General features: G+C 35.9%; 54 protein-coding genes, 2 tRNA genes and 1 riboswitch (2 of these 57 running past the window's edge). Of the genes, 28 read left to right on the top strand and 28 right to left on the bottom strand.

Annotated features, from left to right (window positions below; translation table 11 throughout):
* From C1634_RS04445 to C1634_RS04425, 5 genes are all read right to left on the bottom strand, one after another.
* Window positions 1-13, bottom strand: the beginning of a protein-coding gene (locus tag C1634_RS04445; protein ID WP_109737955.1) for a microviridin/marinostatin family tricyclic proteinase inhibitor. The gene continues 212 nt to the left of window position 1, outside the view; 13 of the gene's 225 nt are visible here — the first part of the coding sequence; its start codon is at window positions 11-13; its stop codon lies beyond the left edge, outside the window.
* A gap of 52 nt (window positions 14-65) precedes the next feature.
* Window positions 66-305: a microviridin/marinostatin family tricyclic proteinase inhibitor gene (locus C1634_RS04440; RefSeq protein ID WP_109737954.1), complete on the bottom strand. Its 240-nt coding sequence runs from the start codon at window positions 303-305 to the stop codon at window positions 66-68.
* A gap of 114 nt (window positions 306-419) precedes the next feature.
* Complete coding sequence (locus tag C1634_RS04435) at window positions 420-1199, bottom strand: alpha/beta fold hydrolase (protein ID WP_109737953.1); 780 nt, start codon at window positions 1197-1199, stop codon at window positions 420-422.
* A gap of 103 nt (window positions 1200-1302) precedes the next feature.
* Entirely contained in the window at window positions 1303-2022 is a 720-nt protein-coding gene (locus C1634_RS04430; protein ID WP_103234562.1) for a pyridoxine 5'-phosphate synthase, read from the bottom strand.
* Between the two features lie 168 nt (window positions 2023-2190).
* Window positions 2191-3459 carry a mechanosensitive ion channel family protein gene (locus C1634_RS04425; protein ID WP_109737952.1) on the bottom strand — a complete coding sequence of 423 codons (1269 nt, stop codon included), beginning with the start codon at window positions 3457-3459 and terminating at the stop codon, window positions 2191-2193.
* Window positions 3460-3731: 272 nt separating this feature from the next.
* On the opposite strand from C1634_RS04425, the gene C1634_RS04420 reads away from it, so the two are divergent.
* The 3 genes from C1634_RS04420 (at window position 3732) to C1634_RS04410 (ending at window position 6012) form a co-directional block, all read left to right on the top strand.
* Entirely contained in the window at window positions 3732-4916 is a 1185-nt protein-coding gene (locus C1634_RS04420) for a carboxypeptidase-like regulatory domain-containing protein (protein WP_228409982.1), read from the top strand.
* Window positions 4917-4994: 78 nt separating this feature from the next.
* Complete coding sequence (locus C1634_RS04415) at window positions 4995-5486, top strand: DUF456 domain-containing protein (protein WP_103235280.1); 492 nt, start codon at window positions 4995-4997, stop codon at window positions 5484-5486.
* Window positions 5487-5502: 16 nt separating this feature from the next.
* A complete protein-coding gene (locus C1634_RS04410; protein WP_103235281.1) occupies window positions 5503-6012 on the top strand; it encodes a hypothetical protein in 510 nt (169 codons plus the stop codon).
* Here the strand turns inward: C1634_RS04410 and C1634_RS04405 are convergent.
* From C1634_RS04405 to C1634_RS04395, 3 genes are all read right to left on the bottom strand, one after another.
* Window positions 5999-6640: a uracil-DNA glycosylase gene (locus C1634_RS04405; protein WP_103235282.1), complete on the bottom strand. Its 642-nt coding sequence runs from the start codon at window positions 6638-6640 to the stop codon at window positions 5999-6001. The genes C1634_RS04410 and C1634_RS04405 overlap by 14 nt on opposite strands.
* A gap of 599 nt (window positions 6641-7239) precedes the next feature.
* A complete protein-coding gene (locus C1634_RS04400; protein WP_103235283.1) occupies window positions 7240-7761 on the bottom strand; it encodes a GNAT family N-acetyltransferase in 522 nt (173 codons plus the stop codon).
* Window positions 7762-7810: 49 nt separating this feature from the next.
* Window positions 7811-8173, bottom strand: a complete 363-nt coding sequence (locus tag C1634_RS04395; RefSeq protein WP_103235284.1) for a hypothetical protein — start codon at window positions 8171-8173, stop codon at window positions 7811-7813.
* A gap of 296 nt (window positions 8174-8469) precedes the next feature.
* Here C1634_RS04395 and C1634_RS04390 point away from each other — a divergent pair, with 296 nt between their 5' ends.
* Window positions 8470-10617 carry an endonuclease MutS2 gene (locus C1634_RS04390; RefSeq protein ID WP_109737950.1) on the top strand — a complete coding sequence of 716 codons (2148 nt, stop codon included), beginning with the start codon at window positions 8470-8472 and terminating at the stop codon, window positions 10615-10617.
* Between the two features lie 127 nt (window positions 10618-10744).
* Entirely contained in the window at window positions 10745-11413 is a 669-nt protein-coding gene (locus tag C1634_RS04385; RefSeq protein ID WP_103234990.1) for a hypothetical protein, read from the top strand.
* A gap of 50 nt (window positions 11414-11463) precedes the next feature.
* Here C1634_RS04385 and C1634_RS04380 read toward each other — a convergent pair whose 3' ends face one another.
* Complete coding sequence (locus C1634_RS04380; RefSeq protein WP_109737949.1) at window positions 11464-12531, bottom strand: T9SS type A sorting domain-containing protein; 1068 nt, start codon at window positions 12529-12531, stop codon at window positions 11464-11466.
* Window positions 12532-12787: 256 nt separating this feature from the next.
* On the opposite strand from C1634_RS04380, the gene C1634_RS04375 reads away from it, so the two are divergent.
* Window positions 12788-13588, top strand: coding sequence for a hypothetical protein (locus tag C1634_RS04375; protein WP_103234988.1), 801 nt, complete (start codon window positions 12788-12790; stop codon window positions 13586-13588).
* A gap of 33 nt (window positions 13589-13621) precedes the next feature.
* Window positions 13622-13800, top strand: a riboswitch (cobalamin riboswitch).
* A gap of 116 nt (window positions 13801-13916) precedes the next feature.
* The gene (locus tag C1634_RS04370) at window positions 13917-14300 is read left to right on the top strand and encodes an acyl-CoA thioesterase (RefSeq protein WP_002977578.1); all 384 of its coding nucleotides are present in this window, start codon (window positions 13917-13919) and stop codon (window positions 14298-14300) included.
* A 55-nt stretch (window positions 14301-14355) separates the two neighbouring features.
* On the opposite strand, the gene C1634_RS04365 is transcribed toward C1634_RS04370, so the two are convergent.
* Window positions 14356-14946, bottom strand: coding sequence for an HD domain-containing protein (locus C1634_RS04365; RefSeq protein ID WP_109737948.1), 591 nt, complete (start codon window positions 14944-14946; stop codon window positions 14356-14358).
* Between the two features lie 8 nt (window positions 14947-14954).
* Window positions 14955-15650, bottom strand: coding sequence for an XAC2610-related protein (locus tag C1634_RS04360; protein ID WP_103234941.1), 696 nt, complete (start codon window positions 15648-15650; stop codon window positions 14955-14957).
* A 522-nt stretch (window positions 15651-16172) separates the two neighbouring features.
* Here C1634_RS04360 and C1634_RS04355 point away from each other — a divergent pair.
* From C1634_RS04355 to C1634_RS04335, 5 genes are all read left to right on the top strand, one after another.
* Window positions 16173-16502, top strand: a complete 330-nt coding sequence (locus C1634_RS04355) for a PadR family transcriptional regulator (protein ID WP_103234940.1) — start codon at window positions 16173-16175, stop codon at window positions 16500-16502.
* An 11-nt stretch (window positions 16503-16513) separates the two neighbouring features.
* Window positions 16514-18235, top strand: coding sequence for a PspC domain-containing protein (locus C1634_RS04350; RefSeq protein WP_103234939.1), 1722 nt, complete (start codon window positions 16514-16516; stop codon window positions 18233-18235).
* A gap of 315 nt (window positions 18236-18550) precedes the next feature.
* Window positions 18551-19138: a 1-acyl-sn-glycerol-3-phosphate acyltransferase gene (locus C1634_RS04345; protein WP_103234938.1), complete on the top strand. Its 588-nt coding sequence runs from the start codon at window positions 18551-18553 to the stop codon at window positions 19136-19138.
* A 27-nt stretch (window positions 19139-19165) separates the two neighbouring features.
* On the top strand, window positions 19166-19594 hold the full coding sequence (locus C1634_RS04340; RefSeq protein WP_103234937.1) for a PaaI family thioesterase: 429 nt from the start codon (window positions 19166-19168) through the stop codon (window positions 19592-19594).
* A gap of 156 nt (window positions 19595-19750) precedes the next feature.
* Window positions 19751-20719, top strand: a complete 969-nt coding sequence (locus C1634_RS04335) for a chorismate-binding protein (RefSeq protein ID WP_109737947.1) — start codon at window positions 19751-19753, stop codon at window positions 20717-20719.
* A gap of 225 nt (window positions 20720-20944) precedes the next feature.
* Here C1634_RS04335 and C1634_RS04330 read toward each other — a convergent pair whose 3' ends face one another.
* The 10 genes from C1634_RS04330 to C1634_RS04285 all read right to left on the bottom strand — a co-directional run bounded on the left by C1634_RS04330 (window position 20945) and on the right by C1634_RS04285 (window position 29717).
* Window positions 20945-21145, bottom strand: coding sequence for a hypothetical protein (locus tag C1634_RS04330; protein WP_103232907.1), 201 nt, complete (start codon window positions 21143-21145; stop codon window positions 20945-20947).
* Between the two features lie 5 nt (window positions 21146-21150).
* Window positions 21151-21753: a MarC family protein gene (locus C1634_RS04325; RefSeq protein WP_109737946.1), complete on the bottom strand. Its 603-nt coding sequence runs from the start codon at window positions 21751-21753 to the stop codon at window positions 21151-21153.
* Between the two features lie 44 nt (window positions 21754-21797).
* Window positions 21798-23513 (bottom strand): BatD family protein, encoded by a 1716-nt coding sequence (locus tag C1634_RS04320; RefSeq protein ID WP_228409980.1) that lies wholly within the window; start codon window positions 23511-23513, stop codon window positions 21798-21800.
* Window positions 23514-23536: 23 nt separating this feature from the next.
* Complete coding sequence (locus C1634_RS04315; protein ID WP_103232910.1) at window positions 23537-24283, bottom strand: tetratricopeptide repeat protein; 747 nt, start codon at window positions 24281-24283, stop codon at window positions 23537-23539.
* Between the two features lie 100 nt (window positions 24284-24383).
* Window positions 24384-25391: a vWA domain-containing protein gene (locus C1634_RS04310; protein ID WP_103232911.1), complete on the bottom strand. Its 1008-nt coding sequence runs from the start codon at window positions 25389-25391 to the stop codon at window positions 24384-24386.
* On the bottom strand, window positions 25391-26383 hold the full coding sequence (locus C1634_RS04305) for a VWA domain-containing protein (RefSeq protein ID WP_103232912.1): 993 nt from the start codon (window positions 26381-26383) through the stop codon (window positions 25391-25393). Before C1634_RS04305 ends, C1634_RS04310 begins: the two co-directional genes overlap by 1 nt.
* Window positions 26376-27272, bottom strand: a complete 897-nt coding sequence (locus C1634_RS04300) for a BatD family protein (RefSeq protein WP_103232913.1) — start codon at window positions 27270-27272, stop codon at window positions 26376-26378. Before C1634_RS04300 ends, C1634_RS04305 begins: the two co-directional genes overlap by 8 nt.
* A gap of 59 nt (window positions 27273-27331) precedes the next feature.
* Window positions 27332-28195 (bottom strand): DUF58 domain-containing protein, encoded by an 864-nt coding sequence (locus tag C1634_RS04295; RefSeq protein WP_109737945.1) that lies wholly within the window; start codon window positions 28193-28195, stop codon window positions 27332-27334.
* A gap of 59 nt (window positions 28196-28254) precedes the next feature.
* Window positions 28255-28713: a GNAT family N-acetyltransferase gene (locus C1634_RS04290; protein ID WP_103232915.1), complete on the bottom strand. Its 459-nt coding sequence runs from the start codon at window positions 28711-28713 to the stop codon at window positions 28255-28257.
* Window positions 28713-29717, bottom strand: a complete 1005-nt coding sequence (locus C1634_RS04285; RefSeq protein WP_103232916.1) for an AAA family ATPase — start codon at window positions 29715-29717, stop codon at window positions 28713-28715. The genes C1634_RS04290 and C1634_RS04285 overlap by 1 nt, the downstream gene beginning before the upstream one ends.
* A 252-nt stretch (window positions 29718-29969) precedes the next feature.
* Here C1634_RS04285 and C1634_RS04275 point away from each other — a divergent pair, with 252 nt between their 5' ends.
* The 6 genes from C1634_RS04275 (at window position 29970) to C1634_RS04245 (ending at window position 36916) form a co-directional block, all read left to right on the top strand.
* Entirely contained in the window at window positions 29970-30443 is a 474-nt protein-coding gene (locus C1634_RS04275) for a DinB family protein (RefSeq protein WP_109737943.1), read from the top strand.
* A gap of 113 nt (window positions 30444-30556) precedes the next feature.
* The gene (rlmB, locus tag C1634_RS04270; RefSeq protein ID WP_109737942.1) at window positions 30557-31315 is read left to right on the top strand and encodes a 23S rRNA (guanosine(2251)-2'-O)-methyltransferase RlmB; all 759 of its coding nucleotides are present in this window, start codon (window positions 30557-30559) and stop codon (window positions 31313-31315) included.
* A gap of 291 nt (window positions 31316-31606) precedes the next feature.
* Complete coding sequence (locus C1634_RS04260; protein ID WP_103232920.1) at window positions 31607-32656, top strand: DUF6263 family protein; 1050 nt, start codon at window positions 31607-31609, stop codon at window positions 32654-32656.
* A 58-nt stretch (window positions 32657-32714) separates the two neighbouring features.
* A complete protein-coding gene (locus C1634_RS04255; protein WP_103232921.1) occupies window positions 32715-32945 on the top strand; it encodes a hypothetical protein in 231 nt (76 codons plus the stop codon).
* Window positions 32946-32976: 31 nt separating this feature from the next.
* On the top strand, window positions 32977-35517 hold the full coding sequence (locus tag C1634_RS04250; RefSeq protein ID WP_109737941.1) for a YfhO family protein: 2541 nt from the start codon (window positions 32977-32979) through the stop codon (window positions 35515-35517).
* A 112-nt stretch (window positions 35518-35629) separates the two neighbouring features.
* Window positions 35630-36916, top strand: a complete 1287-nt coding sequence (locus tag C1634_RS04245) for a glycosyltransferase family protein (protein ID WP_103232923.1) — start codon at window positions 35630-35632, stop codon at window positions 36914-36916.
* A 50-nt stretch (window positions 36917-36966) separates the two neighbouring features.
* Here C1634_RS04245 and C1634_RS04240 read toward each other — a convergent pair whose 3' ends face one another.
* Window positions 36967-37611: a hypothetical protein gene (locus tag C1634_RS04240; protein ID WP_109737940.1), complete on the bottom strand. Its 645-nt coding sequence runs from the start codon at window positions 37609-37611 to the stop codon at window positions 36967-36969.
* Window positions 37612-37711: 100 nt separating this feature from the next.
* Here C1634_RS04240 and C1634_RS04235 point away from each other — a divergent pair, with 100 nt between their 5' ends.
* Window positions 37712-38677 carry a YpdA family putative bacillithiol disulfide reductase gene (locus C1634_RS04235; RefSeq protein WP_109737939.1) on the top strand — a complete coding sequence of 322 codons (966 nt, stop codon included), beginning with the start codon at window positions 37712-37714 and terminating at the stop codon, window positions 38675-38677.
* Window positions 38678-38759: 82 nt separating this feature from the next.
* Here the strand turns inward: C1634_RS04235 and C1634_RS04230 are convergent, their stop codons facing one another.
* A complete protein-coding gene (locus tag C1634_RS04230) occupies window positions 38760-39941 on the bottom strand; it encodes an MFS transporter (RefSeq protein WP_109737938.1) in 1182 nt (393 codons plus the stop codon).
* Window positions 39942-40244: 303 nt separating this feature from the next.
* Here C1634_RS04230 and C1634_RS04225 point away from each other — a divergent pair, with 303 nt between their 5' ends.
* A complete protein-coding gene (locus C1634_RS04225; RefSeq protein WP_103235206.1) occupies window positions 40245-41123 on the top strand; it encodes a helix-turn-helix domain-containing protein in 879 nt (292 codons plus the stop codon).
* A gap of 89 nt (window positions 41124-41212) precedes the next feature.
* The gene (locus tag C1634_RS04220) at window positions 41213-43141 is read left to right on the top strand and encodes an oleate hydratase (protein WP_103235207.1); all 1929 of its coding nucleotides are present in this window, start codon (window positions 41213-41215) and stop codon (window positions 43139-43141) included.
* Between the two features lie 670 nt (window positions 43142-43811).
* Here C1634_RS04220 and C1634_RS04215 read toward each other — a convergent pair.
* On the bottom strand, window positions 43812-45485 hold the full coding sequence (locus C1634_RS04215; RefSeq protein WP_103235092.1) for a glutamine--tRNA ligase/YqeY domain fusion protein: 1674 nt from the start codon (window positions 45483-45485) through the stop codon (window positions 43812-43814).
* Window positions 45486-45639: 154 nt separating this feature from the next.
* Here C1634_RS04215 and C1634_RS04210 point away from each other — a divergent pair, with 154 nt between their 5' ends.
* The gene (locus C1634_RS04210) at window positions 45640-46770 is read left to right on the top strand and encodes an alpha/beta hydrolase (RefSeq protein WP_103235091.1); all 1131 of its coding nucleotides are present in this window, start codon (window positions 45640-45642) and stop codon (window positions 46768-46770) included.
* A gap of 465 nt (window positions 46771-47235) precedes the next feature.
* Window positions 47236-47403: a bacteriocin-like protein gene (locus C1634_RS25870; RefSeq protein WP_153816323.1), complete on the top strand. Its 168-nt coding sequence runs from the start codon at window positions 47236-47238 to the stop codon at window positions 47401-47403.
* Between the two features lie 14 nt (window positions 47404-47417).
* Here C1634_RS25870 and C1634_RS04205 read toward each other — a convergent pair whose 3' ends face one another.
* Both C1634_RS04205 and fbp read right to left on the bottom strand, forming a co-directional pair.
* Window positions 47418-48422: an o-succinylbenzoate synthase gene (locus C1634_RS04205; RefSeq protein WP_103235090.1), complete on the bottom strand. Its 1005-nt coding sequence runs from the start codon at window positions 48420-48422 to the stop codon at window positions 47418-47420.
* Window positions 48423-49439 carry a class 1 fructose-bisphosphatase gene (gene fbp / locus C1634_RS04200; RefSeq protein ID WP_109737937.1) on the bottom strand — a complete coding sequence of 339 codons (1017 nt, stop codon included), beginning with the start codon at window positions 49437-49439 and terminating at the stop codon, window positions 48423-48425.
* A gap of 324 nt (window positions 49440-49763) precedes the next feature.
* Between fbp and C1634_RS04195 the strand changes: the two genes are divergently transcribed.
* From C1634_RS04195 to C1634_RS04185, 3 genes are all read left to right on the top strand, one after another.
* A complete protein-coding gene (locus C1634_RS04195) occupies window positions 49764-51002 on the top strand; it encodes an aspartate kinase (protein ID WP_103233603.1) in 1239 nt (412 codons plus the stop codon).
* A gap of 22 nt (window positions 51003-51024) precedes the next feature.
* Window positions 51025-52866, top strand: coding sequence for a lysophospholipid acyltransferase family protein (locus C1634_RS04190; protein WP_103233602.1), 1842 nt, complete (start codon window positions 51025-51027; stop codon window positions 52864-52866).
* Between the two features lie 109 nt (window positions 52867-52975).
* Window positions 52976-53048 (top strand) — tRNA-Phe (locus C1634_RS04185).
* 312 nt (window positions 53049-53360) lie between these two features.
* Here the strand turns inward: C1634_RS04185 and C1634_RS04175 are convergent.
* Complete coding sequence (locus C1634_RS04175; RefSeq protein WP_109737936.1) at window positions 53361-54482, bottom strand: hypothetical protein; 1122 nt, start codon at window positions 54480-54482, stop codon at window positions 53361-53363.
* Between the two features lie 372 nt (window positions 54483-54854).
* Between C1634_RS04175 and C1634_RS04170 the strand changes: the two genes are divergently transcribed.
* Together C1634_RS04170 and C1634_RS04165 are read left to right on the top strand one after the other, a co-directional pair.
* On the top strand, window positions 54855-56204 hold the full coding sequence (locus C1634_RS04170) for a DUF3472 domain-containing protein (protein WP_103233599.1): 1350 nt from the start codon (window positions 54855-54857) through the stop codon (window positions 56202-56204).
* Window positions 56205-56702: 498 nt separating this feature from the next.
* A tRNA-Phe gene (locus tag C1634_RS04165) sits at window positions 56703-56775 on the top strand.
* A gap of 270 nt (window positions 56776-57045) precedes the next feature.
* On the opposite strand, the gene C1634_RS04160 is transcribed toward C1634_RS04165, so the two are convergent.
* Window positions 57046-57671: the 3' portion of a LytR/AlgR family response regulator transcription factor gene (locus C1634_RS04160; protein ID WP_103233598.1), read on the bottom strand. 136 nt of this gene lie beyond the right edge of the window; the window shows 626 of its 762 coding nt (coding positions 137-762); the start codon falls outside the window, past its right edge; the stop codon is at window positions 57046-57048.

The raw sequence follows: 57671 nt of genomic DNA, 5'->3' as shown, positions 1-57671 counted from the left end.
TGTTGCTTTTCATAATGTTTAGTTTTAGTTTGATATATAATTTAGCTTACGCTTTGGTATATTTCTTACATTTCAAAAACATCATCATCTCCGTCAGATGGATATTTCATCGTAACATTATCATTATCAGGCGTTGTAACGCTATCTTCAAGTGCTGAAGTAGTGATATGATCCTTGATTACTGAAGTAATCTGGTCTGCAAGCTTAGAAGTAATAGCTCCTCCTTTTACAGTTTCCGGATCTTTAACTTGTTTTTCTAAGAATGTTGCAAAAAAAGGCTTCTTTTTTGAATTTTTGTTTTCCATAAGTTAATATTTTTATTGTTTTGGAAATCCAAAGTACAAAAAATTCAAAACATGGAGAAATAATATTAAATTTTAATATAAATTTAACATAATATCAAAAATCAAAGGATAAAATTAATTTAATTCCAAAAATTCCTTGACAACATTTGCAAAATCAACCGGATTTTCAGCTTGTACCCAATGTCCTGCATTTTTCACCGTTACCACTTTAGCCTTTGGAAACTGCTGCTTGATTCCGAACTCATCCTGAGGCAGTATATAATTGGACTTTTCTCCTGCTATAAAGAGTGAATCGCCTTCAAAAACACCAAATTTAACGGCGTTGGAAACAAATTCATTATATTTTTCGGATAATGTTTTAAGGTTGAATCTCCAGCCAAGTTTTTTATTTTCATCCCAATACAGATTTTTCGTTAAAAACTGGATCGTAGATTTTTCCGGGATATACTGATTGAGAACTTCTTCCACTTCATTTCTTGAGCCTACTGTATTGAAATCAACCGTTTCCAAAGCTTTTATAATTCCTTGGTGGTGGGGAGGATATGCTTTAGGTGAAATATCTACAACAATCAGTTTTTCAACACGTTCAGGGTACTTTATTGCAAACTGCATCACTGCCTTTCCTCCTAAAGAGTGTCCCAGAACATGTGCTTTCTGAATTCCGTAATGATCCATATAACGGGCAATATCATCTGCCAGATCATCATGAGACATACTTTCTGAATGAAAGCTTCTTCCGTGATTTCTGAGGTCGATCAGGTGTACAGGAAGATATTCTCCCAGATCTTTTCCGAAGCTCCCCCAGTTGTCAAGCATTCCAAATAGTCCGTGGAACACCAACAACGGCGTATTAGTTAAGTTTTCGCCGAATATTTTTGAGTTTAAAATTTCCATTTTTCTTAGAAGTTAGATATGAGAAATTAGAAGCTAGATCATATGAGAGACCAAAAACGAAGTATTACTCATTTTTAATCTCTAACGTCTAGTTTCTTATTGATTACCATTTTGCCAGTCTCTTCAAATAAGCCTGAACCGTATTTTCCAATCCCATATAAAGCGCTTCAGAAACTAAAGCGTGTCCGATAGATACTTCCAACAAGTTTGGAATGGTATCTGCAAAGTACTTCAGATTTTCTAAGCTTAGGTCATGTCCAGCGTTGATTCCCAATCCGAAATGGGTAGCTTCAACTGCTGTGTCATAATAAGGTTTTATAGCCTGTTCTTTATGAGTCAGATAATTTTTTGCGTATGCTTCGGTATACAGTTCTATTCTGTCTGCTCCGGCCTTCGCTGCGTATTCTACCAATTCTGGTAAAGGATCAAGGAAAACAGAAGTACGAATCCCTGCATTTTTAAATTCTGCGATGATCTCTGTAAGAAAATCCAAATGTTTTTTAGTATCCCATCCTGCATTAGAAGTAATCGCATCATCAGCATCCGGCACTAAGGTTACCTGCTCAGGTTTTACATCCAATACCATATCAATAAAACTTTGATGAGGATTTCCTTCAATATTAAACTCAGTCGTAACCAATGGCTTCAGATCATAGACATCTTTTCTTGTGATATGCCTTTCATCAGGTCTTGGATGAATAGTAATTCCCTGTCCTCCAAATTCCTGAATTTTTACAGCTGCTTCTGTAACACTTGGGGTTTCACCTCCTCTTGCATTTCTTAACGTCGCAATTTTATTAATGTTTACGCTTAGTTTTGTCATTTTTTATTTTAGATGTTAGATATGAGAAGTTAGACATGAGATGACAACGGTTATTATCATTTCACATTCTACTTCTATATCACTATTAAATTTTATACTTATTATGTTATCTAAATATCAGCTGCAAAGGAGCTTAGCCCCTAACTTCTAATATCTAGTTTCTAACTTCTACACTTTTACGCTTATCTGCATAACCTGAAGCTCAAATTCTTTTGAGGCGACCAATAAGTGGTCAAAAATATCTGCCTGAATCTGCTCAAAACGCTCCCATTGGGAATCACTGGCAAAGCAGTAGATTTCAAGTGGCAGCCCCTGAGGGGTGATATCCAGCTGTCTAACCATTCGGGTTCCGGTTTTCTCTACATCCGGATCATTTTCAATATATTTCTGTGCATAATATCTGAAAACCCCAATATTGGTAAGCTGTCGTCCGTTCACAATTTTATCTTTATGTTCCAGACTTTCTTTTTCTTTTTTGATCTCAATATTTCTTTCTTCAAGGTAATCTGAAATAAGATTAATTTCCTTTAGCCTTTCAATATCCTCATCTGTCAGGAACTTAAAAGAATTGATATTAAAGTAGATTGATTTTTTTATTCTTCTGGTATTAGATTCAGACATGACCTGCATATTCTTGATCTCAGTGGTCATCAGATCATAGGTTGGAATAGTGGAAACCGTCTTATCAAAATTGGTAATTTTGGTTGTCAAAAGACTAATATCTGTAATATTTCCCTCGATGCTGTATTTGGGAATGCTTACCCAATCCCCTACTTTCAGGATTTTAGAAGTAGCCACATGCAGTCCCGTTACAAATCCCAGGATTGTATCTCTGAAAACAAGTACCAAAACAGCAGTAATAGCCCCCAAACTTCCTACAATAGTGGTTCCTTTGATCCCAAAGATCACACAGATGCCTACTACCGTAAATACAAAGAGTCCTAAAATTTTTACCGTTTCTGAAATGGCATTGAGTGCCATAATTTTATAAAAATCCTGTTTGATGCTAAAATAATTTCTAAAAGCAGTCAGTGATCTGTACAACATCCCGGCAAGTATTAATACCAATCCCAAATTGACACATCTAATAATAAAGATGGTTGTTTTGGGCAAAGCATTTTCCGGAAATATAGACCCCTGAATAGATCCAACCACGATCAAAGCTGCAAAATGAGCTACCGAGTTGGTAATTTTAGACTGATAAATAGATTTTAAAATGGGAAACTTCTCTTCATTATGAAATAACCGAAAAATAGAATTGATAATAAATTTAAAAACAAAATCGGTAATTAAAAGCAAGACAAGAAGTAAACTAAGTTTTACAATAATATGAAAAAACCAGTCCAGCCCGGTTGGTGAAATCCGGGTAATATAGATGTAAAGCTGCTCGCTCAGCTCTTGTATAAAGTTTTTGGTTTCTTGTAACTGGTCATTCATTACAGCAAATTTATGAAATTAAGAATCATGATTTTACTATTCACAATCAATTTTCATCCCAAAAAGTATTTACCCTACGATATTTGACAAAAATTTTTCATAGACCATATCATAAAATATCAAATCATTCATAACACCTTATTATAAATGAAAAATTAACTACAAAAACCACAATAGACTAAATATTATTAAAAATAATTACAATTTTAATGTTTTAATATTAATTATTTATTAAATTTGGTTAAAACTAAACCCATCAAAATCAATTAAATATGAAACAAAATTATTTGTTAATCATGCTATGCACTCTTGTGCTGCTAGTAAACTGTAAAGGCAGTGAGGATTCAGCCAGTCCAGAAGATTCTAAGCCAGTATTAACCGGAAAGGTAGAAGGCAAGGTCTTTGCTAAAAACGGCACAAAACCCATTGGCGGTGCTATTGTATTCACTATTGATAATAAAAATCACGTTTATCATACCTATTCCAATACGGATGGTACGTTCAGCCTGACTGCCCCTGAAGGAAACACGACTCTTCACATTCAGACTGGTAATGGTCTTAATTTTAGAACCGAGACTCCTGTTACCATCAAAAAGGATGAAGTAACCAGCGTTCCCAGCAAAGATTCAAAACTGAATCAGATTGCAAAAATAGCCTATGTAGAAGGCAGTTATGACGAGATAGAAGCTATTATTACAAGTCTTGGCTATACGGCGACAGAAATTAGCTATCATGATTTAAAAAATTTTAACACCATTTCTCAGTATGATATTATTTTCCTGAATTGTGGTTCACGTAATCTTACACAGACAGGGACCAACAATCCAGGTAACGATCTTTCTGTTTTCAATAATCTCTCTACTTTTATAACGAATGGCGGAAGCATTTACAGTTCAGACTGGGCAGCAGCGTATCTGGTAGGAGGAGATAAAAACGCTCCCTACTGCGGTATTTATGGAGGCTTTCTCGATCTTCCAAAAATCTGTTTTAATACCAATGGGAATGTGGCTATGTATAACAACTGTAGTGTTTCCAATACTGCTATGGCTTCAGCAATAGGATTTAATACATTAAATATTCAATATGATCAGCCTTTGTGGCAAAAAATCCAGCATTATGATCCTTTGTTCTGGGAAGTATTGGTACAGAAAGATAATGAACCCCTGATGATAAGAACCAATAAGTATGTGGATACAACAGCTCCTAAGATCTCCGTGGGAACGTCTTTAAACAATAATCATATGACAATCTGCCACCATACAGCAAGTGGCAGCAATATTACCATTACGATTAATCAGAATGCATGGAATGCCCACCAGGCACACGGTGATTATATGGGATCTTGTACAGGAACTACCAATAGCGGAAATATCTATTATACTACATTCCATAACCATGCAAGTGGAAATATCGGTAAATCGGGACCGATTCTGGAATACGTAATCTTAAATTTGTAATAAAATTTTATAACTCGTTCTCAAAGTGGTCTTTTATAAGGCCACTTTTTTTATATTGCATCTATATTTTTAAAACGAATGGATACAACGATTATTAATATTTTCTGCCTTATTTTATTATTTGTCGGGATATTGGGAACTTTCCTTCCTGTTTTGCCCGGTCTTTTGCTGAGTATCTGCGGACTTCTGATCTATAAATTCGGGACAGATGCGGATTTGTCTATGATTTATATCTGGGCATTCGGAATTCTTACATTGGCTTCGGTAGTATTAAGCTATGTGATTCCGGCAAAGACCAACAGAAAATATGGTGGTACGCGCTGGGGAAGTATCGGTTCTGTAATAGGAACCATTGTTGGAATATTTATTCCAATCCCATTAGGCTTTCTGATCGGAATGTTTGCAGGGGTATTTATTGGTGAATTACTTCATGACAGTAAGGATATGAATAAAGCTTTACAATCTACTAAAGGAGCACTGATTGGATTCATTTATGGAACCGGATTCAGTTTTGTGGTAGGAGTGGCAATGTTTTTGGTAGTACTTCTTAATATGTTTAGCGTCATTTAATTAAATATAAGAAACTATGTTCCATAAAGTTATCATACTCAGCCTGGGAATTTTTGCATTAACGGGATGCGATGCCCAAAAGAAATCTAAGATTAATACAAAAGCTTCTGAAATACAAACCAATACAAAAGCTATGAATTCCAATGATCAGAAAGACGGTATTCTGTACTTCAATGAAGGTGAGAATAAGTTTTTAAAGGAATACCAGATGAATGTAACATTCAAAGGAATTTCTGAAGACAGCCGCTGTCCTGAAGGGGTCAACTGTATCTGGGCCGGAGCAGCTGTAGCCCAGGTGGAAGTAATGGGAACTGCAACCCGACCTACTATTTTAAGCCTTGCCAGTACAGATTATCCGGGAAGGAATTATCACCAGTCTGCAGAATTTAACGGATACGTCATTACATTACAGGATGTTGCTCCATATCCAAAACAACAGGATGGAACAAAAGCATTAGCCGGAAAATATAAAATCGGAATTACGATAAAAAAGGCAGGTCAATCAACAGATTCTACCACGAAATAGGCTTCTTTCCTTTGGAAATAAGATATTCATTAATTTTTGAAAATGGTTTACTTCCAAAAAAACCTCTGTACACAGAGAATGGTGAAGGGTGTGCCGATTTCAGAATAAAATGCTTAGCCGGATCTATAAGTTCGGCTTTTTTTTGTGCAAAAGCCCCCCACAATACAAATACTACGTTCTCTTTTTTATCTGAAATTTCCTTAATGATAAAATTAGTGAATGTTTCCCAGCCAAGATCTTTGTGAGAATTAGGAGAATGGGCACGAACCGTTAAAGTGGCATTCAATAGTAAAACGCCTTGTTTTCCCCAGTCTTCAAGTTCTTTGGAAGTTCTTACGACTCCCAAATCGTCTTTCAATTCAATAAAAATATTCTTAAGTGACGGTGGCGTGGTAACCTGCTCCGAAACAGAGAAGCACAAACCATTTGCCTGAAAATCATTATGGTAAGGGTCCTGCCCAATAATTACAACTTCAACATCGTCAAAAGCCGTCAGCTCCAATGCTCTGAAAATCTGATTTTTCGGCGGAAAAACTTGGGTTGTGGCATATTCATTCTTTACTTTTTCCCAAAGGGTTTTAAAGTATTCCGTACTCTTTATTGGGGCTAAAATTTCTGTCCAGGTCATACTGCAAAAGTAATAATATTAAAATAAGAGTTTAGATTATACCTTAAATATCTTTACTTTTCTTTCGATCAGCATATATGTAAAATAGGACAGCAGCAGCGAAGATGCAATTAATAATAACGGATTAAGGAGTGGAATATCCACAATTATAAAATTCTGGCTCTTAATAATATAATGGATCCTGCTGAATGAATATATATATCAGGAAAATAAGGGAGAATTAATCTTAAAAACAAGCCTGCAAGAATCAGGATTTCGCCACGAATTTTATATCGTATAATCAGATAAAGCATAAAGGGAAAGATCAGATAACACATCCACTCTGTATTCAATGACCAATAGACAATATTCAGTAAACGATTGGGATTAAAAAAGCACTGTACCAATCCGGCATTAATAAAAAAGTAAGCCACGGAACACCTCTCATCAACAGGATAATAAAAACAATTGATAAAAAATATATCGGATAAATCCTATTGATTCTTTTCTTATAAAAAGTCTGTATTATTTTAAATTCCAAAGCTTTAAACTTCCCAGAATAGGAAACTGTCAGCAAAAAAGCACTTTGTACAAAAAAGACATCTACAGCAAGATAACCTTTACCTATCAGATTTAGACACTCTTTTTAAGCTAAAAATAATATTATCCGGAAATCCTTCATCTTCCTTCCCTTCTTCCAAAATAAAATCATGCTTTAATAGAAGTCCTTTCGAGTTTTCATTAAATTTACTGGTAATTGCTACAATTTCCTGTAAATGCAATTCATTAAATCCGCAGTCTAAAACCGCTTTCAAAGCTTCGGACATAATTCCCTGTCTGTGATATTCCGGCAGCAATTCATAACCGACTTCAGCTGTTTTCCGATCTTCAGAAAAATTCCAAAGACAAATTGTTCCAATAAGATTCTGCTGACCTTTTAAAGAAATTCCAAAATAGGCGGTATGATTGTTTTTAGTTTTTTCTTTAATGGTTAAAATAAACTGAAGTGCATCATAATTATTTTTTGGCGAATTTCTCCGCACAAACCGGTTGGTTACTTCATTGCTTCGAATCCGTAAAATATCTTCAGTATCGTTTTCATTGATTGCTTTTAAAATCAATCTTGTGGTTTCCAGTTTCATTGGTAAGATAGAATAAATAGTTTTATATTTTCTGTTCAGTGCAGTTGTTTCAGATATCTCTCAATGCCAGCGCTTCCGAAAATTCATTTTTGTCAGCATCGAGATTCATAAATAAGTACACGCCGTATTTTATGGAGTAATTTCTTTCATAAACAACAATAGATTTTTCTTTATCTCTATCATTCTTTTTGTACTCTTTATCATAATGATCCTCTTTTTTTCGATGATGGTTGAACGTTTTTTTCATGTCTTTATTTTTAAGACTTTTCACCAAAAGCTTTTTACCTTCAGGTTTTTTGTTCTTCCTGCTATAGGTTTTCTGTTCACCTTTTTTAGCCTCATTTTTTTGAATTTGGGACTGAACCTGAATACCTGCCAAAAGAAAAAGAAGAGCAAGTAGTAAATTTTTCATGATTATCGTTATTAGTGCAATAAATATAAGCCTTAACCACTATACGTTCAAACTTTTTCCTTCTAAAAAGAATGATTCTATTTTTTAATATAAACCATTAAGGGTTTCTAAGGAAGGAATGATAATCAAGAGAAAAGCAAATCTTAAAGCTGTACCATCAAAAACATTAGATTTTCTTACCTCATCTTAAAATTTTTATCATTTCAATCGTTAAAAAAACATCCAATTCAACGTTAATTTATTCTGTAAATCTCTCGGATATACGTAATAATCAAAATTCTCACTAAATTTGCACTGTGTATATAGATAAAGAAGATTTAGACGAATTAGAGTTTCCGCAATTGCTCGCGGAAATCTCCCCATTTGCGTATTCTCCGAAAACAAGAGAAAAAATTCTTCAACTTCGCCCAATGGAAATAGAAGAGGCGGAACTTTCCTTAAAAAAAACCTCAGAATATCTGTCGAGTTTTGAAAGTTCAAATGCGATTCCGTTTGATGAATATGAAGATATTGAAAGTGAGCTGAAAGTGATGCTGATTGAGAACTACCGTTTGGAAAACACGGCTTTCATCAAAATAAAAACCATCACGGAACAGATCGGAAAATTGCAAAAATTCTTTCCTACCATGCCGGAAACCTTTCCTAATTTACTGGAAGAAGTTTCTGTACTGGAATTCAGAAAAGAAATCATCGATAAGGTAGATAAGGTTTTCAACCGATTTGGTGAGGTAAAAAGTGAGGCCTCTCCAGCTTTAAAGGATTTGAGAACTGAAATTCAGCATGCTAAAAAAGCGATTCAGGAAAATTTCAACCGTGCACTCACCACGTATGGACAGAGTGACTTTTTGGATGATATACGGGAAACGATTATTGACGACCAAAGGGTTTTGGCAGTAAAATCAGGATTCAAAAAAAGAGTTCCCGGAAGAACGTTAGGAATTTCCAAAACGGGTTCCATTACTTACATTCAGCCGGACAGTGTTGTAAAACATTATTTCAAACTTCGCGAGAGTGAGGAGGAAGAGAAAAAAGAAATTGACAAAGTTCTCCGAAAGCTTACTGCAGAACTGGCAGAATTCCAACCTCAACTATGGAGATATCAGGTTTATATTTTTGACCTTGACCTTACGAGAGCCAAGGCTAAGTTTAGTGAATTGATCAACGGAGTTCTTCCGAAAATCAACCATCATAGAACGTTGAAATTAAAAGATGCTTATCATCCTTTGTTGTGGCTGAGAAATAAGATTGAGAACAAGATCATCCACTCACAGACACTGAGTTTAACGGATCACAACAGAATCATCTGTATTTCCGGACCCAATGCCGGTGGAAAATCTATCACGTTGAAAACGGTCGGATTATTACAGCTGATGATTCAGAGTGGTATTCTGGTTCCTGTACATCCTAAGTCTGAAATGTTTTTCTTTGAGAAGATGATGACCGATATCGGGGATAATCAGTCCATTGAAAACCATTTGTCAACCTATTCATCCCGATTGAAAAAAATGTCTGGAATCATCCGCGAGGCTGATGCCAATACGCTTTTACTGATTGATGAATTTGGGACAGGTTCTGATCCGGAACTAGGAGGTGCTCTGGCTGAAAGTTTCATGGAGTTTTTCTATGATAAAAAGAGTTTTGCCATTATCACGACGCACTATACCAATATTAAACTGGTCATAGAGCAGCTTCCCAACGCTCAGAATGCAGCGATGCTTTTCAATGAAGAAACATTGGAGCCGATGTATAAACTGGAAGTGGGACAGGCAGGAAGCTCATTTACTTTCGAAGTTGCTGAAAAGAATAAAATTCCAAGATTTATCATCCATTCTGCCAAGAAAAAGGTAGAACATGATATCGTAAATCTCGACAAGACTATTGTAAAGCTGCAACAGGAAAAATTCGAGGTTGAAAAACTGAAAGTTGATCTTGCAGAAAGGAAAGAATCTGTAGAAGATAAGCGTGATAATCTTCAAAAACTGAATGACCAGCTTCAGCAGAAACTGTTCAATTTCCAAAAACTGTATGAGGAGGAACATCGTAAACTTCAGTTTGGAAATAAGATTGAAACATTCATCGACAGTTATACCAAAGGAAAATCCAGAAAAGATGTTGTAAAAGACTTTGTAAAGCTTCTTGAGCAGGAAAAATTCAGGAAATTAGGTCATGACAAAGATGAAACTAAACGTCTGCAGGTCGTAAAGAGAAAAATCACTCAACAGCTGAAAAAGGAGGATGTCATTGAAAAAATCGCAGAAACCAATGAGAAATTGGAAGAACAGCGTAAAAGTGACCGAGCTGTTTGGATGAAAATCGGACAGCGTGTTCGTATTACCGGAAGCACCAGCGTGGGAACGATCGAGAAGATTTCCCGAAACAAGGTGATTGTCAATTACGGAACCTTCAAGACAACGATTGATGCCGATGAACTTGAGAGAATTTAATTAATCTGAAATGAGTTTGAAAATGAACTCATTCTACGCAAATACGAAGAGAGAGTGCCATAAGGTGCTCTCTCTTTTTTTATGCTTTATCCTATATTTTTTCTATTTTTATCTAAAACTATAATTTATGAAACCATTAAAAGCCCTTTCAGACCTTTTGCCAATACCCAGTTATACGGTTATTATTCTATGCTTTTTCTTTCCTTTTTTCCTGATAAAATGTGGAGATACCACTCTAATGTCTGTCAAAGGAACTGATCTTGTAACGGGAGTTTCCAAAAAAGCCATCAATGAGCGAATGAAGGAAAGCCTCAAAAAAAGTTCACCTTTTGGCGCTGCATTCGGAAATGATAAAGCAGAAGCAGACAACTCTTCAGACACAGATATTGAATATTCACCTCTGAATGAACCTAAGGATAAGAAAGACCAACAAAATATCTCTCCTAACCCATTTATCATCATTGCATTGCTGGCTGCCATGGCAGGCATTGCCGTTCAGGTGATGAAGAATATCAGAAAGAAATATCTTTATCATATCATTCTCTCTATCATAGGACTCACCTCTTTGCTTATCTTTTATCTGACGTTTCAATCCAATATGGAAGGATTTGGAAATAATAAAATGGCGATGGGATTCGGAAGTGATATTTCGATCAGCTATGGTTTCGGAACTGCGTTTTATCTATGTAGCATTTTATATCTTTTCGTCCTTTTATTCTATGGAGTCTTTTCTTACTTTCTAAAAAATGATCCACAGGCCATTTATGACTCTACAAAACAAAATACAGAATCTTAAAACTGTATTCCAGATAAAAAAAGAGTGCTTTTTCAAGCACTCTTTTTATTTTATTTCTTAATAAATTTTAGGCGGGTTACCTTTTCTTTGTCTTTCAACTGAATAAAATATACTCCTTTTGATAGATGATGAATGCTCACATTATGATTTGAAACTTTACCTTCTTCTGTTTTTTGTCCTACAGCATTATAAATTTCAAAATTGGCTGCTTCTGAAATTCCTGAGATATTTAAAATATCCGATGCCGGATTGGGAGAAATACTAATTTCTTTATTCTTTTCTAAAGATTCTTTTGTTGCTAAACTTGAAGCATCAATAAACTCAACTTCATAATCTTGTATTTCATTTGTAGGACCACAATTCGTAAAATAAGGTGTAGTATTAGATATTACCCTCATAGCTACCTTACATTCTCCTTGTCCGGCTTGTAAAGGCACATTAAAAGTTGCCGTAGGATTCATATCTGTGCTATTGGTTGAATATAGGATTCTTTCACTAGAAGAATCAAAACTTCTATCTCCATTGTAATCAATCCAAATTCCTATCGTAGTTGGATTTTGAGTAGAAGGTCCCGCTTTAGTAACAGAAATAGTATTATTACTGCTTCCACGAACCAATTTTACCTTACGAGTAGGATCCGAACGGTAATTTGAGTAAGCCTTTGTTCCTGTTGAATTACTAACCATTGATGACAAGTCAGTTGCATTAAGTGTAACATTAGATGCATACAGATAAGGGGTAATTACAGCAGTAGAATTTTCAATACAATACCACATTGGTGTTGTAAAAGTAATAGGTGTCGAATATCCTCCTCCCGCTTGTACATATTGCACTTTTACTTCATAAGTAGTACACTGCGTCAAATCAATTGTTATTGAAGTACTTGTAGTATATCTGGTAGTTGAACTTATTTCTCCCACTTTTTTATAAACAACCATGCTTCCTGTTCCGATTTGAGGAGTCCAGGAAACAGTAGCACTGGTAGGAGTTATATCTGTTATTGTAACATTTGCAGGTGGTGGTAATAATGAAACAGAATTTTCTTTGATTTTCAATACATTACATTGGTAAAATGAAATAATTGACAAAAGAAATAGCAAAAATATTTTTTTGATCATGACTATTAGTTTAAGTTTGACTTCAAAATTAATTAAAAATTTTTGATGAAATAAATAATATTTAAATTATTATATTTTCTCAGTAGATTGAGAATTAAAGAGGTAGAAATTATATTTTTAGTTATAAAATATTTCTGTTAATGATTTTGTTTTATGCTATCATCTGAAACAAATACAAGATTTTAAAGAACTACAGCAGTATAATTATCTCCCCAAAAGCATTTAATTTATATATTTGGGGGATCAAAAAATTTTCATGATGACTTTCATAAACAAAGCATTCTATGTATCCGCTTTCAGTATTTTTTCTTTAGCCTTTGTAAAAGGACAGAATAAAGTTCCTTTCGGAGTTGTAAAAGCTGAAGAGGGATATGCCAATGTACGGGTTCATAAAGACAATTACCGAAAAATTGTAGACAAGATCCGTATGCGTAAAGGTGATGTATTCGTTTATGTAAAGCCCGCTCCCGGAGAAACAGAATGGATTTGGATCAAATATCCTGAAAAACAGGATGATGACAAACCATTTGTGCGTTATGAAACTCTTGATAAAGAAGGGATGGTTAATAAAGAACGTATTGCTTATATCGATCAGCTTCCAGCCTATACTCCTTCAAAATCTAAAAACGGGAGATCACTTATTTTCACAGACAATTCTGATCCTAAAATTCCTACTGCTCAAAGAAGCAAAGTGGTGATTGATGTCTATCCTTCCAACGCTGGCTACCGTAAAAAGGAAAAAGATGCAGAAGGAAAACTTCTTACCATCGATAAAGTAAAACCCTGGGGAATTGGAAACGACCTTCCTGAAGGGATGACCGAGATCAAATCGATCAGAGTACAGCAGCCCGGAAGAGGTTCTGTTTTTGTAAGAGAAGCTATCAAAAATATGTTCCAGCCTACCATGGATTTTGAGAACATTGGAGTAACCTCTCTTGATAATGACAATATTTTCCTATACATGATAAATGGTTCAGGAGAGAACAGATATACCACTCTCTGGACGATCAAGAAAGGTAGAGTAATCAGCCAGATTATTTACCATAATCCGGAATAAATTCATTATTTTTGCACTCGAAAAGTTTTACACTTATTCATCACAGAAATTGGTTCTGCATCACTGCAGATTAAAAGGGAACCGTGTGAAAATCACGGACTGTCGCGCAACTGTAAGTAACTGAAATCTTTATCAAAGATCCACTGTGCGAGGCATGGGAAGGAGATAAAGATGTTACAAGTCAGGAGACCTGCCTTTTTCTTAAACATGTAACTTTCGCGATTTGAAGTTGTATTGATCTGATGGATTGTTTCAGGAATTCTATAAGTTCCTGTCATTATTCTGTTATTTTAATATCATTTTATTTCGCTTTAATTAATAATGATATATGACTACAGAAGAAAGAATTGAAGCATCCGAAACCAGAATCTTTAAAGCGGTTTTCCCTAACACAACCAATCATTATGATACCCTTTTTGGAGGTACGGCGATGCAGCTGATGGACGAAGTAGCTTTTATTACCGCAACCCGATTTGCAAGAAAAAGAGTGGTAACAGTGAGCAGTGACAAGATCGATTTCAAGAAACCTATTCCTGCTGGAACGATTGTTGAGTTGATCGGAAAAGTGTCATACGTAGGAAAAACCAGTATGAAAGTAAATGTTGAGATCTACACCGAGCAGATGTATTCCTATGAAAGAGAAAAAGCCATTGTAGGTGATTTCACTTTTGTAGCGATAGACGAATTCAAGAAACCAATCCAAATACTATAATTAAAAAGCTTCGGGCGGCCTTTGGCCGCCCGAAGCTTTTCTATTCTCACTGAAATTATTTCAAAACTTTTTCTGTTTCCAGACTTCTGTTCAGCAGCAGTTCAAAAGCCTCTCCCATTTCATCCGAAGCTCTCGTGATTGCATTTTCAAGTATATTTCTTATTTGCTTTTCTGTTACTCCGGCTTCCGTCCAGCTCTTTCCTGAAGTATGGGAATTTAAGATAAACGGCATTATTCTGTCTATTCCACAGGCAAAAACAGCATCTGGGGTTTCCTCTTCTTCAAACTCAAGCCACAGATTAAAAAATTCCGAACGTAAAGGTTCATCCAGAATTCCGAAGATCTTTTGAGCAGATGCTTTCTCTCTTTCAAACTTTCCTACCATTGCTTTTTCATCAAAAATAAAAGTGTCTCCGGCTTCTATCTCCACAAGATCATGAATGGAAAGCATTCTTATCACCCTTAACAAATCTATATCCGTGCGGTTTTTCGCATAGGGATAAAGGATCTGAGCCAGAATGATAATCTGCCAGGAGTGTTCCGCTGTATTTTCTCTTCGGGAATCGTCTGCATTATAATTTCTTCTCTGTACATTTTTCAAAGCATCCACTGCCAGGATAAAATCGATCTCTTTCTGAATTTTCATCTTACTTCTTATTTTCTATTATATTGATCTGCAGGATATACTTTCGTTTTGGTATTCCATTTATTATTGATCTTTTCTTTCGTTATTACCTTTACCTGACCTTCATTGGTTGTATCTTCTTCCTTTTCAAAGACCATATCCAGTCCTTTATTCGGAATTACGGCATATTCCATCGTGAAAAAATTGCAGCAGCCTGATCTTCCATAGGCAATGAGGCGTTTGCGCTTGGCATCAACATCAAAAATATCAAGGGAATTGGAAGCAAGATCCGTAAGCTCTTTACTCTTCACAAATGCCATTCTGGTACTATTGAACACATATACATCATATGAAGCAGCGCTATAGTTCCCCATATTTCCGTTCCTTATGGCAATGTCTTCTGTTCCGTCAAAATTAAAATCATCTATAATCACAGAATTTTGCGGCTTCGTTAACTGAATCATTTTTCCCGGGGTCAGTTTCTGGCTTTCTTCTATTTCCAGAACAAGATCATCGGAAACAAAGGATTGTACCTTACTGTTTCTGTTATCAAACAGCTCCACAGTTCCCTTTCCACTGCATCGGCTGTCATAGCAATTTTCTACCTTGATGATGGCACTATAGCTCTTTGACACATTTTTTACTTCAAACTGATATTGTCCGAAACATAAGGGACCCAATACAAGAAAAGCCGATAGGTTCTTATACTTATTTAAAATATTCATGGTAATAGTAATTTGGATTTAGGTGTTTTCTATTGCTAACAAAAATACGAATCATAATACCGATCTCAAAATCTCTCAGAATTTAAAACCGTTTTATTCCTTCAAATAAAAGAATATCCGTTGATAAGAAGCTGTTTCCCGCTATCCGCTCATACTCCTCGCTCCAGACCTACACCCCAACCTGCTGTGGGGTAACCGCTGCTATAGGGGCTATGATATGAGTAATCGGTAATAAGCAATAATTAATGAATGATGATTTTTTTCTCTGCATTTATTTCAATTTCATTTAAAATTTAGACATTTTTCACCCATTTTCCACTCAAATTCATTTTCCTTAAAATTCGTATTAAAAATTATTTCACTGATTGACAACTGATTACACTATTTATTTTAAAAATTTTACTACTTTGTATTGCATATTACCATTTAATTTACATATCTTTGTAATGTAAAATTAGAATAGGCTCAACTAGCTAGGGGCATTTTTCTAAAAATATAACTAATTAACAAAACTTATCAAAGATGAATACCGAAAATACCAAAGCGCAAATGCGAAAAGGGATTCTGGAATTCTGTATTCTAAGTCTCATCAATAATAGAGAAATGTATGTTTCCGATCTTATCGATGAACTGAAAAAAGGAAAACTGGATGTAGTAGAAGGGACCCTCTACCCTCTTCTTACAAGACTTAAAAACGGAGAGTTTCTCTCTTACAGATGGGAAGAATCTACAGGAGGACCACCCAGAAAATATTATCAGATCACAGAAAAAGGGAAACTCTTTCTGGATGAACTTCAAAACACATGGAATGAGCTGACAGCGTCAGTCAACCAAATCACCCAACAAAATTAAAAAACAAAGCTATGAACAAGACACTCTCAATAGGACTCGCAGGTTTTTCTTTTACCATAGAAGAACACGCATATATAAAGCTCAGCGACTACCTGAATGCTCTGAGAAGCTCACTGGACGCTTCTGAGGCTGATGAGGTAATGCATGACATAGAAATAAGAATGGTGGAGATTTTCAAAGATTCTCTGGGAAAACGTGAAGTAATCAACGATACCGATGTAGAAAAGGTAATCGCACAGATCGGAAGCCCTGAAAAAATTGAAGAACAGGAAGAAGCTTATTTTTCTGAAAAAACATCAGCAAGAAATACCTATTCAGGAAATAATTATACAGATAAAAAACAACTGTTCCGTGATCCGGAAAAACAAAAAGTAGCCGGAGTTTGTGCAGGTTTAGCTCAATATGTAGGAATGGATATTACCACAATGAGAGCAATCTGGCTGGGAATCTTCGTACTAGGAATTTTCACAGCAGCCATCTCATCTTCATTGATCGGTCTTTTATATGTAATCCTTTGGATCGTACTTCCAAAAGCTGAAACAGCAGCAGATTTCCTGAAAATGCAGGGAAAGCCTATGAACTTCGACAATCTTAAAAATGAGTCTAATAAATTGGTGCAGTTTGCCAATGAATCTACTCAGAGGGTCGGAGAAATATATAACGAAAACAAGCCTTACATCAACAATGCAGGAAGCGGTATCTGGAATGTATTCAAATACATTGTAGGAGGGTTCTTCGTATTGATGGCTGTAGGAAGCATTATCGGAGTATTTGTATTATTCGGTCTTTTCGGAATGGATACAGACTTCCCAGGAGCTAACGAAATCAGATTCTACATGGATGATCAGGGACTTGATAAAGTACTGGCAGCTATGATGGTCATCGGAAGTTTAATTCCTGCTATTCTTTTCAGTTTATTAAGCATCAAGATATTCTCTCCAAAAACAAAACTGAGAAATATCGGATGGGTAATAGGAGGTTTATTTCTTCTTCTGATCGGGTTAGGAACTTACTTTGGACTAAGCATGGCCAAAAAGAACATGATCTACAAAGGAAATAAAGAAGATGTAGAAAATGTTGCCATCAACACAACTTCAGATACATTGTATGTAGATGTAAAGCAAATCAACATTCCTCAGAATTTTAAAGCTTACAACAATGATATTTATTCTGATAAAAGATCTGTGTATGAAGAAGATTATATTTCAGTAGATGTAACCAGAAAACCGGATATCAAAACCCCTTATCTGATCATCAAAAAGGAAGGAAATGGTTATAATTTCCCTATCCAGCTGACGGTTCCTGTAGAAGTTGTAAACAATAAAATATTACTTCCAAACTATGTAAAATATCCATATGAACACAGATTCAGAGACTACAGCGTAAATTATGAGCTTGTAGTTCCACAAAAAACCATTGTTATCTCAATGAAGAAGAACGATATCAATATAGATGGAGACTTAGACGGAGACGGGATCAATGACAACGAGGAGGACAGAGATGAATACCACAACGGTGTTAGAGTTGAAAAAAATAAAATCACGGTAAACGGTTCTAGTATCGAATACAACTCTGATGATCAAGACAGCATCATCGTAAACGGTAAAAAAGTTCCAAACAACCAGGCAAAGAAAGTAATTGATTCTGCAGTGTCCAATATCAAGAAAATAAACAAAGATGTGGACATCAAAATCAAAGACGGAAAAAACGAAATTTCCATACAAACTAAATAATTAACTTCAGAGAGTGGTAGAAGGTGTGGGTGGATGGCAACCGTTTGAAATTCACACCCTTCTTCTCTCAGAAAAGTGAAAATAAAGCAATATTTAGTTCTTTATGTAAAAAAAATGTTTTAATTTCGTACTGTTAAAATTTAATAACCAATCAACCAAAAACACAGCCTTATCATGATACAATTTGCAATGGAATTCGTAATGAAAATCGTAGATTTAATTAGCGGTTTATTTTAAGAGCGATAATATTTCAATATATTTGTAAAGTATAACCAAAATTTGGTTATACTTTTTTGTTTTTAATCCAAGAAATCTATGAAAAAGCTAATAGGTAAAGCAATGTTAAAAATATTAGGTTGGAAGGTCGTTTTACAAGGCGATGTCAACAACCTGAACAGATGCATCCTTGTGGTAGCACCACATACTCATAATATGGAATACATTTTAGGGAATTTCTCCTATTGGTCTTTAGAGAAACCTTTAAAAATCATCATCAAAGATGCCCATACCAAAGCCTGGTACGGAAGTATTGTAAAAGGACTTGGAGGGATCGGTATCGACAGAAGCCAGAAAAATGACCTTGTGAATTTCGTAGCGAATCAATTTTCCAAAGAAGATTTCAGCCTTGTGATTACTCCGGAAGGAACAAGAAGCTGGGTACCGAAATGGAGAAAGGGATTCTACCACATGGCTTTGGCTGCAAAAGTTCCTATTGTACTGGCCGCAGGTGATTTCAAAAGAAACATTGTTTATTTGGGGTACACCATTCCTTATGAAAGAATAGCATCGGTTCCTTTTTCAGAAATCATGGAGGAAATTCAGGATTATTATGTGAAAAATGATATTGTCCCTAAAATCCCTACCAACTGGAACCCCAATATTATGGGAACCGGAAATGAATAGATCTAGAAACAAAATTAATCATACAAAATGAAAGGTCAGACAAAAGAAGAAATACTAGCATTCATCAATAACTGGGGAGATGTAACGCTTGCCAAAACCCTTGAAATAAAATTCATCGATATTGATCTCGAAAATGAAACCCTTACAGCGACAATGCCTGTTCTTCCAAGAACGCATCAGCCATTTGGGATCATGCATGGAGGAGCAAGCTGCGTCTTAGCTGAAACCTTAGGGTCAAGCCTGTCTAATATATTTATTGATGGTGAAAAGTATTATGGAGTTGGGACTAATATCAATTCTAACCACCTAAAAAGCAAAAAAGACGGAATTGTAACTGCTACCGCACGTTTTATCAGAAAAGGAAAGACTATGCACGTTTCTGAGATTGAAATCCGTGACGAAAAAGGAGTGCTTATCAACCACACTACGATGACGAATAATATCATCAATAGATAAGTGACAACAACATAAAAAATAAAGAGCTTAAAATAAATTTAAGCTCTTTTTATTTTGACATATTTAAGACTAATAATACCTTTGTAGAAAGGAAAATTGTAACCGGAATTTCCTGTATATTTCCGGTGGTTAATTTTCAAAATGCATTCATAACTCATGATTTATTTCAAACTTCCTTTCGACGAAAGACTCTTGTCTGCGGATGAAAAAAATATAAAAAATGCGGTCAAATTTCATTCTTATAATGGCTTAGATCATATTCACTTCAATGGAGATATTGTTGAAATTGATCCGTCCGAATTTGATCATACTTCGATCACAAACGAGGCATTCATTAATGCCCCAACCGACAGCATCGCCGAAACCAGGGAAGAATACTGTAAAACATTACAGGAAGTCATCGAAGTGATTAAAGAAAACAATCTTCCTAAGCTGGTTTATTCAAGAAGAAAAATTTTTACAGACTTTGGGATCATTGATTTTAAGGAGAGTTTTAATAATATATGTAAATCCTATCCAAATGCCTTCAGATACCTCTTCAATGACGGAGAAAATGCATGGATGGGAGCTTTCTCCGAAGTATTAGGAAAGTTCAACAAAACAACCCATGAGTTTGAAACCATGGCGTTGGCAGGAACTCTTCCTGTGTTGGAAGAATGGTCTGAAAAAGAAATTGAAGAACAAAAACCAGTCACCAGTTATATTCAAGACATTCTTAAAAACTATTCTGATAAAATACAGCAATCGGAAACCTATGATCACATTTCCGGAAATATTAAGCATTTAAGAACAGATTTTAAAACAACCATTCAGCCAGAGGATCTTGACAGGATTATTCAGGACCTTCACCCTACTCCGGCAGTTTGCGGTATTCCTAAAGATTTTTGCAATGAAAACATCCGTAAATACGAGAAATTCCCCCGTGAATTCTATGCGGGTTATATTAAGGTCGAAACTGAAGACAGTATTTTGTATTTTGTGAATCTGCGTTGTGCCAGGCTTTATAAAGACGCTGTACATATTTTTGTAGGAGGCGGAATAACCGCTCAAAGCAGCCCTGAAAAAGAATGGAAGGAAACGGAACTGAAGTCTGAAGCGATATTGAAAAATCTGGTTATTTCTTAGATGTTGGTGAATATTTTCTATGTTACGAAAATATAATTGCGCTCCACTTTATTTTATAGGTTTTAGCTAAACCCCACCCCTATTGAATAGAAAAGCCAATATTGTATCTAATGACCACCTAATTCCTGCTACCTATTACCTGCTACCTATCACCTTCCACCTAAAAAAAACAAAAAACCTCCTTCAAAACGAAAGAGGTCCTATATCTATAATGAAATATTCAATTTATTTCTTTACACCGATTCTGCTCCAGGTATCCATAACGAAAAGCAGGATAAGGCCTATTGCAGCAGCTGATGCTGAGAATACAAACCTAAGGTTATCTTCATCTCCTAAGATATCTGTTGTCTGCCAGTTGATAGCGTAAAGATTGATGGCGATGAATACAATAAACAGTACTAAAAATACTTTATAAAACTTCTTCATGACTCTTAAAAATTAATATAATTCTGCACCAACTGTGCAAAATTTGCGGTGAATAATTTAATTGAAATTGCCAAAAGGATAATTCCGAAAACTTTCTGAAGGATCATCAAAGTAGCATCCCCAATTTTGCTCTCCAACCATTTCGCTGATTTCAGCACCAAATATACGAAAATTGTGTTAAGAATAATTCCCAAGATAATATTAATATCATGGAATTCAGCTCTAAGAGACAATGCCGTTGTTAAAGTTCCGGCACCTGCTACTAGCGGAAATGCGATGGGTACAATAGATGCAGCCTTTGCTTCGGTTGTTTTATTAATTTCAATTCCTAAAATCATTTCCAGGGCTATGATAAAAATCACAAAAGCTCCGGCAATTGCAAAGGAATTGACATCCACACCAATAAGTTTAAGGATCTTATTTCCTACGAAAAGGAAAACGATCATAATAGCACCCGCAGTGATTGATGCCTTCCCAGCTTCAATCTTTCCAAACTTCTGCTGAAGGCTTACGATAATAGGCACCGAACCGATAATATCGATCACGGCAAACAGAACCATAAAGCTGGTAACGATCTCTTTAAAAGAAAAACCATCAAAAATTTCCATCTCTTTGTAATTAAAAATTTCGCAAAAATATGAAAATAAACTGACTATTTGCTAATTTGTGAATATAAATTAACAATTGTTTTCAAAAGTTCTTCAAGAGCATCAGTAGATTTCACAGGATTATATTTTTCCATTTGAACTCTTTGCTGGAGTTTGCTGTATTCTTCCGCCACTGAAGATCCATTGTGCTTTTCAAGAAAAGTCTTAAACTCCGCAGCAGAGCCTTGGAAATACTGGCTTCTTACTTCCTCATCCAATTCTTCCAGTGTGATAAAGAACTTTTCATACTCTCCGTTATCTTTAAGATTTTCCAGATATCCAAAGTAATCATTGATATCTGTTTTCAGCAATTCTCTGATTTCTTTTTCTGTTTCAGCCACTGAACCTAAAGGTTTTGCCGGTATAGTTTCCCTAACTAATGTACGTTTTTTTTGCCAATTTTTAAATAACAGATAAGCAACAATTAAGCTTAGCAGAATTGCAATATTGATCAAAAGAACATTCCAGTGGAATTTACTTTTTTCTTTTACTTTAAACGAAGTGGTTTTTAAAACCGGAGTATTTACCGTTTCCAAAAGGTTATTGGTATACTCATTTACCTTTTCTACTGTAGAGCGGGCTTCCAGGATCTGATCGTGAGAAAATGCATTCAGATCCAGCGTTTTTTGTCCCAGATCTACATATTCTTTATTTTCAGGATCAAAGAAAGCAAATTGCTCGGTTTTAATAGCTATCGTTCCGGATTTGTTCGGAATAATAACATAATTAGCCAGAATCTCTCCTTTCATTCCTGCAGTTCCCGGAGAAATTTTAGAAGTAATTTTTGGAGCAAAAACCTCATAGTCCGGAGATGCTGCAATTTTAGGAAGTTCCATATCCGGCAGGTTACCTTCTCCTGAAACTTTTACTATAACATTCAATGGTTTCTTGGCTTCCGGTTTTTCTTTGGAAGCATTATATACGTTTACATTAAAGTTCCCAACCGCATTTTTAAAACATTCTGGTGCTCCTTCCGGAAGTTTTCTTACATTGATTTTTACTTTATTGGAAACAATCTTAGATTTGTTAGAATAGGTACTTACAGAGGCTGATACCCCAGGAACTTCTACATAACCGGCTTCATTTGGAAATACCATAAACATGGCCAATACCTGTGAAGGCATATTTCCATATCCGGACGGATCTATCTCAGACTTATCAAAATTGATAGGATGTACATTGATATTGTCCTGCTGTGGAAGATGAATATTCTTTACCTTTCTCAGGTTATCCATACTTCTTGAATATACTCTAAGAACAGCAATGGTAGGCTGATCCTGATACACTTCCCTGTCTTCGATCTCCATATTCAGATAGACATCATTGGACGTATTGACTGCCAATGATCTTTTGTCAACAATATCACGGATATTGACATCAAAAGGTTCTGTTTTGTAGATTTTATTATTGACTGTAACCAGAACTGAACCGATCTTTATTTTCCCTTTTTTCTTAGGTTCAAGAGCAATTCTGGATATTTTTTGAGTAATTAAAGTATTGGTAGCAGGATCAATCACAGTATTGGTAACAGATCCACTTCCTATGATATTAAATTTTGAAAGATCCGGCATCTGAAAACCTGTCTGCTGTACAAGATCAGTTCCGTTAAGTTCAAGAACGATGGTAAGATTTACGATATCTTTTCCTACATAATCAGATTTATCAGCATCCAGAGTAAGATTTACCTGTCCGTAAGTAATTACGGATGCTAGAGTAAGCAATATGTAAATCAATTTGTGTTGCATCACCAATCTTTCTCGTTGCTTTCAGGCATCGAATAGGAATTTTTGTTCAAAATTCTTCTGGCAGTTTCTTTTTCTTTTTCGTTTATTTTATCTAAGATCGCATTTTCAAGATTCTTTGGCATTCTGCCTTCATTATTTTGATTCTGCTTAGGGCTGTCACCTTGGTCGCTTTTACCTTCGTTTTGTGGACCATTACCCTGATCTTGCTTTTTGTCTTTGTCGCCTTTGTTCTGATCATCACCTTTGTTCTGATCATTTCCACCGCCGCCTTTTCCTGAGTTATTTTGTTCTTGTTTTTGTTGTTCTTTTTCTTTCTCTTTCAGCTTGGCAATCTCATAATTTTTTCTGGTTGCCTCACTGTAAGGGTCCTGCTTCAAAGCCTTTTTATAATAATCAGCCGCTTTTTCCGGCTGGTTCATCTGCATATATGCATTCCCTAGATTATGAAGAGCGGCCATCTTATCGGGAAGTGTTTGTGAAAGCTTTTCTGCTTTTTCAAACTCTGCCTTTGCCTCTTCGTATTTTTTACTTTTATACAAAGCATTCCCCATATTATAATGAGCGGTAAAATCTTTATTGTTGGATTTTATCGCTTCCATGTATTTTGAGGAGGCTCCGTCATAATCTTTACCGTCAAATTTCTGATTGCCTTCATGAACTAAATTTCTGTAGTTTTCCTGCCCAAACAAAAAGCCTGAGAGCGAGATGGCAACAATAAACGATAAAAATATGATTTTAGTATTCATCACTTGCAAAATTATTCCTTTATATGTTAAGAAACAGAGTTTTATTTGTTAAAATTCGGTTAAAGTACTTGTAGAATTTCTTCTATAAATGAGGGAAAAACTACACATTAAAATCTTTTTTAGGATTAAAAATAAAAATTAAAAAGAAGAACAGAATAGATACTCCTAAAAAATATTGATAATAATGATTGGCATTCTGAGATTTCACCAATGTTACCGCTCCTGCAGACTTCTTACTGATAGCATCTACAATCCTGTCTGGAGCTTCATTGATATTATTTCCGTCAATATAAGTACCTTCCGTAGATTCTGCCATTTTCTTTAACGCTTCCGTCTGTCTTTTCGAAATTACCGTTCCTCCGTTTACATCTGATTTATATCCCATCAGCTGGCCAAAAACATATTCCGGAACCGGAGCTCCTTCATCGGTACCGATACCTACAGAAGTAATACTTATTCCTTCTTTATTGGCTAGTCTTATTGCCGCATTGTCATTTCCTTCATTATCTTCACCATCACTCAGTAATATGACTTTTCTGGATCCTTTGCTTACATTTTTAAATTTCTCAGCCGCTGCCTGCATCCCTTTCAGAAAATCGGTTCCCTGAATCTGCATAGAGTTTGTTTCAAGACCGCTTATATAGGTCTCGGCAGAATTATAATCTGTTGTAAGAGGCATAATGGACATTGCATGCCCGGCAAAAATGACGATACCTACTTTATCATTATTCATTTTCTTCATGGTAGCTATCATCAGATTCTTAGCCTCTGTAAGACGGCTTGGATCGACATCTTCCGCATTCATAGAATTGGATACATCCAGCATAAAGATCACATTATTAAGTTTCTGGGTACTCTTCACCTCCTCCGAACCATTCAGAAGGTCAATGATAGCGAATATCAGAAATAATGTTCCTATCAAATATAAAGCAGGGAAAAACTTCGTAAATCCCGAGCTCTTATCAAATAAATTATCATGAAACTGGCTGGCTGCAAAAATTTCTCTTTTTTTATTTCTCCATTTTAAAAAACGGATCAGAAAGGAGGCTAACAGCGGCAGAAGCAACAGTAAAAGTAAATACCAATAATTTCCTAAAGACCAACTCATCAGCTTAAAATTTTATAAAACACCCATCTCAACAATGCATCAAATACCAACATTCCTAAAGCAATCCAAAGGAATATCTTAAAATATTCTTCATAATTGTAAAGCTTGGAAACTTTCACATCAGATTTTTCCAGTTGGTTGATCTCATTATATACTTCTTCCAGACTGCTGTTTGAGGTAGCTCTGAAATACTTCCCTCCGGTAGTCTGTGCAATTTCTTTCAGTGTATTTTCATCAATGGCAACCTCAGTTTCTGTAAAGATAAGATCTCCAAAAATATCCTGTGAGGTCGGCATCAGGGCATAACCATTGGTTCCAATCCCGATTGAATACACTTTTATATTATTATTTCTCGCCAGTTCAGCAGCTACCTGCGGAGGAATAGCATTCTGAATATTGCTTACTCCATCTGTCATCAGGATAACTACCTTACTTTTTGCTTTGCTTTTAACCAAATGATTCACCGCCACGGAAAGTCCTTCTCCAATAGCTGTTCCAGGCTCAAGACCGGCAGAATTCAGATTTTTAATTTCATCAATAACGACCTGATGATCTGAAGTCACAGGAACTTTTGTGAAAGCTTCTGCAGCATAAGCCACAACACCTATTCTGTCGTTCGGACGTTTCTGAACAAACTTTACAGCAATATCTTTTAATGCGGTAATTCTGTCCGGATTAAGATCTTTAGCCAGCATACTCAAAGAAACGTCAATAGATAGCATAATATCTACCCCTTTTGTATCATCTCTGTCCTGAGAAATGGTAAATGTTCTCGGCCTTGCAATAGCGATGATCAAGGCAGAAAGAATGATATACTTTGAAATTTTCAGTAAAAAAAGTACACCCTGGATACCACCGCTGTGATCCATATTTTTTGTCGTAGGAACTTTTATCCCTTTTCTTTTGCGTCTCCCGGCATCTTTAATTAAAAGTGGGATAAACAGCAGAAAAAGCAATAAAAACCATGGACTGTAAAACTCAAAATTAAACATCCTTTCTTAAGTTTTCAAATTCTAAATCTTTGGATGATCTTTTCACAAAATCCCTGATATTGGCAAAGTCTCTCTCCATCGTAACCTCATCCGGGAAAGTCTTGGCAAATTTCACCAGATCTCCTCTCAGGAATACATCTTCTATTATTTTTTCATTGTCCTGCGAAATGGTATTATTCTTTTTCATGACCTCAATAAGGTCATCGGTAAGAAGTACATCTGCCGGAAGGTGATATTGTTTTGTGATAAAGTTTCTGGAAATATCAATCAGTTCAACATAAAATGAACGGAAGTTTCCTCCTTCGATATATTTTTTCTTTTTAAGGGAATCCAATTCTTTCAATGTCTGATTGGTTGCAACCACGGGAGAACTTTTGGATTTCCTTCCCCATTTTACAAACATGATAATGGCAATAATAAGAGCCACCGCTGCCAATGCCGCAAGAATATAAAACTTATAAAGCTCCCAATAATCCTTAGCTTCAAGTTTCACATCCTTATTATTCATGATGTCATTGATCTGATCTGCTTTTTGAGCCGTATTGATGACATCTATTTCGTAAGGAATTGTTTTAAGTATTTTATCTCCTACTTTGAATTCCAACTCAGGAATGGTAAACTTCCCTTCCTCAAAAACAGAAAATTCAATCTTTCTTTCATAAGAATTTTGATTTTGTCCGATACTGTCCTTAGTTTCTTCAAAGTGAAAAGGAAGCAGTTCATTTTTCGGAGCTGAAGTTACCTGCTGTTCATTAAGATTATCAATTTTTATCGTAAGATGATTGATTTCTCCCAGGGCAAGGGTTTTCTTTTCTACATTAGAGGATAATATCTGTGAAAAAGCATTCGCACAGATCAGAAAAGATAATATTAAAAGTATTTTTCTCAATGTTAAAATAATAAAGGCAGCTGCCTCATGTTTTTTTTAGTTACGAGCTAAGCTCGATGTTATTTTTTCTGGAAGTAATTATACAATAATTTTGAATAATCTGACCCGGTATCGATATTCATAAAACTTGCCGAGCTGTTGGCAAAATCTTCTTCCAAAGCTCTCAGTTTTTGTTTCTGAGCTTCCGCAAAGGTATACCGCCATCTTGCGCTGGAAGTATTAGCCCAGATCTCCTTTCCGGTTTCCACATCATATAGACGGGCATATCCTACATCTGGAATTTCATTGTCTTTTTCATCATAAATCCTCATTCCCAACAGCTGGTGCTTTTTTGATGCTACTCTCAGCATTTTTGAATCATAGGTGTCTTCAAAATCCGACAACAGAAAAACCAATGATTTTCTTTTAAAAATCCCCATCATATATTCCAGAGCCTTATCTATTTTAGATTCTGCCGGGACATAATCGGCAGTCAGAATATTACTGATGATCGAAAGAATATGCTTTCTTCCCTTTTGAGGGGGAATTACTTTATATACTTTATCCGCAAACAGGATCAATCCTACTTTATCATTATTTCCTGCTGCTGAAAACCCTAAGCTTGCGGCAATTTCGGCTACATATTCTCTTTTCAGCTGAACTTTTGTACCATAATCCATGGAAGCAGAAATATCAACAAGGATCATCATTGTCAGCTCTCTTTCCTCTTCCATTACTTTTACAAATGGTTCACGGAAACGTGCTGTTTTGTTCCAGTCGATCCTTCTGATCTCATCTCCAAACTGGTACGGACGAACTTCAGAAAAAGTCATCCCCTGCCCTTTAAAGGCACTGTGATATTGCCCCATCAAAGCAGCCTCCGTCTTTTTTCTGGTACGGATTTCAATCTGCTTTACTCTTTTTACAATATCTTTTATCTGCATAGACAAGTTTAAGGTTTAAAGTTCAAAGTTTGAGGTTTAATTACAAAATTCTGTACAATTTACCCTTTAAGCTCAATGGATACATTCAACCATTCATTATCAAACTTTGGACTGTATTTTTTATAAAAATTGATAGCCGGCTCATTCCAATTTAATACCTGAAATACCATGCCGCTATAATTCTTTGACTTACCATATTCTAATGTGGCATCAAATAATTTCTTTCCGATCTGCTTTCCTCTCAATCTTTCTGTTACTACGAGATCTTCAAGATACAATCTTCTTCCTTTCCATGTAGAATATCTGTCATAATACAACGATATTCCTACTATTTCACTATTGAATTCAGCTACAAAAGCTCCCCATACCGGAGAAACTCCGAAACCGTCATCCGTAAACTCATCTAATGTTACAGTGACTTCATGCAGTGCTTTTTCATATTCAGCCAATTCCCTGATTAAATCCAGCATGGAAGCGCAGTCCTCCTGAACTGCCTTTCTGATTATTACATCACTCATTACGGCGCCTGTATTTTTGCTAAAATTCTATTGATAATTTCTTCTGTTGAAATTTCTTCAGCCTCAGCCTCAAAAGTTAAGCCCATTCTGTGTCTCAATACATCTTTTGCCAATGCTTTTACATCCTCAGGAACCACAAAAGCTCTTCCTTTTAAGAATGCATACGCTCTTGAAGCGATAGCAAGGTTGATGGAAGCTCTTGGAGAAGCTCCGAAACTGATATAATTTTTAAGTTCAGAAAGACCATAGTTTTCCGGATAACGTGTTGCAAAAACCATATCCAGTATATATTTTTCAATTTTCTCGTCCAGATAAATCTGGTTGATCAATTCTTTAGCATCTATAATATCCTGAAGAGAAATCACAGGTTTCACCGTGGGCTGATGTGAAGTGGAAACCATTCTCATCACCTGTCTTTCATCTTCGAAAGAAGGATAGTCTATGGTACATTTCAGCATAAAACGGTCGCTCTGTGCTTCAGGCAGCAGATAAGTTCCTTCCTGATCAATCGGGTTCTGTGTTGCCAATACCAGGAACGGCTTTGGAAGCTTCATGGTTTCATCACCAATGGTCACCTGCTTTTCCTGCATTACCTCCAGAAGAGCCGACTGTACTTTTGCCGGCGCACGGTTGATCTCATCCGCCAATACAAAGTTCGCGAATACAGGTCCTTTTTTTATGGAGAAATCATTGTCTTTGATACTGTAGATCATCGTTCCTACAACGTCTGCAGGAAGCAAATCCGGGGTAAACTGAATCCTGGAAAACTCACCATGAACAGCATCTGCCAATGTTTTTATCGCAAGAGTTTTTGCCAATCCCGGCACCCCTTCAAGAAGAACGTGACCATTCCCCAAAAGCCCCACCAGAAGACGGTCTACCATGTATTCCTGACCAATAATAACTTTGTTGATTTCCTGTTTCAGAAGAGAAAATAAGTAATTTTTTTCCTTTATCTTTTCCGTCAATTGGCGGATATCTTCAGCTTGATATATCTCTGACATAGCTTGATTTAAAATAAGTGGTAAATTTCTGATAAATACTTGCATTAATCAACATAATAAATGCCATTTTTGAGTTAAAGTTTGTTAAATATTCCAGTATTGATGCAAGGTCAAGAACCGCTGAAGTCTTAAAACTCAACAGGATTATTCTATTTTTTTCATAAAAATATATAAATTTTGCTTTAATCATCCGCTCAAAAATTGTCATTTCCAGTTTATTAAACTATTTTTGGTGATTAAAAATTTTGCAAAATGAATTATCATTTTCAAGCGCACAGACAGGTAAGAAAGAACCTTTTGGATGTACTTCGAAACACCTCTCATGAAGATCTGCTTTTGATTCCGGATGGTTTCAATAATAATCTTTACTGGAATATTGCACACACCGTTGCTACACAGCAGCTTCTGCATTATTACCTGAGCGGAAACCCTTTCCGTATTGACAAATACTGGATCGAAACTTACAAAAAGGGAACTTTACCCAACCTGGATGTTCAGAAATCCGAAGTGGAAGATTTAGAATTTTTGCTTACAGAAACTTCGAAGATTCTGATGAAGGATTATGACAGTGATTTCTTCTCAGACTACACGCCTTATACCACGAGTTTTGGAATGGATCTGAAAAGTATTCAGGATGCGATTATCTTCAACAATATGCACGAAAGCCTTCATTATGGGTATGTAATCGCACAAAAAAGAGCAATTCTAGGGGAAAAAGGAAGATAGTTGATGTGAATTTCACTTCGCCAGTCAATGATAATAAAATCTGATTTTATCAACCAAAAATGGATTGATAAGGTTAGATTGACATTTTACAACTCACTATTTAAAATAATAAAATGACAGATAAAAAAGACGATTTCATTTTCGGGCTGCGTCCCGTGATTGAAGCAATTGAAGCAGGAAAAACGATTGACAAGGTCTTTGTGCAAAATGCACTTCAGGGTCCTATTTATGCTGAACTAAAGACAATTTTAGCAAAAAATAAAATCCGTCCCAATTATGTTCCGATTGAAAAACTTAACCGTTTTACAAGAAAGAACCACCAGGGTGTAGTAGCCTTTATTTCAGATGTACCATTTCATAAAGTGGAGGATATTGTTCCACAATTATTTGAACAGGGGAAAACTCCTTTTCTTTTGATTCTGGACAGACTTACCGATGTAAGAAACTTTGGAGCAATTTGCAGAACTGCAGAATGTGTAGGAATTGATGCTATTATTATTCCGGAAAAAGGAGCTGCTCCTATCAATTCTGATGCGATAAAAACTTCCGCAGGAGGAATTTATAATATTAAAATCTGTAAAGAAAACAACCTTGCACACACGGTAGATTTTCTTCAGCAGAGCGGAATTTCCGTATATGCAGCCAGTGAAAAAGCGGAGAAGCTCATTTATGATGTCAGCTTCACAGAACCATGTGCCATTGTAATGGGAAATGAGGAAACCGGAATTTCTAAAGAAGTATTGCATCATTCTGACGAAAAAATAAAACTTCCTATCGAAGGAAAAACTCAATCTCTGAATGTTTCTGTAGCATGTGGAGCGATTTTGTATGAAGCGGTAAGACAGAAAATGACCGTAATACCGAATCCTTAAACCATGAGTATAAAATCACTTTTACCATTATTTTCTGCCATATGTACTCTTAATATACAGACAAAAAATAAAGCAACAGGATGGTAAAAGTTATTCCTATAATTACGGAACAACAGAAATCGGAACATCAAAATTCCGACCGCTGAAAGTTTATATGAGAAACCCTTGAAAATGGACCCAATCATTATTGGTACAAATTCTGCACAGTTATTGACTTGTTATGGGAAAAGCTGCATGATATTGCAGACCATATAGTAAGAAATAGTAGTAAAAAATAAAGTTAAAAATCAAATGAAGAACATCGCAGCGCTTGCGCTTATCTCATCAATAGCTCTTGTATCTTGTAAAAAAGAAACGGCAAAAATAACGAAAGTAGACCCTAAAACCGGAAAAACGGTAACCGTAGAAGTTCCTGCTGACTCTGTAGCAAAAGTTGCAGAAAATCCGGCAATCAAAGATTCTGCAGGAGTTATCACTCAGACATTTAAGCTTGAAAAAGGAAAAACATATCCTCTTACAACTTACCAGAGAGATGTAAAAACAATGACAGATCCTCAGGGAAAATCTATCACTGCAACCAGTGAGTCTACAGATGAAATGAACTTTGTAGTGGACGATATCAAAGGAAATGTATACGAAATGACTCTTAACCTTGTTGCGAAAAGAAATTCTCAGGCTGCACAGGGAAAGACCGTAGTTGTAGATACTAAACTGCCTCTTCCTAAAGAAGATGATCTTAAAATGATATGGAATGTAAACAAAGCGCTTACCGGAAACAAGCTTGCCATGAAAATGGATACAAAAGGTAACGTAATTTCTATCACAGGATTTGATGCTGTTTATACAAAAGTGGGTAATGCAGTAGGTACTCTTATCAAAGATGCCAATGAAAAAGCGAATGTTGTAGCAAGTCTTAAAGGATCATTCAACGAAAAAGTATTGAAAGATCAATTCCACAAAAACCTGATGATTATTCCTAAAAAAGGAGTAAAAGTAGGTGAAAAGTGGTCAACTTCTGAAAATGCAGACGCAAGCGGAAGCGTTAAAGTGACATCCAACTATGTCATAAAAAGCTTAGGAAACGGAGCAGCAGAAATTGCGGTAACCGGGGGTATTCCTAAGAAAACAGAAAAGAAAGCTCAGGGACCAATTACACACAGTATGAGCAGCGAACTGGTTCAGAACGGGACCATTAAGTTTGACGAAAGCACAGGATGGATTACCAACCAGAATATCAACGTAAAAACAACACAGATAGAAACTATTTCAGATGGAAAGCAGTCTCAATCTATGAAAAGCGTTTCTAATTCTTCGGTAATGGTAAACCCATCTGCTAAATAATTAAAGTAAATACGTTCAGGGTTTATACGCTAAACCCTGAATTTTAAATCTAAAAATTATGAAGTACATTCTTGAGTTAGTACTCACTGCCATTATCATTTTCTTTGTCTGGAATATTCTCAAAAGAATCTTCTTTAAGACATTTTATAGTTACCGTTTTAATAACAATAATCAAAACAACGGAAAGCAGGATATAGACGACTCGAATAAGAATAACAAACAGAACCTTAAATGGGATGCAGAGACTGTAGACTATGAAGAGGTGAAAGAGAGTAATGACAAAAGGTAAAAATTCCAAGAAATAAAAGATAATAACCAGCATGGCAAAAAACAAAAACTTCCTTTATATTGCAATTTCATTAGTAGTATTTATAGTTTTAGCATTTTTATATTCCACTCCTGTATTTACAGGAAAACAACTTTTCCAGCATGATATTGTGCAATACAGAGGAGGAGCTAAAGAACTGCTCGACTATAGAGCCAATACCGGAAATGAAACTTATTGGAGTGACTCCATGTTCGGAGGAATGCCGACTTATCAGATGGGAAGCCAGTTTAAAGGGGACATCATCAAAAAAATCGACAGCAATCTGAATTTCCTGCCAAGGCCGGTCAATTATCTCTTCCTGCTTTTTGCAGGTTTTTTCCTTTTGGGAATGGTAGTAGTCAGAAACTGGAAGTATGCGCTCCTGGGAGCCACTTTCTTTGGACTTTCGACCTATTTTTACATTATTATCGCAGCCGGGCATAATGGTAAGGTAAACACCATTGAATATTTTGCTCCGCTGTTAGCCGGAATTTTACTGGTTTATATCAGAAAAAAATACATCTGGGGATTCATTGTGACAACCCTTTTTATGGGGCTTCAGATCACAGCCAACCACCCGCAGATGACCTATTACCTATTCCTTGCTTTAGGGTTTTTATTCCTGTCTGAATTGATCAGAGCTATTCTGAAGAAGACACCGATGAAGCATTTCCTTATTTCTTCGGGAATAATCGCGGCGGCATGCATTATTGGCGTTGGAATGAATTCGCAAAGAATCATGGCCAATTCTGAATATGTAAAAGAAACGGTTCGTGGAAAGCAGATTTTAGATAACGACAGTCATACTTCCGGAAAATCCGGCATGGATAAGGAAAGTATGCTGATGTGGAGCTACGGACAGCTGGAGACTTTAAACCTATTTATCCCAAGATTAATGGGTGGTGGAAGCCAGGAGCCGGAAGGAAAAGAAATGATGAGCAAAGTTCAGGAAATGGTTCAGGAAAATGTAGGCTCACAGGCTGAAATGGACAGAATTTCAAAAGGTTTCGGCGGAATGACTTACTGGGGAGACCAACCGGGAACTTCAGGTCCTGCTTACCAGGGCGCTATTGTGTGTTTCCTTGCTTTATTAGGATTTTTCTTCGCATCGAAAAAATACCGCTACTGGATTTTAGGAGCTTCCATCCTTACTATTTTATTGGCTTGGGGAAGCAACTTTATGCCATTATCGGACTTCTTTATTGATTATGTTCCGTTTTATAATAAATTCAGAGCTCCTTCTTCAATCCTGGTTGTAGTGGAATTATTATTCCCTTTAATTGCCATTCTGGGATTGTACAATTTCTTCACAGATGAGAAACTGACTGAAGAATACAAACAGAAAATCCTTCTTTATGTAGGAGGTGGAACATTAGGATTTTTATTGATTCTTTTGATCTTTGGAAAATCATTATTAGGGTTTTCAACAGAGGGCGAAAAGACTTACTTCCCTCCTTTCCTACTCGATTATCTTGTAGATGAAAGATACAAACTATTCAGAATAGATGCGATAAAAGCATTTATTTATGTAGCAATTACTGCTGCTGCATTATTCTTAACTTTAAAGAAAAAGCTTAATCAGAATATTGCTTTGGTCATCATCGGAGTCGTAAGTTTATTTGATCTTTGGACTGTAAACAAGCGTTATTTGAATGACGAAAACTACGTAGATAAGATCTTTGCTGAAAATCCATTCCAGACAGAAAGTTCAGATCTTCTGGCTGAAAAAGTTCAGGGAAATCCAAATCTGGAATCTATTTTATCCAATGTCAACATCAACAAAACATTGGAAACAATCACTGAAAAAGACAAAACTCACTACAGAATTTACAACCAGACGCTGGGCGTAACCAGTGAAACCAATACCTCTTATTTTAAGGCTTCAATTGGCGGTTACCACGCTGTAAAATTAAGAAGATACGATGATGTACTGAATGAGTATATCAACAATGTCGACAGTGTAAAAACACCTAATGTATTAAACTTATTAAATGCTAAATATCTGGTTTTCGGAGGTCCTGATCAGCCACAGGTTGTTCCTAATCCAAAAGCCAATGGAAACGCATGGTTTGTAAGCGACTTAAAGTTTGTAGATAGTCCTAATCAGGAAATTAAATCTATTGGAACTATTGACAACAAAAAAACAGCGGTTATTGCATCATCTGATAAATCGTATTTTGACAACAAACCAGTTCAGGCAGATTCTACAGCATTTATAAACCTGACGAAATATCAGCCTAATGAACTTGAATTTAAATCTCAGTCGAAAACTCCTCAATTGGCGGTTTTCTCTGAAGTTTATTATCCTCATGGATGGAAAGTATTAGTGGATGAGAAAGAGGTTCCGTACATCAAAGCAGATTACTTACTACGTGCAGTACATGTTCCGGCAGGAAATCACCACATCAGAATGGTTTTTGAACCTGAAGTAATTGAAAAAGGAAAATGGCTTTCCTTGCTTTCATTCGGATTATTCATCCTGTTGTCTGCGTTTGGTATCTTTTGGATCAACAAAAACAACAAAAAAGAAATTGTAGCTGAACAAAAAGCTTAAATATTTAAGCTTAATAATATTATGCATTATCATTCTGAATGAAGAGATAGAATGAGATTCTTCACTGCGCTACTCTTCGTTCAGAATGACAAAGACCATTTAAGCTTAAAAAATGGAACAAAAGAAAATATTGATTATCACCTATTACTGGCCTCCTGCGGGAGGTCCTGGTGTTCAAAGATGGCTGAAGTTCGCAAAATATCTTCCGGATTTTGGCTGGAAACCGATCATTTATACTCCGGAAAACCCGAGTTATCCATTGCTGGATGAAACGCTGATGAAGGATGTTCCTGAAAACATTGAGATGGTAAGAACCAAAATCTGGGAACCCTATCAGCTGGCCGAAAAACTGAATAAAAGCAACAAGAAATTTAAGGCAGGACAATTTGATGTAGGAAAAAATCAAAGCTGGAAATCTAAACTTTCAATCTGGGTAAGGGGTAATTTTTTCATTCCTGATGCCAGAGTTTTTTGGGTGAAACCATCCATTAAGTTTTTGGAAAAATATTTGAAAGACAATAAAATAGACACGATTGTTACTTCCGGCCCGCCCCACTCACTCCATCTGATTGGTTTGGGACTTAAAAATACAATGCCTGATCTGAAATGGATTGCCGATTTCCGAGATCCATGGACCGAAATTTCCTATTACAAACATTTGAAATTAACCAAAAGCTCAGATAACAAGCATCGCCAGCTTGAAAGTGCTGTATTCAAAAATGCAGACATCACTCTTGCTACAAGCTATACTGATGCAGAGAATTTCCGAAAAGCAGGAGCCAATGCAATTTGTATTACAAATGGATTTGATGAAACTGATTCACAGGAAAAGGGGAAAGAGCCAATAGGTGAAACTTTTACATTAAGTTATATCGGAGTTTTGGAACAGCTAAGAAATCCCGAAAATCTTTGGAAGGCACTTGATGAACTGATCAAAGAGAACCCAGAATTTGCCGCTAGTTTTACGCTGAAATTTGTAGGAAGAATAGACGATAAAATCCTGCATTCTATTGAAAATTCAAGTCTGAAAAATCATATTCTGAATCTTGGATATCTTGCCCACGGAAAGGCTGTAGAGGAAATGCAGAATTCAAATCTTCTTCTGATCACCAATTTTCCAAATGAATCTTCAAAAGGGATCATTCCCGGAAAAATATTTGAATACCTGGCTTCAGGAAAGCAGATTCTGTCATTCGGTCCGGACAAAGCTGATGTGGCAAAAATTCTGGAAGAAACCCAGGCAGGAAAGCACTTCAGCTATCAGGACACAGAAACTGTCAAGAACTTTATCCTTGAAAAGTTTGATCTTTGGAAAAATGGCAGTTCTCTTGAAAACACTCAACATATTGAGCAGTTCTCGAGAAGAAACCTCACCCGTCAACTGACCGAAATTTTATAACAAAAGAAAGGAATTTAGAGGCTGGAAGTTCTATCCCCAGCCTCTAACTTCTATATCGTCCACTGGTCATTCACCACTGCGATCAGATAATATGTACCTTGAAATTCTTCAAATATAAAACGAACTGTTTTCCAATCCATATTCCCATATTTTTCGGTTCCTTTGATATAGTTTTCGGTGAAGTCTCCTTTAGGATAGATCTCCTTTAAATTATTTAAAGAATTACCGCCACCGATAAATTTATTCAGTGAATATTGTGAGGTAGTAAAATCTTTAGAAAATACCCATTTACCAAGATAATCATTGATCGTTGCTTTATAAGGATCTCCTGAACCATCATGGGCTCCCCAGGTAAATAGTGTTTTGGTAGGCTGATATTTTTCAAAATCTGCTTTAGAAAAGTGTTTGTCTTCCTTCAGATCTACATAAGCATACATTGAAAAACGAACCCCTTTTTCAGGGTGAATAAAGGAAGCAAAAGCTGTATAGTCTTTATTTTTCAGCGCTTTCAAAACCTCATCATTGGTCTGTTTTAAAACGGCTTCTTTATTAGCGTTATTCTGAATGGTACCTGCGCTGTCTGTTTTGCTCTTCTGTGCAACAGAATCAATTTTACTAGGGACAGGCTTCCCCGCCTCTTTGTTACAGGCTACAACAAAGCTCAAGGCGAGTACCGGAATAAATAGTTTTTTCATATTTCAAATTTTGTAATCCGTAAAAAACACCAAAACTGATGCCAAGCAGAATTATGAATTCATCATTGATAATTTATAATTTCCATTGTACCTTTGTTATATGGAAATTTTGGACATTCTCATTATCGGAGCCGGACCTATTGGTTTAAACTGTGCTCTTGAAGCTCAAAAAAACAATCTTAGTCACGTAATCATAGAAAAAGGAACCATTGTCAATTCACTTTACAATTATCCTTTGCATATGCGCTTTTTCTCCACTGCTGAAAAATTGGAAATAGATGAAATTCCTTTTATTTCTACGGCTCCAAAACCGGGAAGGCAGGAAGCTCTGGAATACTATCAGGGAATTGCCAGGCAAAAAAAGCTGAATATCAACTTGTATGAGAAGGTTCTGAATGTTTCGAAAAATGATGAAATATTTGAGATTAAAACTACAAAAGCAACCTATCTGTCCAAAAATATAGTCATTGCTACCGGATTCTATGACATCCCCAATCTTATGCATATTCCTGGTGAAAACCTTCCGAAGGTTAAGCATTATTATACCGAGCCTTACCCTTATGCGAAGCAGAAAATTGTGGTGGTAGGATCAAGCAATTCTGCGGTAGATGCTGCACTGGAAACGTATAGAAAAGGGGCTGAAGTAACCATGATCGTCCGCCATTCTGAGATTTCAAAAAGTGTAAAATACTGGGTGAAACCGGATATTGAAAACAGAATTGCAGAAGGCAGCATCAACGCTCATTTTAATGCAGAACTGATAGAAGTTAAGGAAAACACGGTTGTTTTTAAAGATGAACATGGAAAAACCCATGAAATTGACAATGATTTTGTTCTGGCTATGACAGGTTATCTTCCGGATTTTGATTTTCTAAGAAACTCAGGCATCGAACTTAATGGAGATTGCCTGAATCCGTTTTATAACTCTGAAACGATGGAAACCAATATCCCCAACCTTTATTTGGCAGGGGTAGTTTGTGGAGGAAAAGATACTCATCTTTGGTTCATTGAAAATTCGAGAATTCATGCGAATATGATTATGAATACGATTCTTTCTAAATCTTAAAATATATAAAAAAAGGTTCGGGCAATTTCTACGAAATTGCCCGAACCTTTTTTTAATTCATGAGCCAAAAGCATGATATCTCTTATATCACCTCTTCTTCCACTTTATTTTTATCTTTCAGCATCCATGGAACAATAAAGTAAAACCCAACTGCAATAGCTACTGCCAGCACTCCCGTTCCAATCCACAGCATATTGAAGCCTAATTTCTCTGCAATCAGTGTTCCTATATAAGGTGTAATGATGAATGCTATAGAAAATGATATTCCATTCAGCCCCATATAAGCGCCTTTGTTATGCTCTCCTGAGCGCAATGCTGTAATAGTCGACATAAAAGGCAGTGTCCAAATTTCTCCCACACAAAGCAAGGTCATAGAAACAATAAGGGCAGCCATACTGTAATCAAAAGCGAGCATCGCATAAGAAACGCCGCACAGGAATGTCCCGATAAGCATGGTAAAAGCTAGAGTAAAATACTTCTCCGCTACCTGTACAAGACCCATTTCAAGCAGTACAATCAAAAAACCACTGTATCCCAGAATATACCCGATATTTTGCTGGCTCAGATGCGCTGTATCCTTATAAAATATGGTCAGCGTACTGAACAGCTGGAAGAAACATATTGAAAACAACATACAGAACACACAATAGATCAAAAACTTCCTATCGCGATAGGGAGAACTTTCTTTTTTAACAATAATGGCTTCTTTTACCTTTTTTGCTTTCAGTTTAGCCAATCTTGCCCGATCTTTAAAGAACCAGATATACATCAGCCCGGCCAGAAAAGCAGCCAGTGCGTTACTGAAAAACAGAAACTCATAAGAAATAGCGGATAGAATACCTCCCAATGCCGGTCCAATAGAAAAACCTAGGTTTACAGCCATACGGTTGAGTGAAAAGGCACGGGTAATATTTTCAGGTTTGGCATATTTGGTAATCGCTACCGAGTTCGCCGGACGGAAGGTTTCACTTACAATACTCTGGGCCAAAATAATTCCAGCCAGACCAGCTTCAGTCGTAAAAAGCGGAATCAGACAGAATAAAGGAACACTGAGAAGTAAGCTCAGGCTTTGTACTCTATATTCTCCTATTTTATCGGTAATCATTCCTCCCAGCCAGGATCCAAGGACCGAGCCTATTCCAAAAAAGCTCAGTACGATTCCTGAATTTTCAATGCTGAAATGTAAATGATTGGTCATATAAACTCCCAGAAAAGGAAGTACCATAGAACCGGCCCTGTTGATGAGCATTACCAACGCCAGCATCCAACTCTCCTTCGAGAGTCCTTTGAAAGAACTCGTATATACGTTAATTAATCTCACAATACTATTTTGGGGGAATTTGAAAGTGCAAAATTAGATAAAAATAACCCAAAAGCCTGTGTTTAAACCCTTTTTTTATAAATAACATCCATTAAAACAGACTATCAGCTGTATCCTAAAAAAAACAGTTTTTTTTACTATTTAAAGCCTAAAGACTTTTATAAAAATCGTAAATTGCAGTAACAACAAGGGTTTTTAAACTAAAACCATTTAAAAACACAATAAATTTTTAACCAATACGGAAGAATGGTAACCTACGAAAATTTACATGATACGCTATCCTTTTACAGTATTGACTGCAGGCAATCCTACTACATCTCTTCCGGAAAACCCATTTTCGAGTTCCCAAAAGCTCCTTTCAGAATGGATTATTATGCATTTTGCATCTGTACCGCAGGAGAAATCAATATTGAGATAGACCGTCTGAAATACAAAGTGGATGCTCATAGTTTTCTGATAGCTGCCCCTTCTACCATTGTAAAGTTTGTGAAGACCAGTGAAAATTTCATGATGAAACTGCTGTTCTTTGACAAAAATTTTCTGATTAAAAATATTTCCAATCCATTTATCATTGAGAAAATGAATCTTTTCTCCAAAGGTTCCTACAACATCGTAAAAACTTCTGCAAAAAATTCATCGCTGCTACAAAACCTTCTTGATTACCTTGACAAGAAATCAAAGAAGCAGGGAAAGTTTACGGAAGAAATTATCCGCACCATTATTTTCAATCTGCTGCTGGAGACGGCTGAGATTATGGAACAGGAAAACGCTGCAAATCCAGGAAAAGAGGAAGGTAAAAAAGACCTTTATCTGAGATTTAATAAACTGATCAGGGAAAATATCAACAGGGAGCGAACGGTTCAGTTTTATGCCGATCAGCTGCATGTTTCTAATAAATACCTCATAGAGATCATTAAAAAGGCAAGCGGAAAAACACCTCATGAGGTTATTGACGAAGCCTTACTGAAGGAAGCTTATGTAATGTTGGGAAATCCTGATATAACGATTTCGGAAATTGCATTTGAACTTCAGTTTAATTCCGCATCGGCTTTCGGCCGTTTCTTCAAAAAACATACGACGTTTTCTCCTTCAGAGTACAGAATAAAAGAAAATATTCAGTCATGAGAATTTGGGGATAATAATTCTGAACTTGGGGATATATGTCGCTTTGTGAATAGAGGTACCTTTATACTGTTAATTAAAAACAATACAAAATGAGTACGATCAATTCAAAATTCGATAAAGTTTTAAATGCCTCTGATCAGTTCGGAAAAGTAAACCACGAACCGGATTCAAGTAAAGAAGTTCAGATTAACACTCCTGAAAAAACTATGCCTTTTTCCGACCAGATCGGAAACTATCAACGTAACAAAGGAATTCCTTTACAATCTTACGAAAACAGTAAAATCTATATTGTAGGAAGCGGAATTGCAGGCATGTCTGCTGCTTATTATTTTATCCGTGATGGCCGTGTACCAGGCAAAAACATTATTTTTCTCGACCAACTGAATGTTGAAGGTGGATCTCTGGACGGAGCCGGTAACGCAAAAGATGGCTATATCATCCGTGGAGGAAGGGAAATGGACATGACGTATGAAAACTTATGGGATATGTTCCAGGATATTCCTGCGTTGGAATTACCAGCTCCCTATAGCGTATTGGATGAATACAGACTTGTCAATGACAATGACCCCAATTATTCTAAAGCGAGACTGATCCACAATCAGGGAGAGATCCAGGATTTCAGTAAATTTGGTCTTGAGAAAAAAGATCAGCTTGCCATTGTAAAACTTCTGTTAAAGAAAAAAGAAGAGCTTGATGATCTTACCATTGAAGATTATTTTGCACAATCCTTCCTGAACAGTAATTTCTGGTTTTTCTGGCGTTCTATGTTTGCCTTTGAAAACTGGCACAGCTTGCTTGAACTGAAATTGTATATGCACAGATTCCTTCACGCTATTGACGGAATGAAAGACTTCTCATGTCTGGTTTTTCCTAAATATAACCAATATGACACCTACGTAACCCCACTGAAAAACTTCCTGGTTGAAAAAGGAGTACAGATCCAGTTTAATGTTCTGGTAAAAGACCTTGATATTCATATCAACACCGAAGGAAAAACAGTAGAAGGAATTATTACTGAACAAAATGGAGAGGAAGTAAGAATACCAATCGGAAAAGATGATTATGTTATCGTAACAACCGGATCTATGACAGAAAGTACTTTCTACGGTGACAACAACACCGTTCCTGAAATCACGATAGATAACAGCAGTGCTGGACAAAGCGCCGGATGGAAACTGTGGAAAAATCTTGCTGCAAAATCTGAAGTATTCGGAAAACCAGAGAAATTCTGTAGCCACATCGAAAAATCTTCATGGGAATCTGCCACATTAACATGTCGTCCTTCTGCTTTCACTGAGAAACTAAAAGAGATGTGTGTGAATGATCCTTATTCTGGAAGAACCGCTACGGGAGGTATTATTACCATTACAGACTCCAATTGGGTGATGAGCTTTACCTGCAACAGACAGCCGCACTTCCCTACTCAGCCGGATGATATCCTTGTAGTATGGGTATACGCTTTGCTAATGGATAAAGAAGGTAATTACATCAAAAAAACAATGCCTCAATGTACCGGAAACGAAATTCTTGCCGAGCTTTGTTATCATCTTGGAATGACGGACCAACTGGATAATGTTATAGAAAATACAATTGTACGTACCGCCTTCATGCCATACATCACTTCCATGTTTATGCCAAGAGCGCAGGGAGACCGTCCTAGAGTGGTTCCTGAAGGATGTACCAACTTAGGTCTTGTAGGACAGTTTGTAGAGACCAATAATGACGTTGTATTCACGATGGAAAGTTCTGTGAGAACAGCAAGAATAGCTGTTTACAATCTTCTTAACCTCAACAAACAAGTTCCGGATATCAATCCTTTACAATATGATATCCGACATTTATTAAAAGCGACCCAGGCTCTTAATGACTACAAACCCTTCTTAGGAGAAGGAATATTAAGAAAAGTATTGAAAGGAACTTATTTTGAACATATCCTGGTAAACCGTCCGGAAGAAAAAGAAGAACACGAATCTTTCTTGAGCAGATTTCAGGAATGGGTAAAAGGAGTAAAAGACTAAAAATATTAGTTCACAAAACAATGGTTTTTAAAGTAGTGCATACTTTATTCTTAACGCAAAGATTTAGAATTATAATAATTTATTAGAGGAAGCAAAGAAGAGAATCAACAAGTTGATTTGATGAAGCGTATAGCTTTGCGAAGCAGATTTCTCTGCCTTTGCCCTCTTGAAATAATGATAAGTTTTTATAAATCTTTGCGTTAAAAAAATAAATAATGAGTTTAAAAAATAAACCTCATGGATTTTAAAAATATCCTAATCCACCATACCGTGACAAAGACTTTTTAAAATAGAATCTTAAGCTTCAGATTTTAAACTATTAAAATAAAAAGCAGGACTTGTTGAGAGTCTTGCTTTTATTTTTTCCAATATTAAGATTAATTCTGGCTTATAAAGCTGTCTGTTGAAAAACGCAAAGGCGCAAGGTTATCTTTCCCGAAGCGTTTTTAAGTCGCAAGGATTTTATCTCCGATAAAATTGAACACCGTTAATTCCTTAAGCTAAGAATATTGATTGATTAAGTAGTACACTTGCTGGAAATTTTCGATTTTCTTGTGCCTTAAAAATATTCACAATGCATGAACTTCTTAGCGCCTTTGCGTTACTCAACAAAAATAAAAAAGCAGGACTCCCAACAAGTCCTGCTTTTATATATTAAGTATCCTGAAAATTATTCAGGCTTATAAGAATCTTTCAGCGTTACTGTACGGTTAAATACGAATGTATCCTCTGTAGAATCCTGATCTTTTGTAAAATATCCAATTCTTTGGAACTGTAATGGTTCTCCTATCGCAACTTCTTTAAGGCTTGGCTCAGCAAAACCTTTCGCTGTAGTTACAGATTCAGGGTTGATGAAGTTTAAGAAGTCAACATCTTTCTCTGCATCAGGCTGTTCCACGGTAAACAGATGATTGTAGCTTCTTACTTCTACAGGAATAGCATGTTTTGCAGATACCCAGTGTAGAGTACCTTTTACTTTTCTTAAACTCTCCTCTGTTCCACTTCCAGATTTACTCTTCTCATCATAAGAAGCGTAGATGGTTGTGATCTCTCCATTCTCATCCTTCTCTACTCTTTCAGCTTTGATGATGTAAGCAGATTTCAAACGAACTTCTCCACCTAATTTAAGTCTGAAGAATTTATTGTTAGCTTCCTCTTTGAAGTCTTCACGCTCGATATACAGTTCTCTTGAGAAAGGAACTTCTCTTGTTCCTGCATTTTCCTGCTCAGGATTATTTTCAGTATCCAACCATTCTTCCTTGTCTTCAGGATAGTTTTCGATCACTAATTTTACCGGATCTACAACTGCCATCACACGCTTAGCTACCTTATTCAGGTCTTCACGTACACAGAAGTCTAGCAACTGAATTTCGATTAGGTTTTCTCTTTTCGCCACCCCTACTTTATCAATAAAGTTTCTGATAGAAGTCGGAGTATATCCTTTTCTTCTCATTCCTGAAATGGTAGGCATTCTAGGATCATCCCATCCGGTTACAGCTCCTTCAGCCACCAATCTCTGCAGCTTTCTTTTGGAAGTAATCATATAGGAAACATTCATTCTCGCAAATTCTCTCTGCTTGTTTTTAACCCTTCCTTCTTCATACACCTGATCTAAATACCAGTTGTACAAAGGTCTGTGGTTTTCAAACTCCAAAGAACACAGCGAGTGTGAAATTTGTTCGATATAATCGGATTCACCATGAGCCCAGTCGTACATTGGATAGATTTTCCATGCAGTACCTGTTCTGTGGTGAGGTTTGTTCAAAATTCTGTACATAACAGGGTCACGCATATTCATGTTTGGCGAAACCATGTCGATTTTTGCACGAAGAGACATCGAACCACTTTCAAATTCACCGTTTTTCATCCTTTCGAATAAATCTAACGATTCTTCAACAGGACGGTTTCTGTATGGAGATTCAACTCCCGGTTCTGCAGGATTTTTTCTTTGTTCTGTAATGACTTCAGACGCTTGCTCATCTACGTAAGCTTTTTCTTCTTTAATTAACTGAACTGCCCAATCGTAAAGCTGCTGGAAGTAATCGGATGCGTACAAAACTTTATCCCATTTGAAACCTAACCATTCTACGTCTTTCATGATAGAATCTACGAATTCCTGTTCTTCTTTTTCAGGATTCGTATCGTCGAAACGAAGGTTTACGGGAGCATTGTATTTTTCGCCCAGCCCAAAGTTGATGCAGATTGCTTTTGTGTGCCCTACATGCAGGTAACCATTTGGTTCAGGCGGAAAACGGAAACGGATTTGATCTTTATTCAAACCGTTTGCCAGATCATCTTCAATAATTTGCTCAATAAAATTGAGGGATTTTTTTTCTTCTTCCATTAAGGTAGCTTTTATTTTTTAGCAAAAAAAGTTTCACAAAGTTACGGAAAAATAAGCGTTTGTAAAAGTGATAATTTAAAAGCCTTATCGCTTGTAATTCAATATTTTTCACTAATTTCGGGAAAGCTAAAACCATTTTAACCCATTCACCATCATGGCCGTTTATATCTTAAGCAACCGGAAAATCATCCGGCATAAAGGCGAAAAAGTGGACTCTTTTTCTAATGATGAATACTCAATTCCCAATTTCAGGATTGCGAAATGTGATTTTGAAAACTATAAGGAACCCACTGCACAAGCCAAAAAAAAGAAAGATTACACCAACAGGAATATTGTAAACTACAAACTGTTCTCCGAACCCGAAAAACAAGGGTATCAAGACGTTTTAGATGTTCTGTTGAGCGAGAAAGGAGTTAAAACTTCGCCTCTTACAGCCAATAATCTGGGCGGAACTCAGAGAATGTTCTATGAGCTTTATAAAAATATGTCTTCCACAAAAGAAAGGAGTGATGTATTGATATTCATCCATGGTTATTTGTATGATTTTGATGATGAATTAAAAGCTATTCTAGACCTTAAGAAAATATTCATTGATAATCCGGCATCGCCTGTAGAACATATTTTATTTGTAAGCTGGCCTGCCTCAGGGAGTATTATCCCGTTAAGTTATTTTGATGACAAGGCATCCAGTATCAATTCCGGAGCGTCACTGATGAGGATGTTTTATTTCTATACCCAGTTTTTAAAGGATATTTTTTCAAACCGGGATCTTGTACCCTGCAACCAAAGAATTCATATCATGACCCATTCTTTGGGAAACAGAGTCCTTCAAAGCATGCTGTATAGTCTTAAGCGTGAAAATATACTTCGTGTCATAGATCAGGTTCTGCTGTTGAATGCAGATGTGACCTATAAAGTATTTGAAGATTCTGAAGATTCTTTTAATAAACTGCCCTTATTAGCCAACCGAATTTCGATTTATCTCAACAGACAGGATGCCGTTTTGGGGATTTCTCAGTTCACCAAGAATATTCTGACACCAAGACTGGGTAAAAACGGACCGAGTGACATTGACCGTTATAAAGATACTGTTTCTATTATTGATTGTACGTTTGTGAAAGATGACCTTCTAAATAGCTTTAAATATGAAGTAGGACATCATTGGGGATATCTCTCAAGCTCACAGGTACAGAATGATATCATTCAGAATCTGAACGGAATAGACAGAAACCTTATTACCAACAGAACAAAGAATAACGAAAACATTTTCACAATTATTTCTTAACAAATAATTAAAATAAACCATAAAAAATGAACTCTGCGTTAAAATTAATTCAATACTATAGTATGGCATAGAGATTGCCAATTCAAACTGTAGGGAATTACAATTTTTTATTATGGAACAGATTAAAAAAAGGTTTTCTTATATTTTAAACTATATAAAGAAGGCCATCTTCGTAAAAGATGTGATTTAACTGAATATCAACCTTTAAAAATTAACTATCCGATTAAAAAACTACTTTAGCCCTTAAACAGAACTGAAAAATTAATTACACTTCCTACACATCTAATGCAGGAATGTATTTTCATTTTTAGTATCTGGATTCTTTCTCTACCTATTCATATTGTCATTTAACACCTATGTAATAATTTTCGCCACATTGTTAAATATAGCTAAATAATTCCCCACATGTTGTATAATTGAAAAAAGTTTTCGACATTTGATTATCAATCAAATAAAATATTAAACATGAAAAATCTAAAAAAAATCAAAAGAGGAGAATTAAAGACGATCAAAGGAGGAAGACCCCCTCTGGGATGCAACAGCTGGAACCCAAGTGCCATGTGCTGTAGATCATGGGCCCCTGACTACTGTGGTCAGGCCACATGCGCGAATTCGCCTGCCCCATCATGCTAATTAACTTTTCTCAGTTATGTTTTGAACCATAGCAACTCATTTCTGAGTTCCAGATCGGATTCAAAATTATTGACAAATAAAGCTCCAGTGCCCAAACCTTGAGGCATTGGACTTTTTTTTGTAAATGTATATTGAGCGATAGCATTCAAGCCAATATTACTTTCCAAAGCTGAAGTAATCCACCAGTCTATATTCTGATCTTCAGCAAGAGAAATCCATTCATCTGAACCGGAAAATCCTCCTACCAATGCTGGCTTCAGAATGATATATTGGGGTTGAATTTTTTCTAAAAGCTTTTTCTTTTCTTCAAGATCAATAATCCCTATCAACTCTTCATCCAATGCAATTGGAGTGGGTGTGTTGGCACACAACTCTGCCATATCATTCCAGTTTCCGGCTTTGATAGGCTGCTCAATGGAATGAATGTGAAGATCTGCAAGCTGCTGCAAAACGATAACAGCTTCGTCTTTACTGAATCCTCCGTTGGCATCTACACGAAGCTCCAGCTGGTCTTTGGAGAATTTTTCTCTTAATTTCTGAAGAATAACATGTTCTGATTTCCAATCGACCCCGATTTTCAATTTAATACAATGAAATCCTTTTTCCAATTTATCCTGAATCTGTTCTTCCATATATCCTACCTCTCCCATCCATATCAGACCGTTGATGGTGATAGCAGATTGTCCTTCGGTAAATTCACTTGGAAAATAGAGGCTGCCGCCATATTTAAGATTCAGAACAGCCTGTTCATAACCAAACCAGATAGACGGAAACTCCTTCAGCTCTTCTTTCAAAAAAGATGGGTCCTGATCAATATTTTCGCAGAGCCACTTTAATTTTTCTTCATAGTCAGGTCTGTCATCGAAGCTCAAGCCTCTGAAAACCGCGCACTCACCTACTCCTTTTCTTCCGTCTTTTGAAATAGTCAGGATAAAGGTTTCCTTATCAAGCAAAACGCCGCGAGATGTTCCACTCGGGCGTTTAAACTGTAATAAATATTTTAAATAAGTTGCTTCCATTTATTTTACGCTGTCGATACGCATAAATTCTTCTGCTTTCTCTACCATTTCTATACTTCCACAGAAGAACGGAATTCTCTGGTGAAGTTCTGTAGGCTCTATTTCAAGAATTCTTCTGAATCCGTCTGTTGCTTTTCCTCCTGCCTGTTCTGCAAGGAATGCCATTGGATTACATTCGTATAACAATCTTAATTTACCATTTGGAGCCTGTGAATAAGAAGGATAGATATAAATTCCTCCTTTCAGCATGTTTCTATGGAAGTCTGCGACCAAAGAACCGATGTATCTTGATGTATAAGGACGATCTCCTTCTTCCATCTGGCAGTACTTAAGGTAATTTTTTACTCCCTGAGGAAATTTGATATAATTTCCTTCGTTGATAGAATAGATTTTACCCGTTCTTGGGAAAGTCATATTAGGATGGGAAAGATAATAAGTTCCCAAAGAAGGATCCAGCGTAAATCCGTTCACTCCGTTTCCGGTAGTATAAACAATCATTGTAGAAGAACCGTAAATAACGTATCCTGCAGCAATCTGATTGATTCCTTTTTGTAAAAAGTCTTCTAACTGTACGGGAGTTCCAGGTTCTGTAACTCTTCTGTAAATAGAAAAAATAGTTCCTACAGAAACATTGACATCAATATTGGAAGATCCGTCCAATGGATCGATAAGTACTACATATTTACTTAAATGGCCGTTTTCTCCACATTTAATATCAATAAAATCATCATTTTCTTCAGAAGCAATACCACAAACAACCTCTCTTTGAGACAAAGCCGTAATAAAAATTTCATTAGCGATCACATCCAATTTCTGCTGTTCTTCACCCTGAATATTCTGGTTTCCGGCAGCTCCTGTTATATCTACAATTCCGGCTTTATTTACTTCTCTGTTTACCACTTTCGAAGCCAATCTTATGGCACTCAGAAGACGAGAGAATTCACCTGTAGAATACTGAAAATCGTCCTGCTTATCTATAAGAAATTCTCCTAAAGTCTGTAATGGTTGATTTGACATATTTTTCTTTTTACGTTTTGCCCAAATTTCGGAAAATTTATCGCATTAAGGAAATTTAATTACAAAAGAGATTACCCACTGTATTTCAACACAATACAACCCAAACACAACATAATATGAAGCAGTTACAAAAAATAACGTCCCCGAATTTGTTATTCCAGACCTATGAAAAAAGCAGATTATTTCAACAATTATTGATTTTAAGCAAATCTTAATTCTATCATTCCGCTAGGCTATTTCATATCTCGTTGTAAATTTATAATTTTGACGTCCGTAAAAAACTCATGTAATTTTTTATCTAACAATTTTATTTTTAACAATTTAATGAAAATTTTCAAGTTTGGTGGAGCATCAGTAAAAGATGCTGAAAGTGTGAAAAACGTGTCTATGGTTCTAAAAAGCCAGGGATTTGCCAAATGCTTGCTGGTAATTTCAGCAATGGGCAAGACGACGAATGAATTGGAAAAAGTTGTAGAACTTTATTTCAAAAAGGATAACTATCAAACCGAGATTGAGAAGATAAAACGAAAACACATTGAGATTGCGGAAGGACTTTTCCCTGAAAATCATGCGGTTTTCGCTGAAATCAATCTCTTTTTTGATGATATTGATTCTTTTTTAAGAAGAAATAAATCTCCTAACTACAGCTTCGTATACGATCAGGTGGTAAGCTGTGGAGAAATGATTTCTACTAAAATATTGAGCGAATACCTGAATGAGATCCAGTTTACCAATCAATGGTTAGATGCCAGAGATTATATTAAAACGGATAATTCATACAGAGAGGGTACCGTAGACTGGACAAGAACTGAAGAATTTATCTCCAATCTTAATCCTGAAATCTGCTATGTAACCCAGGGATTCATAGGTTCCGACGACAACAATTTTACGGTGACGTTAGGAAGAGAGGGATCTGACTACTCTGCGGCTATCTTTGCTTACTGCTTAAATGCTGAAGCAATGACTATCTGGAAAGATGTACCGGGAGTAATGACCGGAGATCCAAGAAAATTCAATGATGTAACTCTTCTTTCTAATATCTCTTATGAAGAGGCTATTGAAATGGCTTATTACGGAGCAAGTGTTATTCACCCGAAAACATTACAGCCCCTACAGCAAAAAAGTATTCCTTTTTACGTAAAATCTTTCGTAGATCCCACTAAAGAAGGAACAAAAGTAGGTGCTTCCGAGAAAAACCAAAACGAAGAATCTTATATTTTAAAAGAAAATCAGGATCTTTTGAAAATCTCTACCAGAGACTTTTCTTTTATTGCAGAAGATCATATGAGCTTAATTTTTGGATATTTATCTAAATATAAGATCAAAGTTTCCCTGATGCAGAATACTGCAATCTCCCTGGCGCTATGCCTTGAAGATAAGTTTAATCAAATTGAAGAACTTGAAGAAGAGCTTCAAAAAATTTTTAAAACCGAAACAATTAAAAATGTATCTTTATTCACAGTAAGAAATGCGAAGATGGATCACATTGATAAATTTTACCATGAAAAAAATGTATTATTGGAACAAATTTCCAAGAATACTCTTCAAATGGTAACACAATAATATTAATTGCGACTAAACACACATGAGTTTAATTTCGAAAAACGATCTGATCAAAGCTTCCGGCTTAAATAAAATTGGGTTTCTAAAGAACCCAGTAGCATCTGCTGTGATGAGCATTGCTAAAATAAACGAAGTAAATAAATTATACGACAAATTAAAAGACAAGGAAGGCAAAGACTTTTTCGACTCATTTGTAAGAGAAAGAAACCTAAGCTATGTAGCTTTTGAAGAAGACTTGGCAAAGATTCCCAAAACGGGACCATTTATACTGGTTTCCAATCATCCGCTGGGTGCTATTGACGGGATTCTGATGTGCAAAGTCTTATCTGAGGTTCGTCCGGATTTTAAGGTGATGGGAAATTTCCTTTTGGAAAAGATCAAACCTATGGAACCGTATGTAATCGCAGTAAACCCTTTTGAAGGTAGAAAAGAAGCTTACAGTAGCTCTTCAGGAATGCGTGAAACTCTCAAGCATTTGCAAAGCGGAGGCTGTGTAGGTATTTTTCCGGCGGGAGAAGTTTCCAACAAAAATAATCCTTACGGAGAAATTTTAGATAAAGAATGGGAAAAAACGGCACTTAAGCTCATAAGAATGGCTAAAGTGCCGGTAGTTCCTATGTATTTCCATGCTAAGAACAGCCGACTTTTTTATCAGGTGGCTAAGCTTCATCCGAATTTGCAGACCCTGATGCTTCCTGCTGAAATGATGAATGATAGAGAAAAACCTATCAGAATCAGAATCGGGCGACAGATCACTGTAAAGGCCATGGACGAAATGGAAACGATTGAGGAATTGGGAGAGTTTCTGAAACGTAAGGTGTACATGATGAAATCTTACTACGAAAAGAGAAAATCCCTTGCTCAAAGCATCAATCTTCAGAATTTATCCGTGAAGTTTCCTTTGTTGAAGGAAGAAAATATCGTTCAGAATATTATTGATGAGACTCCTGTGGAAGATATCATAAAAGATGTTGATAAGCTGAGAGGAACTGATAAAATGTTGTTCAGTAACGGAAATTATGAGATCTACTTCACGACATACGAAGAAATTCCTTCTATTATGAGGGAAATCGGACGTCAGAGAGAGCTTACTTTCCGTGCGGTAGGTGAAGGAAGTAACCTTCCGTTTGACCTTGATGAATATGACAAACATTACCACCACTTATTCCTTTGGGACAATGGTGAGAAAAAACTGGCTGGTGCTTATAGAATGGCACTCGGTAGAGAGGTAATGAAAAAATATGGCATCAAAGGCTTCTATACAAGCTCTTTATTTGAGTTTGAGCAGGACATTCATCCTTTCTTCAAAAAGGTGATTGAAATGGGCCGTGCCTATATCTGCCAGGAGTATCAGCAGAAACCACTTCCTCTTTTCCTTTTATGGAGAGGAATTGTACATGTATGTCTGAGAAATCCTGATCATAAGTTCCTGATGGGTGGTGTGAGTATCTCCAATAAGTTCTCGGAGTTCTCAAAATCTCTGATGATCGAATTTATGCGTTCCAATTATTTTGATTCTGCAGTAGCTCAATATATCACTCCAAGGAATGAATATAAAGTAAAGCTTCGTGACAGGGACAAAAACATTTTCTTTGAGGAAATGGAATCTGACCTTAATAAGCTTGACAAGATTATTGATGACCTTGAACCGGAATTGAGACTTCCTGTTTTGATCAAGAAATACATCAAACAAAATGCTAAAGTAATTGCTTTCAACGTTGACCCTAATTTCAATGATGCCATCGACGGATTGATGTATATCCGAATCAGTGATCTTCCAGAAAACACGATAAAACCAGTATTGGAAGAGATGAGCGAACAGATCAGAAAGGAGCAGGAAAATAATCCAGCTGATAATCAGTAAGTTTTTAATTTTATTCAAAAAAAGTACGATGACTACTTGCTTTGTATACTAAAACTTACTACTTTTGCATCACTTTAAAACAACGAAGTAAGTCAAACAAAAATATAATGGTTTCTTAGCTCAGTTGGTAGAGCAATGGATTGAAAATCCATGTGTCCCTGGTTCGATTCCTGGAGAAACCACTTTAAAACCTCTAATTCATTTTAGAGGTTTTTTTGTTTTTTACAAGCAACACTTTTTCTCATATTTAATGCTTCCACACTAAAATTTGTATACTCAGCAAATTTTCCCACCCCACCCACTGTCAAAGCAGACCTATTCAAAATTTGAACATCTTGACTAGTGGGTTCAAAACAAAATATCGTATTTATATGGAAATTGAAGGGGTTATAACCAACCAATAAAAGAGGCCTATTATTTCAAATATGATTACACAAAATTGTAATTGTGAACAGTGAACAACATCAGTAACGCTTTCCCGGAAAGCGTATAAGTTAAAAATTTTCTCTCTTTAAATTCATTTGAATAGTATCCTTGTAAAAAATCATCTTCCATTGCATTGAATTATTTCTAAAATTGTTAATCTGAACAGGAATTGTATCAGGTTTACTCGGATTCTTTTCGTAAGATATAACCTTAAAATTCTGTTTTTTATCATCGTAATGATATTTCATAAATATTGAAGTACTATCCACATACATAAATGGATTTGGGCAATAATACATTTTTCCTCTTTCTTCAATATAAATTATTTTCCAAGCCAAAGTATCTTGTTGCCATTCATTGTCTTTAACCAATTTTCCATTACGTGACATAGACGTGACTTTCCATTTTCCAAAATATTTTTTTGAAAGGTGAACGTCATAATTATAGTAGATAACAAACAATAAAGGAATTAGAATACATAACACACGAGCGATTGAGCGTGAAAAATTATTACCAATTGATGGTAGTCTATTTTTGTATTGATTAAAGAAGTTTATTATATTAACTTTTTGCTGTAAAAACAGATTAACTAAGCCTAATGTTATTAGGATTGATGTAAATAATGTAATTGGTCCGATATTATAAAAAACATTAATCAAAACAATGTTCAGCATTACAGGTAAAAGTATTGTAATCCCTAATAAGGTTGTGCGTTTGAATAACAAAAGAATACTACCAATGATTTGAAAAAACGCCACAATTACAGCAAGCCCGTAAGAAAATCCATAGTATTTCCAGGTTAACTCCGGACCCGTTAATGCACCTGATAAAGAATCATTTATGTGATATGAATAATTAAAATTAACTTCAAATATTTTTTGAAAGCCAAAATCTAATAGTAGAAATGCAATCCAATAGCGCAACAATGTTGAAAGCCAAGAAATATATTTTATAGAATTAAAAGTTCCATTATTTTCTTTTTTGTGCCAATAAAAAGAAAAACCAATTGAGAATAGTATAGCTAATCCTAATGTGAAAAATCCGGCAGGGAGTATAAACTGTGAAATTTTATAGGGTAAAAGAGGTGAAATTATAAAAAGAGCAGTATTTACAGTACCAACAATTGCTAAAAAAGATAATGAAAATTTCGAAAACCATTTTGTATTATTTATTACTTCGGTTGAGTTCATAGTTTTTTTAATTAATATTTTTCGGTTTTGGTTTATACAAAATGAAGCTTAACATTATTCTTTTCGAAACAAAAAATATAAGAATTTCGTAAAAAAAATACTAAATCCGTATTTCGTTAAACTTGTCGCTAATATAATTATTTATTTATGATCTAGATACTTAATAAAAAATGGTCATGATTAGCTTTGCAAGGGTCTGCAAATAAATCTTTTCGTGATTTAATTTTTTCTGTTTGCGATATCTCAAAAAAAATATAAAAACAATTCTATTTAGCATGAAAAACAAAAAAATTAATCAAAACTATGGGAATTAATTTGTTATTTGACAGGTAAGACTTAATTTAGTACGGCAAACCAATTACAAATATCATTATGAGAGTAAAATTATTAGCCGATACTTTTCTGGGTATCGCTGCTCTTCTTGTTTTTCAATCATGTGCAGAAAACACGATGGCAACAGAGGACACCGCTGCAACACAAAAAAACATCTCCGCTTTAAAGAAAGCAGCCTCCTTCAGTGTGCCGGTTGCCGGGAATTCTTTTTTAACAGTAAAACCTTCGGGAGCCAACGAGGTTATTACTTCAAGTAACTTAGGTAACTGGACGAACTCCAATAGTGTAATCAGCACCTATTTCAGAGTGAGTAATGCGGGAACATTAAACATTGGATTAAAAGCCTCTGTTCCTTCGGGTACAAGTGTTGTAAAAGTAACTGTAGGCAGCACATCCAAGAATGTTACTTTAACGGGATCTACGTATAAGGAGTATACCGTTGGAGATTTTACCGTTTCCACTCCTGGTTATGTAAAAGTTGATCTTCAGGGTGTTTCTAAAACCGGTGGTTATTTTGCAGATGTTACAGATGTTACTTTCGGTGGAGCAGCCTCTACAGGAACTAATGTGTACAGTAATGATCCTTCTTACTATTATTGGGCGCGCAGAGGGCCTTCCTGCCACCTGAATTATACAATTCCAACCACTAGTAATGTTAGCTATTATTACAACGAAGTAACAGTTCCTGCGGGAGAAGATAAGATTGGCTCTTATTTTATGGCCAATGGCTTTAGTGCGGGCTATTTTGGAATGCAGGTGAACTCCGCTACAGAAAGAAGAATTTTATTCTCTGTATGGAGCCCTTTTGATACGGATGATCCCAATAACATTCCTCCTGATCATAAAATTGTTCTGAACAGAGCTGGTTCCGGAGTAACGATCGGAGAATTTGGCAATGAGGGTTCTGGCGGACAAAGCTATTATAAATACAACTGGAGCGCAGGACAAACCTATAAATTCTTATTAAAAGGTGAACCTGATGGAACTGGAAAAACAGATTTTACAGCTTGGTTTTTATCACCGGATGCTACAACATGGAAACTGATCGCCAGCTGGAAGAGACCTCAAACCAGTACTTATCTTAAAAGCTTCTACAGTTTCGTTGAAAATTTTAATCCTGAAAATGGATATCAGGGCAGAAAGGCAGAGTTTAAAAATCAATGGGCAAGAACTTCAGATGGTAACTGGGTATCTATTTCCGGAGCAAAGTTCAGTGTAGATAACACTTATAATGCACAACAAAGAATAGACGCAATGGGAGGAACAATCGGTAATTCTTTCTTTTTGCAAAATGGAGGATTCTTTAATACAACTGTTGCTCCCGGCTCACAGTTTTCCGTTACTGCACCTACGCAGGCTCCGAACATCAATTTCACAACCCTCCCCTAACATTATAATCTAAAAAAAATCGGCCAGTTCCTTATCACAAAATAAGAACTGGCTTTTTTATTATGTACATTTTCAATTTTAATTACATAGTATAACTGCTGTAAACAACGAAATACATGCAATACTCCCATTAACTTGTTAGCTTAGTGAATGGGATAAATTTATCTTTCAGAAGTACAATTTTTTACAGAGACAGCACCGATAAAAATGCTTCAGCTAAAAATACAGGGAACCATACGACTGCCGGGACTGATAGAAAATTCCTTACTGAGTTTCACCCTTAAAAATACATCCGCAATAAACAGTTAAAAATAATTTTCTAAAAAAATAAAAAAAGCAAAGCATATCAAAACACTGATGAACAGAACATTGAATACAAAAACCAGCTCTAACAGCAGATTTATTCAAAAAAATATAACAAAATACTTGCGCGGTATTACAAAATGTTATACTTTTGCATCACTTTAAAACAACGAAGTAATAAACAAAAACATAAATGGTTTCTTAGCTCAGTTGGTAGAGCAATGGATTGAAAATCCATGTGTCCCTGGTTCGATTCCTGGAGAAACCACTTTAAAACCTCTAATTTATTTTAGAGGTTTTTTTGTTATTATATTTCTGGGAATATTCTTAAGAAGCGGAATTTAAAGCAAAGATTTAAAATATCTAAATTAAATTTTGAGGGAGCAAAGCAGGGAATCAACTTCATTGATTCTTTTTAAGCGTAAGCATAATCATAGGGCTTCATAAGCGACTTATCGTTTTCTTAGCACACTTACCAATATGACGATTGAAGATTAACTTTGCGGTTATATAATGATACAGATTCAAATAAGTCTAATCAACTGTTCAACCAGTTCAGGCATTCAGCAATTTGCATTTTACTGATAAAAACTTCAGCATTCACTTCCGGTTCCGGAGAAAGTCTAAGTTCTACTTTCTGACTGGAATGTTTGATAATTTCAGAAACGGCTTCTTTATTAATGATAAACTTACGGTTTATTTTAAAGAAAATATCAGGATTCAACTTCTGAATAATATCTTTGATGGTATCATCGTAAATATAGGTCTGATGATCTTTTGTGGTAAGGAAAAGATATTTCCCCGATGCAAAAAAATAAGCGGTATTATGCTCGTCTATTGACTTAAGCTTATTTCCTTCTCTCACCATAAAACGCTTCATCATCTCATCTTCTGTCTGACGTAATGAAGAAATGGACCTAAGCACAGGCTCAGGGTCAAAATTGTTTCTTATGGAGATGAATTTATGTAAAGCTTTATGCAGATCTTCTTCCTCAAAAGGTTTCAGAAGATAATCGATTGTAAAATGCCTGAAGACTCTCATGGCATATTCGTCAAACGCAGTAATGAAAATAATAGGGGTAAAAAGCTCTACATGTTCGAAAATTTCCAGGCTCATCCCGTCACCAAGATGAATATCCATAAAGATAAGATCGACAGAATTTT

The organism is Chryseobacterium viscerum (assembly GCF_002899945.2).
In the GTDB taxonomy this organism is placed as follows: domain Bacteria; phylum Bacteroidota; class Bacteroidia; order Flavobacteriales; family Weeksellaceae; genus Chryseobacterium; species Chryseobacterium viscerum.
The sequence above is the reverse complement of the archived record's forward strand: the minus strand, read 5'-3'. Positions and strand labels throughout refer to the sequence as shown.

Excerpts from the sequence above, each read along its gene's own strand:
- C1634_RS04420 (WP_228409982.1), top strand. The coding sequence starts at position 3,732 with ATGAAACAAAATTATTTGTTAATCATGCTATGCACTCTTGTGCTGCTA.
- C1634_RS04350 (WP_103234939.1), top strand. The coding sequence starts at position 16,514 with ATGAACAAGACACTCTCAATAGGACTCGCAGGTTTTTCTTTTACCATA.
- C1634_RS04380 (WP_109737949.1), bottom strand. The coding sequence starts at position 12,531 with ATGATCAAAAAAATATTTTTGCTATTTCTTTTGTCAATTATTTCATTT.
- C1634_RS04325 (WP_109737946.1), bottom strand. The coding sequence starts at position 21,753 with ATGGAAATTTTTGATGGTTTTTCTTTTAAAGAGATCGTTACCAGCTTT.
- C1634_RS04415 (WP_103235280.1), top strand. The coding sequence starts at position 4,995 with ATGGATACAACGATTATTAATATTTTCTGCCTTATTTTATTATTTGTC.
- C1634_RS04330 (WP_103232907.1), bottom strand. The coding sequence starts at position 21,145 with ATGAAGAAGTTTTATAAAGTATTTTTAGTACTGTTTATTGTATTCATC.
- C1634_RS04210 (WP_103235091.1), top strand. The coding sequence starts at position 45,640 with ATGGCCGTTTATATCTTAAGCAACCGGAAAATCATCCGGCATAAAGGC.
- C1634_RS25870 (WP_153816323.1), top strand. The coding sequence starts at position 47,236 with ATGAAAAATCTAAAAAAAATCAAAAGAGGAGAATTAAAGACGATCAAA.
- C1634_RS04205 (WP_103235090.1), bottom strand. The coding sequence starts at position 48,422 with ATGGAAGCAACTTATTTAAAATATTTATTACAGTTTAAACGCCCGAGT.
- rlmB (WP_109737942.1), top strand. The coding sequence starts at position 30,557 with ATGACAGATAAAAAAGACGATTTCATTTTCGGGCTGCGTCCCGTGATT.
- C1634_RS04195 (WP_103233603.1), top strand. The coding sequence starts at position 49,764 with ATGAAAATTTTCAAGTTTGGTGGAGCATCAGTAAAAGATGCTGAAAGT.
- C1634_RS04360 (WP_103234941.1), bottom strand. The coding sequence starts at position 15,650 with ATGAATATTTTAAATAAGTATAAGAACCTATCGGCTTTTCTTGTATTG.
- C1634_RS04365 (WP_109737948.1), bottom strand. The coding sequence starts at position 14,946 with ATGAAAATTCAGAAAGAGATCGATTTTATCCTGGCAGTGGATGCTTTG.
- C1634_RS04405 (WP_103235282.1), bottom strand. The coding sequence starts at position 6,640 with ATGACCTGGACAGAAATTTTAGCCCCAATAAAGAGTACGGAATACTTT.
- C1634_RS04315 (WP_103232910.1), bottom strand. The coding sequence starts at position 24,283 with ATGAATACTAAAATCATATTTTTATCGTTTATTGTTGCCATCTCGCTC.
- C1634_RS04240 (WP_109737940.1), bottom strand. The coding sequence starts at position 37,611 with ATGAAAAAACTATTTATTCCGGTACTCGCCTTGAGCTTTGTTGTAGCC.
- C1634_RS04230 (WP_109737938.1), bottom strand. The coding sequence starts at position 39,941 with ATGCTGGCGTTGGTAATGCTCATCAACAGGGCCGGTTCTATGGTACTT.
- C1634_RS04410 (WP_103235281.1), top strand. The coding sequence starts at position 5,503 with ATGTTCCATAAAGTTATCATACTCAGCCTGGGAATTTTTGCATTAACG.
- C1634_RS04435 (WP_109737953.1), bottom strand. The coding sequence starts at position 1,199 with ATGGAAATTTTAAACTCAAAAATATTCGGCGAAAACTTAACTAATACG.
- C1634_RS04345 (WP_103234938.1), top strand. The coding sequence starts at position 18,551 with ATGAAAAAGCTAATAGGTAAAGCAATGTTAAAAATATTAGGTTGGAAG.
- C1634_RS04235 (WP_109737939.1), top strand. The coding sequence starts at position 37,712 with ATGGAAATTTTGGACATTCTCATTATCGGAGCCGGACCTATTGGTTTA.
- C1634_RS04170 (WP_103233599.1), top strand. The coding sequence starts at position 54,855 with ATGAGAGTAAAATTATTAGCCGATACTTTTCTGGGTATCGCTGCTCTT.
- C1634_RS04215 (WP_103235092.1), bottom strand. The coding sequence starts at position 45,485 with ATGGAAGAAGAAAAAAAATCCCTCAATTTTATTGAGCAAATTATTGAA.
- C1634_RS04260 (WP_103232920.1), top strand. The coding sequence starts at position 31,607 with ATGAAGAACATCGCAGCGCTTGCGCTTATCTCATCAATAGCTCTTGTA.
- C1634_RS04425 (WP_109737952.1), bottom strand. The coding sequence starts at position 3,459 with ATGAATGACCAGTTACAAGAAACCAAAAACTTTATACAAGAGCTGAGC.
- C1634_RS04290 (WP_103232915.1), bottom strand. The coding sequence starts at position 28,713 with ATGAGTGATGTAATAATCAGAAAGGCAGTTCAGGAGGACTGCGCTTCC.
- C1634_RS04285 (WP_103232916.1), bottom strand. The coding sequence starts at position 29,717 with ATGTCAGAGATATATCAAGCTGAAGATATCCGCCAATTGACGGAAAAG.
- C1634_RS04305 (WP_103232912.1), bottom strand. The coding sequence starts at position 26,383 with ATGTTTAATTTTGAGTTTTACAGTCCATGGTTTTTATTGCTTTTTCTG.
- C1634_RS04395 (WP_103235284.1), bottom strand. The coding sequence starts at position 8,173 with ATGAAAAATTTACTACTTGCTCTTCTTTTTCTTTTGGCAGGTATTCAG.
- C1634_RS04310 (WP_103232911.1), bottom strand. The coding sequence starts at position 25,391 with ATGAGTTGGTCTTTAGGAAATTATTGGTATTTACTTTTACTGTTGCTT.
- C1634_RS04335 (WP_109737947.1), top strand. The coding sequence starts at position 19,751 with ATGATTTATTTCAAACTTCCTTTCGACGAAAGACTCTTGTCTGCGGAT.
- C1634_RS04400 (WP_103235283.1), bottom strand. The coding sequence starts at position 7,761 with ATGAAACTGGAAACCACAAGATTGATTTTAAAAGCAATCAATGAAAAC.
- C1634_RS04440 (WP_109737954.1), bottom strand. The coding sequence starts at position 305 with ATGGAAAACAAAAATTCAAAAAAGAAGCCTTTTTTTGCAACATTCTTA.
- C1634_RS04275 (WP_109737943.1), top strand. The coding sequence starts at position 29,970 with ATGAATTATCATTTTCAAGCGCACAGACAGGTAAGAAAGAACCTTTTG.
- fbp (WP_109737937.1), bottom strand. The coding sequence starts at position 49,439 with ATGTCAAATCAACCATTACAGACTTTAGGAGAATTTCTTATAGATAAG.
- C1634_RS04255 (WP_103232921.1), top strand. The coding sequence starts at position 32,715 with ATGAAGTACATTCTTGAGTTAGTACTCACTGCCATTATCATTTTCTTT.
- C1634_RS04370 (WP_002977578.1), top strand. The coding sequence starts at position 13,917 with ATGACTACAGAAGAAAGAATTGAAGCATCCGAAACCAGAATCTTTAAA.
- C1634_RS04340 (WP_103234937.1), top strand. The coding sequence starts at position 19,166 with ATGAAAGGTCAGACAAAAGAAGAAATACTAGCATTCATCAATAACTGG.
- C1634_RS04250 (WP_109737941.1), top strand. The coding sequence starts at position 32,977 with ATGGCAAAAAACAAAAACTTCCTTTATATTGCAATTTCATTAGTAGTA.
- C1634_RS04385 (WP_103234990.1), top strand. The coding sequence starts at position 10,745 with ATGAAACCATTAAAAGCCCTTTCAGACCTTTTGCCAATACCCAGTTAT.
- C1634_RS04375 (WP_103234988.1), top strand. The coding sequence starts at position 12,788 with ATGATGACTTTCATAAACAAAGCATTCTATGTATCCGCTTTCAGTATT.
- C1634_RS04355 (WP_103234940.1), top strand. The coding sequence starts at position 16,173 with ATGAATACCGAAAATACCAAAGCGCAAATGCGAAAAGGGATTCTGGAA.
- C1634_RS04190 (WP_103233602.1), top strand. The coding sequence starts at position 51,025 with ATGAGTTTAATTTCGAAAAACGATCTGATCAAAGCTTCCGGCTTAAAT.
- C1634_RS04175 (WP_109737936.1), bottom strand. The coding sequence starts at position 54,482 with ATGAACTCAACCGAAGTAATAAATAATACAAAATGGTTTTCGAAATTT.
- C1634_RS04245 (WP_103232923.1), top strand. The coding sequence starts at position 35,630 with ATGGAACAAAAGAAAATATTGATTATCACCTATTACTGGCCTCCTGCG.
- C1634_RS04430 (WP_103234562.1), bottom strand. The coding sequence starts at position 2,022 with ATGACAAAACTAAGCGTAAACATTAATAAAATTGCGACGTTAAGAAAT.
- C1634_RS04225 (WP_103235206.1), top strand. The coding sequence starts at position 40,245 with ATGGTAACCTACGAAAATTTACATGATACGCTATCCTTTTACAGTATT.
- C1634_RS04220 (WP_103235207.1), top strand. The coding sequence starts at position 41,213 with ATGAGTACGATCAATTCAAAATTCGATAAAGTTTTAAATGCCTCTGAT.
- C1634_RS04295 (WP_109737945.1), bottom strand. The coding sequence starts at position 28,195 with ATGCAGATAAAAGATATTGTAAAAAGAGTAAAGCAGATTGAAATCCGT.